Here is a 56,254-nt window from a genome sequence, read left to right as displayed (position 1 = left end):
CCTGATAAAGAGCTCCTTCTCCGGGTCAAGACGATCATGGTGTTCCGGGTCGTGTTCCTGACCGGGTTCGTCGCCCTCGCCATCGCCTTCGAGCACAACGCCCGTTACGAAACCCCCATCATGCCCCTCAGCATCGTGCTGGGAAGCGCTTATTTCCTCTGCATCATTTATGCCTTGATGTTGCGGCTCAAGATGCCCCTCGTCTGGGTGGCATGGGCCCAGGTGCTGGGCGACCTCACCACCGTTGGCGGGTTGATCTACACCACCGGTGGAATCGAAAGTCCGCTCTCTTTCGTCTTCCTGTTTGTCATCATCGCCACCAGTGTCATGTTGCCGCGGGCGGCGGTGTACCTGGCGGCATCGGGGGCCAGCATCATCTACGGTCTCCTCGTGGACCTGGAATACTTCAACGTGATCCGCCCGATTTACTTTTTCCAGAAATCCAATATCTCGTACCAGGGTGCGTACGGCTTTTACATCATTGCCCTGAACCTGGCCTCGTTTTATTCGGTGGCCTACCTGAGCAGCATCCTCAACCACCGCCTGCGCATCATCAACGACGAACTGCGTTCCAAAAGCCTGGACCTGAAAAAGCTTCAGGAGTTTCATAAGAACGTGGTGCAGAACATGGTCAATGGCCTGCTCACTACCAACCATGAAGGACGCGTCACCTCCGTCAACACCGCCTGCGAACAGATAACCGGGTGTACTGCCGATCACAGCCTGGGCCGCATGGCGTACGATTTGCTTCCGGTGCCGCCATTGAGGTCGTTTTTCCTCGACCGCCAGTCGGTGCAGTTGCCCGTAACGCTGGAAGGGGAATTCCAGCGCAAGGACGGCGAGACCATTCTGGTTGTCATGAAAATCAGCTCGCTCATCCGGCCCAGCATGGACCCGTTCAAGGACGGCTTCAAGTCGGAAGGCTACATCGTGGTGCTGGAAGACCTGACGGAAATGCGCAAGATGGAGGAAAAGATATTGCAGTCGGAGCAGCTGGCGGCGGTGGGTCGCTTCTCTGCCGGACTCGCGCATGAAATCCGCAACCCGCTGGCATCGCTGAGTGGTTCCATCCAGGTGCTTCGCGATTCGCTGCAGGTGGAGGACCAGTACAAACGGCTCATGGATATCGTCATCAAGGAAACCGACCGGCTGAATTCCATCGTCAAGGATTTCCTGTCTTATTCCCAGCCGCGAAAGTCCAAGACCACGGTCATCGATCTCACGCAGCTGCTTCAGGATGTGGTCATGCTTCTCAAGAACAGCAATGAATACGATTCTTCCATCGACATTGTTTTGAATGTGCCGTCGAAACACGTGGTCGTTCAAAGCGAGGAAGACCAGATCAAACAGATGGTGTGGAACCTGTGCATCAACGGCATCCAGGCCATGGACAAGAACGGTACCATAGGGCTGGAACTGCGGGAGGTCCAGGGTCACCGGCATCGCGATTTCCAAACCGAGCGCAAGGGCGTGCTGCTGATCGTAGAGGACCAGGGCCGCGGTATCCCCCCGGACAAACGCAAGCAGATATTCGATCCTTTCTTCACCACGCGCGAAGAAGGCGTGGGGCTGGGCCTTGCGACGGTGACCAAGATCGTCCAGCGCTTCGGCGGGCACATCGGGGTTGAAAGCGAAGTGGGCAAGGGCACCCGGTTCGAAATCTTCCTTCCCCAGGAACGCGCCCTCGTTGGAACCCGCAAACCGGAACAGGAAAAGCGGTCGCAAACCCTGTTCCCGAACTGATTCCTCCGTTTCATGACTTCCTTTACGCTCTACCCGGAAAAACGTTTCCGCTTTCCCGATTTTAAAAACGCCCCGCTGTTGAACCGTCTTCGATGGAGCGTGTTCTTCGTCCTGTGCCTGGTGCTTGCGGCCTGTGCTTCCACCCGGGAAAACATCGATATCACCGACATGGTGGTCATTCCGGCGGGACCCTTCACCATGGGCCTCGACATCGACAACCCGCAGGGCTGGGGCGATACCGACGAGCAACCCGTGCATACGGTGCATCTCGATACTTACGCCATGGACCTTTACGAGGTGACGGCGCAGCAGTTCGCGGAGTTTTTGAACGCGCATCCGGAAAAGGCGGACCGTTTCATTGAACTGGGTAAAGCAGTGACGGTGGAGAAGGTGGGCGAACGTTACCGCGCGCGGCCGGGACTGGACCGGCATCCCGTCAACCGGGTGTCGTGGTACGGAGCGGATGCCTACTGCCGGTGGGTGGGCAAGCGCCTGCCGACGGAAGCGGAATGGGAAAAAGCGGCACGCGGAACCGAAGCACGCCTGTTTCCCTGGGGAGATGAATTCCCCACGAACGACCGCGTCACCTTCCGCCGTTCTTTCGCTGACCTGGGTTTTCAGGTGATGGAACCGGTCGACGCCCTGCCCGAGGGCCGCTCGCCTTACGGTCTGCATCACATGGCGGGCAATGTGTGGGAGTGGGTGGGCGACTGGTATGGTCCCGCCTATTACGAACGCTCGCCGCAAAAAAATCCTACGGGGCCCGAATCCGGCGACTCGCGCGTCCTGCGCGGCGGCAACTGGTACTTCAAAGCTTATTACCTGCGCACCACGTACCGCTTCAACGAAGAACCGCACGCCTTCAAAATCTGGCAGGGCTTCCGCTGTGCCCGGTGAATCACCGGAGATAAATGGCTACTGCGTGGCGGGCGAACGATGGCCGGCGGGCGCGATCATGATGGGGTTGTGTTGGCTTCGGCTCACAGCCGTGCGGCGGATCGCCGCTGATGGATGGCCAATGCGTGGTGGGCGAACGATGATCCGCAGGCGCAATCCGAATCGGGTTACGTGGGCTCCGATTCCCTGGCCGGTCCGTTTTGTTCCCCGGGCTGCTTGAGCAGTCGCTGAAACAAATCAGCAAGCACGGAAACCTCTTCTTTCCTGAAACATTCCATGAAATGCCGGCGTACGGCGGCGTGGTACACCGGCCGCATACGCTGTTGCAGTTTCCGTCCTTTGGCGGTGATCGCGGCATAGGCCCCCCGCGCGTCCTCCACGCAGGCCTCTCGCCGAACCAGCCCCTCCGCCGCCATGCGGTCGATCAGGCGGGTGACATTGAACTTTTTCAACAGGGTGGCCTCGCCGATCTCCGTCAGCCGGAGCCGGCCGCCGGTCACGCGGGACAGTTCCAACAGCACGTCGTACCAGACCAAAGGTGGAAATCCCTGCCGTTTCAGGGCGGACTCGACCCGGTCCATCGCCACCTGGTGCCCTTTGATGAGGCCCGTCCACGCTGTTTCTTCCAGTTGCGTCAAGTATTTAGCGGCCATGCGGTCACCTTACAGATTTTTTGTTGCATTCGCAACCAAAAAAATGCATTCTTTTAGTTGTATTTGCAACAAATTTATTTCTTGATTGGGAGATTTTATGATGACAAGGAAAATCAAACGGAATGCGATTCAGCAACTTTTGAACGAGGGCGCCAACCTGACGCTGGTGGAGGCACTGCCACGGGAGCACTTCGAACAGGGCCACCTGCCGGGGGCCATTCAGATCAATTACGATGAAGTGGAGGAGAAGGCGCCGAAGCTGTTGCCGGCGAAGGAGGCGAGGATTGTCGTGTACTGCGCCAGTGAAACCTGCCAGAGTTCGACAAAGGTGGCCGAATCGCTGGTGGCGATGGGGTACACGGATGTGTCCCGGTACGAGGAAGGAAAGAAGGACTGGTTGGAACACGGCCTGCCCGTGGAAGGAGCGGCCGTTTCCAGGTAAGAATAAAAACCCCCGGCCCGTGCAAATCGGGCTGGGGGTTGAATTCCGGTTTATTTCCCACCGGCCTGTTTGGCGACGGCGTCCGCCGCTTTCTTCGCGGCTTCGGGGTCGCCCAGGTAATAACTCTTGATCGGCTTCAAATTGTCATCCAGTTCGTATACCAGCGGAATGCCCGTCGGGATGTTGAGCTCCACAATGTCGGCCTCGCTGATGCTGTCGAGGTGCTTCACCAGCGCGCGCAGGCTGTTGCCGTGGGCGCAGATGAACACGCGCTTGTTTGCCTTGATCTCCGGCACGATGGTGTCGTTCCAGTAAGGCAGGAAGCGGTCCACCGTGTGTTTCAGCGCTTCGGTCTTCGGCAGGTCGGTGGCATCGACCCCGGCATAGCGCGGATCGTTGTGCGGCAGGCGGTCGTCGCCGTCGGGCAAGGGCGGCGGCGGGATGTCGTAACTGCGCCGCCATATCTTCACCTGGTCGTCGCCGTGTTTCTCCGCCGTTTCTGCTTTGTTGAGTCCCTGCAGGTTGCCGTAATGGCGTTCATTCAGCCGCCACGAGCGGTGGACCGGAATCCACATCAGGTCCAGTTCGTCGAGCGCGATCCACAACGTGCGGATGGCGCGTTTCAAAACAGAGGTGTAGGCCACGTCGAACGTCAGCCCGGCCTCGCGGATGAGCTGTCCCCCCTGTCGGGCTTCATCGCGGCCCTGGTCGGTGAGATCCACGTCGGTCCAGCCGGTGAAGCGGTTTTCCAGGTTCCAGATGCTCTGGCCGTGGCGCATCAAAACCAGTTTATGCATTCGCAAATCCTTGAAAAGGGTTATATGATGGATGGCGGGCCGGGCCCGCCGGACTGAGTCCGGTGACAACAGGATAAATTCGGAATTGCGCCCACGGACCATCGCCGTAACCACCGGGCAGTAGCCATTTTGCGGCGGGCCGGGCCCGCGGCAATTGGCGTTTCCAAAGTCCCCGGTTTTCGGGAAGGCCCGATTGTACCGCATCGCCCGGAAAATGGCGAGTCCCCTCAAAGAGAGGGAATAAGGTAGGGATGGTTCACCCTGTTACTTTCCTCCCCTCCTTTCCAAGGAGGGGATTGAGGGGAGGTATTGGTGGAGGCAACCCGTAAAACGGGTTGCCCTTCAAAACCCCACCCCCACCCTCCCCTTGGTAAGGGGAGGGAGCTTTTGAGTTTTCTTCTTCTCTTGGGGGAGCACTCCAGAGTGACGGGCCAGAATGAGGGGGCTTAATGATTCCCCCTTGTAAGGGGGGCCAGGGGGGTTCTTCCTTAAGCGGTTCCTGAGCGAAGCGAAGGAACCGGATGAATCGAATGCACTGGGCAAACCAGATAAGGGGTTGAGAGATGGAGTTGTATCAATCGGTGAGGTATATCAGCGCAGATTCGGTTCATTTTATTGAGGAAATGTATTTGGGGTCCCTTTTTAATGACGAAGAAAATCTGAAAAAAGAGGGTTTCCTTATCATGGAAGCGCACCTTCCAAGCATTAAAAGTGACCTTTCCGAAAATTCCAGAGACAGGGAGTTTTTAGCGTTTGTCGCCGAAGTGATGAAGTTTCCCGACTACTTCGGAAAAAACTGGGATGCGCTGATCGATTGCATGAGCGATATGGCCTGGTGGCCCGCCAAAGGATATGTATTGGTTTTGCACGGGGCTCAAAAAATGTGGTGCATCTATCCCTTACTGATTGGCAACTTTGTAGAATGCTGGTTATTTTGCGCCGAGCGTTGGAGGGAAAGAGAAAAGCCCGTACCCTTCCACCTGGTTTTTGCGTTTGATTGAAACTTGAGAGGTTTCGTTATGTTCCTCGAAGTCGAACCCTGCGGCAATGTGGATCAGCCGTTCAGCATGATGTACCGCGAGATGGAATCTCCGCGCGAGGTGTACGCCATCAAGTACACCGTGCAGGGATCGGACCAGCCGGTGCAGGTGACCGGATGGGACGCGGAAACCAACGCGCCCTGCCCCGCTTACGCCTGCCGTGTGGAAGAGTCCGGCGACGGCGTGGCCCTGCTCATCTACGGCGGCACCGGAGGCCTGCGGCTCAAGGGGCTGGACGATGAATCCGCCTGGGACCTGCACAGCGCCCATCAATGGGGCGAAACCCACCTCGTCTATCCCAAAGACGCCTTCATTGTTTACAAGGATGAGTTGTAACCGGGGTGCTCCCCCTTCTCCGAAGGGGGTTGGGGGGCTTTTCCCTTTAGTTCGTCACCTTGAGCGTAGCGAAAGGTGACCACTTCAAATAATACAAGCAAACCCATCGAGATCCTTCGCTAACGCTCAGGATAACAGCGGAGGAATCCCCCTAACCCCCTTTACAAGGGGGCACCGGTTTTTCTCCACCGGCCACCGCAGTTACCATTGAGCAGTAGCCATGTTGCCTCCGGGTACTTACCCGGGTCAGCCTTTGGCGTCTTTTTGTTTGTGGAACTGGCGGCCGGAGCGGTCGCCGGGATCGCTGGTCACTTCCTCGAGAACCAGCTGGCAGATGCGCGTCTCGCCGGGTTTGGCCTCGATGACGAACGGACCGTGGTTCAGCATCTCCAGGGTGATGATGCCGAGGCCGGTGCCGCAGTGGATCATCGGCGCGGTCATGTGCACCATGAGTCCGAGGCGGGCGATTCTGCTTTTGCCTTCGACGCGGCCCGCCAGTCGCGATCCGGGCGGGAACTCGACTTTCTCGAAAGTGGAGCCAAGGTAGATGCGTTTCGGCTCGATGCGGTAGCATCCCTTCTCATCCTTCGGCACTTCAATCAAATACTGCTCGCTGAACTGGCGATAATCGAATTGCTCCGGGTTGACGGTGATGCCGGAAACGCCGTGCGGCTCGTACTCCGGTTTCCAGATCCACAGCGGCTCGCCCAGATGCAGGTCGATCGACGTGGTGTCGATGTTGGCTTTTGACGGAGCCGGATCGATGATCATGCGTGCGTCGGCCAGCGCTTTGTGGATGTCGTCGCCACTCAGAATCATACCTGCACCTCTTTCGTGATGTGTGCGGGTTCGATGGCCCCGCCACGACCGGCAGCCACGCAATGCAAAAGGTATTCGCGGTTGCCCTTTTGACCCGTGATGGGCGAGGCGGTGAGGCCGCACGCGACCCAGCCCTGCTCCGCCACAAACGCCGTCAACTCGGTGAGCACCTTTTCGTGTTTCGCCGGATCGCGGATGACGCCCTTGTGCTCGACCTCACTCTTCCCTACCTCGAACTGCGGTTTGACCAGCGCGACAAGGTCGGCTTCTTGTTTCATCACCGCGAACACCGGAGGCAGGATGAGTTTGAGCGAAATGAACGACACGTCGATCACCGCAATGTCCACGTGCTCATTGTCCACGTCTTCCAGTTTCAGGTGGCGCGCGTTGAAGCGGTCGCGCAGGACCACGCGGTCATCCGATTGCAGTTTCCAGTCGAGCTGGCCGTACCCGACATCGAAGGCGTACACCTTCTTCGCGCCGTTCTGCAGCAGGCAGTCGGTGAACCCGCCGGTGGAGGCGCCGATGTCCGCCGCCGTTTTACCCTGTACATCGATGCCGAACGTGGTGAGCGCGTGTGTCAGCTTGACGCCACCCCGGCTGACGAACGGGTTGGGGTCTTCCACCAGGAGGGCGGCGTCTTCCGCAACCATTCTTCCGGGTTTGTCCAGCACCTCGTCCCCAAGCCGGACGCGCCCGGCGAGGATCAACCCCTGCGCGCGCTCGCGCGAGGGCACGAGTTTTTTTTTACCAGGAGCTGGTCGAGCCGCAGTTTATTCGTCTTCTTCGTCATCGTCGTCTTCTTCGTCGTCCGCCAGAGCCGTATCGCCGCCGAACAGCTCCGCCACCAGTTCGCCTTTCTGGTTGCGCGTCAGCTTTTCGATCTTCTGTTCCGCTTCCTGCAGTTTCTTGGAACAGATGCGCGACATCTTGATGCCTTCTTCAAAAATCTGGAGCGACTTGTCGATGTCGAGTTCGCCTTTTTCCAGCTCGGCGACGATCTGCTCCAGCCTCTGCAGCGCCTTTTCAAACTTCATCTCCGCCATATATGGACTCCCTTATAAAAAGAGAAGGTTTTTATTGGAAGGATCCTTGTTTGCATTTCACTCTTTCGTCCCGTCCACCGTGCAGTCGAGTTTGCCTTTCGACAGGCGCACCTCCACTTTATCGCCCTGCTTCATTTGCTCCGCCGCCTTCACCGCCTTGCCGGAGGCGGTGTCGGTGGTGATGCTGTAGCCGCGGTCGAGAATCGACAGCGGACTGAGCGCGTTTAAATTTTTGGCAACGCCTTCGAACTGTTGCTTGTGCCAGCGGAACTGCGACGCCATCTGTTTCACCAGCCGGTGCTCGAGGTTGGCGCGCCGGTCCTCGCCGTGTTTGAGGTCCCACTGCGGCGACGCCTGCATGAGCCGGTGGACCAGTCCGGTGGCCCGGTTGCGTTGCACCAGCACCCATTGATCGAGCCCGCGAAGCAGGCGTTGTGTTATTTCATCCAGCCGTTGCGCGGGCTGTTCGAGGATGCGTTGCGGCTCGCGGAAAAAACGCCGGTCGATGAGCCGCCGGAGGTGCTCCCTGTACTCGCCGATCTCGTCTTCCATGCCGTCGATCAGCGAATTGATGAGCCAGCTCAGGTCCTCCATCACGTCCTTGAGGCGCGGAACCGCGAGTTCCGCCGCGGCCGACGGCGTCGGTGCGCGCAGGTCGGCGACGAAATCGGCGATGGTGAAATCGATCTCATGCCCGACGGCGGAGATCACCGGCAACTCCGATGCGTGAATGGCGCGGGCCACCACCTCCTCGTTGAATGCCCACAGGTCCTCGATGGAGCCACCGCCACGTCCCACGATGAGCACGTCGAGATCCTCGAGCGTGTTCATGTGGCGGATGGCTTCGGCGATCTCCTCCGCGGACCCCTCACCCTGCACCCGCACCGGGTAGAGGAGCACCGACACTTTGGGATTGCGCCGTGTGATGACGTTCAGCAGGTCACGGATGGCCGCTCCGGTGGGCGACGTCACGATGCCGATGCGCCACGGGAATTCCGGGATGGGTTGTTTCTTCGCCTCGTCGAACAGGCCTTCCTTCTGCAGTTTTTCTTTGAGCTGTTCGAACGCTTTCTGCAGTGCGCCCAGTCCGCGCGGTTCCAGCGAATCGACCACAACCTGGTATTCGCCTCTCGGTTCGTACACGTTGAGCCGGCCGCACACCAGCACCTGGTCGCCGTCGGCGGGCTGGAACTTGGTTCGCTGGCGGTTGCCGCGGAAGAACACGCAGCGCACCTGCGACTTGTCGTCTTTGAGACTGAAGTAAGCGTGGCCGGAGTTGGCGACGACGTAGTTGGAGATTTCGCCCTCCACCCACACCATGTCGAACGCCTCTTCGAGCAGGGCGCGGATGGTGCGGGTGAGCTCGGTGACGGTGAAGACGTGACCGCTTTCGTCCTCGAGGGGGGCGTCGCCGAAAGGTTGCGGGGAGGACTGAGCCATGGAGGCGATTCCTTAAATACTCAAAACGAGTGCCGCGCTGCGGACAAAAGCAAACCGCGCGGGCGGCTCACAGATTGTGGATGGACTTGAACGCGGTCAGCGTGTTCTGCATGAGCATGGCGATGGTCATGGGTCCCACGCCGCCGGGCACGGGTGTGATGAACGAACACTTCTCTGCCACGTTGTCGAAATCGACATCGCCCACCAGCTTGCCATCCACGCGGTTGATGCCGACGTCGATGACCACCGCGCCGTCTTTCACGAAGTCGGCGGTGACGAACCGCGGTTTGCCGATGGCGCCGACCACGATGTCCGCTTCCCGTGCCACCGCCGGCAGATCCTTGGTGCGCGAATGACAGATGGTGATGGTCGCATTGCGCTGGAGCAGCAGCATCGCCATCGGTTTGCCGACGATGTTGCTGCGGCCGATGATCACCGCACGCTTGCCTTCGATATCGATCTTGTAGTGGTCCAGCATTTCTATGATACCAGCGGGGGTGCACGGGGCAAGCGTTTTGACCCCGCTGGCAAGGTGGCCGACATTCACCGGGTGAAAACCGTCCACGTCCTTGCGCGGGTCGATGGCTTCCAGCACGCGTTGCGAGTCGATCTGCTTCGGCAGGGGCAGCTGCACCAGGATGCCGTGGACCGAATCGTCGCTGTTCAGGTCGCTCACCAGCTTCAAAAGAGTGGCTTCGTCCGTTTCCGCGGGCAGGTTGTGGGACAGGGACTGAAACCCCATCTTCTCGCAGGTCTTGTTCTTGTTTTTCACGTACACGGCGGAGGCCGGGTCTTCGCCGACCAGCACCACCGCCAGGCCCGGCACCTTGCCGGTTTTATTTTTTAGCTCCGTCACCTCCGCCTGGACGCGGTCCTTGATGACCGAGGAGACGAGTTTTCCGTCGATGAGTGTCATGATGCGTGAGTTCGAGTGGGTTGGGGTTGCCGTTACAGGATTCCGGTTTCGAAAAAACAGGCCTCATCATACCAGAACCGGGAAAGATTGGAACCGCCCGGAAAAAAGATTCGTCGCCTATGGAAAAGTCAGACCACCAGTTCCAGCAGGAAATCGAATTCAGGTTCAACCTGTTTTTTGATCGAGGGGACCATCTCGGGAATGAGGTCGAGGTGGGCCCAGTATTCGTCCGGCACGCTGCGGTTGCCGGACTCCATGTCCGGGCTGAACTCCATCTCATGGCACAGGTAATCGGCCATCGCCACGATGCGCGCGTCGTCACGGTATTCCCCGGCCTCTTCAGGCCGGTGGTGGTAGCGGGTGGCTTCCGCGTGCATGGGAGGCAGTTTCCAGGACTCGAACAACACCGCGCCCAGTTCCGCATGGTCGAAACCAAATTGTTTCTTTTCCAGTGCGCACAGGTCCTGTTCTTCCGCCGCCTGTTGCGTCAGGATGGCGGAAACCGCCCTGGGTTCACGCACACACAGGAGGATGCGGCCCATGTCGTGCAACAGGCCCACCAGGTAGTAGCGCCCGGGGCGATCACAACCCATCCGCATGGCCAGCCGTTTGGCCAGCACGCCGCAGGCCACGCTGTGCCGCCAGAACTGGTCTTCGTTGAACAGGTCGTGCGGCACGCCGCGGAAATTCTGGATCACGGACATGGAAAACAGCAGGTCGGCGAGGGGTTCCGTGCCCACCAGCGCGATGGCGTGGTCGAGGCTTTCGATTTTGCGTTCGAAGCCGTAGAAAGGGCTGTTGACGATCTTGAGCAGGCGGGCGGAGAACCCGGCATCGCACCCGATGATGTGGCCGATGTCGCGGAAGGATTTGTCAGGATCGGTCAGCGCGTCGTAGATGGCGAAAAAGTTTCTTGAAAGCGCGTAAACTCTATCCTGATTGCGGATAAAATCCTGCGCGGTCTCGGTATTCACGACTTCCTCCCGAAAAAAACGTTCAGGCGATATTCAATTCCTTGATCAGTCGCGACAGGTAAGACCGCTGAACGTCCAGAATCTGTGCCGCCTTGGTGCGGTTGCCGCTGGTGGACTTGAGGGTGTTGAGTATGAACGAGCGGCGAAACGCGTCGGTGGCGTCTTTGAGTGTGGCGCCGACTTCCACATCCAGCGGCGCCTTGGTGGATTCAAACGGAAAACTGTCCGGCCGGAGTTCCTCCCCTTCTTCCAGAACGATGGCACGCTCGACCGCGTTTTCCAGCTGCCGGATATTCCCGGGCCAGTGGTAACCCTGGAGATAGTTGACCAGTCCCTTCGGAACTTTTTTTGGTTTTCCTCCTTCCGGAGTGTGCTTGCGTATGAAGTAATGAAGGAGGTCCTCAATGTCTTCATGGCGTTCGCGGAGAGGCGGCAGTTCGATATTGATGACGTTCAGACGGTAGAAGAGGTCTTCGCGGAATGTGCCTTCCTTCACCATTTTTTCCAGATCGCGGTTGGTGGCGGAGACGATGCGGACATCCACCTGCGTCTGCGAGGTGCCGCCCAGCCGAATGAACGATTCTTCCTGAATGACGCGCAACAGCTTGACCTGCATGTCGAGGGGCATTTCGCCGATCTCGTCCAGAAACAGGGTGCCCCTGTCCGCGGCCTCGAACAGGCCGATTTTACGGCTGTCCGCTCCGGTGAACGCCCCTTTTTCGTGGCCGAACAGCTCGCGTTCCAGGATCGATGCCGGAAGCGCGCCGCAGCTGATGGAAACGAAAGGGTGCGTCTGCCGGGAACTGCGGTCGTGGATGAGGTGAGCGAACAGTTCCTTGCCCGTTCCGCTTTCGCCGGTGATCAACACCGCCGCCTTGGAACTGGCCACGCGCTCGGCCTGGCTGATGGCGCGGCGCAGAGGGGGGCTTTCCCCAACGATGGAATAACGCTGGCGGTACTTTTCCTGGAGGCGGTCGAACTCCTCGCCCAAAATTTCGTTGTTTCGGGTGAAGTTCAAAAACATCGCCATCATGCGCGAAAAGCGGTCGAGGAACACGTGGTCCCCGTCGTCAAACGGGGTGTCGTCTTCCTTGTCCAGCATCTGCACCACGCCCAGCACTTTGTCGTCGAGCATGAGCGGAAAGCAGGCGATGGACTGCACCTCCATGTCGGTCATGTCGCTGACTTCCCGGAACCATCTTTCGTCCTTGCGCACGTTGTTGGAAATGATGGGTTCGCCCGTTTTGGCAACGATGCCGGCGATGCCCACCCCGAGCGGCAGCTCCACCATTTTCAGCTTGTCCGTGCCTTCCCCCGAGGCCTGGTAAAATTGCAGGGTGCCGGTCTTCTCGTTCAGCATCAGCAACGATGCGTTGCGGCACCCCACCACGTCCAGCCCCGTCTCCAGGGAAATCTTGAGCAGGGCATCCACCTCCTCGAACGTGGTCTTGAACAGGGAAGAGATGTTGCGGATCGTCAGGATGTTGGCAAATTGATTGATCTGTTTCATGATTCAGGTGACAGAACTGCGCGGGTGTGTTTCAATCCGGTCAGTTTCCATTGGCAATGAATGAAGGCGGCACTCGGGCCCCACATCCCCTGCGGGTTCCGATACGTTTGATATTATTTTATAATTGCCCGTTTTTTAGCTTATTGTAAACGGTTTGATGCGGTATCGGACAATTTATTATAAACCTTTTTGCTGAAAGCATCCAAAATAAACCAGATTGTGAATATGTTTCAAAGCGGTATAAAACAACACCTTACTGCCTTAATGGTGCTTGCGGTGCTGGGTCTGGTGGCAGGCGGGGCCACACTTTCCACTCCTTTTGTGTACGAGGACCCCTCCTTCATCCTTGAGGACCCACGGGCGGGTTCCGTGGCCAAGGCCTGGGAGGGGCTCTCGCTGGAGAACGGGTACCGCCAGCCGGTGTTGTTTTTTTCCTATGCACTGGACGGGGTACTCGGAGGCGGCTCGGCCTGGGCTTTCCATTTGACCAATGTGTTGATCCACGTGGCGGCGGGTTGGGCCCTTTATTTTCTGCTGGTGGAAGCGGTTGCGCGAACGCGGGACAGGCCGAAGTCGGAATGGGGGTATGTGCCGATGGTGGCTGCAGGGTTGCATCTCGTTCACCCGCTCAACGTTCAGGCGGTAGCTTACCTTTCCGACCGGGGGTCCCTTCTGTCCACGTTGTTTTCGCTGCTGGCGGTGTGGAGCGTGGCCCGGTTTGCGCGGTTGAGACAGGAAGCACCCAAAAGTTTTGCCGGATCCGCCTGGATGCTGGCGGCAGTGGCTTTTTTTGTGCTGGCGGCGGGCACGCATCCGGCCGCGGTGTGCCTGCCGGTGGTCGCGGGGGTGTACCTCATTTTGTTCGGTCAGGACCCGGCTCTCAAAAGGGAGCTCAAGGTCGGACTCGCGGTGATGATTCCCATTCTCCTCTACATGGCCTGGAGGGCGCCGGTGGACCCGTCGGCGCTGGCTGCGGACGATGGGGCTCCGGGCCGCTGGGATCACCTTGCAACCCAGGTTGGATACCTCTGGTTCTATTACGGGTTCAAATACCTTCTGCCGTTCAACCTGAGCTTTCTACCGGATGCGGCCCTCGCGGGTGTGGGCGATGCGGGGGTGTGGGCGGCCCTGGTATTGACGCTGGCCGTGGCGTGGCTGGCCTGGAAAAAAACACAGTCGCCCCTGCTGCGGTTCGGGTTGATCTGGACCGGTATTGCGTTTCTTGCCAGCTCGGCCCTGGTGCCTCAATCTCCGCTGGTTTCCGAAGCGCGGTTTTATCTGCCGGGAGCGGGTCTCCACCTCGTCGTGGCCTGGGCCCTGGCGCGCCTCACCCACCGGGTGCCGGGACGTCTGGCTCCGATCGCCGCCGGACTGGGAGCGGTGTTGCTGACCCTCACCGTGTTGCGGGGCCTGGTGTTCACTTCCGAGGAAACGCTGTGGCGGGATGTGCTGAACCAATCCCCCGGCCAGCGAGTGGCGGCCATGCAGCTGGCTTCGTTTTATGAGCAGGCGGAAAAGCCGGACGAGGCGGAGGCGGTGCTGAAACAGGCGATCGCGGTGCGGCCGGATTCCGAAAACCTGCGCCTCAAGCTGGGGCTTTTGTATATGAAGCAGGAGCGGTTCGATTCCGCTATCGAGCAGTTCGAGGCGGCCATCCACGGCGGCACGCAGAATCCCGTCGCCTACTACCACGCCGGAAAAGCGCTGGTCGAGCAGGACCGCGGGGCGCAGGCCGTGCCGTTTCTGGAGCGCATCATTCAGGGCGAGAACCTGCCGGGCAAATACTATTACCTGCTCGGGCGCGCCTACCACCAGGCCGGGCGGCTGGACGACGCCTTGAAACAGTTCCGCCTCACCGTCAAAAAAGATCCGGGGAACGCGCTGGCATACAACCGCATGGGCGAAGTGTACTGGGACACAAAAAGCTACTTCTTCGCCGATGTCGCTTTTCAGCAGGCGTATGTGGCGGACAACGCATCGGTGCCCATCCTCAACAACCTCATCAGCTCCAGCATGCTGATGAAGCATTATGAGGAAGCCATCGAGTACTGCGACCGCCTGCTGGAGATCGACCCCGACAACCCCAACGCCCGGCAGTGGAAGATCGCCGCCCAGCGGTTCCTGAAAACGGAGAAGAAGGAAGAACCCCCTGCGGTGGAAGGAGGAGATTTCAACCGCTCTTCTGAATGAGCGGGGGAATTGTTGTTCTTTCGACGGGGTTGTGGTAACTTTTCTGGCTACGCGCCGAAGTGGTGGAATTGGTAGACGCGCCGGACTCAAAATCCGGTGGGGGCGACCCCGTGTCGGTTCGACTCCGACCTTCGGCACCACCCCGAATTTGCAAGCCCACCCCGCCCCGGGTGGGCTTTTAATTTTTGTTGGCGTCATACCCTCCCCGGCATCCCATAAAATCAATGCCCGCCGAGCAGCCCCACCTTTTCTCCCCCTTTAAAGAGTATTTTTATTTTTATTCCCGGCCCACCGTTGGTACAATTCCGCTCATCCCCCCTTCAATATTCCACGCAACTCACTTTCCTATGGAGGTCTTGACACATGGAGAAGACGGAACTCGTCCGCCGCCTGAAGGACGCCAAAAAAGCATCCGGCAAAACGTATGATGAAATCGCCGACGCCCTGGGCCTGTGCAACGGCTACGTGGCGCAGTTGTTCCAGAACCAGGCGCAGTTGAAAGACGGCACGGCGGAGAAACTGCAAAAGGTCGTGCCCGGCATCAACGCGGAGATGATCGAGCAAATGAAACAATGCCCGATGCGCTCGTACAACCCGATGCTCATTCAGGAGCCGAACGTGTACCGCATGACGGAGATCTGCCTGCACTACGGCGAAGGCATCAAGGAACTGATGAACGAGAAGTTCGGCGACGGCATCATGTCGGCCATCGACTTCAAGATCACGGTGGACAAGGTGAAAGGCGACAAGGGCGAAGACCGCATGGTGGTCACCATGAACGGCAAGTTCCTGCCGCATATCGAGCAGGTGCAGTAAAGGCGACGGTGGGGAGGGGTGCGTTCCCTCCCCCCTGTGCGTCTTTTTTACGTCCCGCCTTCTATGGTAGAGTATGCGCTGTCAATTCTGCGGAGACAATCATGGTGGAACGGCGTCAACTGGACAAGGCGGAGATCGAGGCGTCCAAGAAAAACCTGGAGCGGGCCAGGCTCAACAAGTCGGACCTTGAAGGCATCGACCTGAGCGAAGGTTACATGAAGGAAGTGGACCTGGAGCGGTGCAACCTGAAGCGGTCCAATTTCAAGAACGCGTCGATCAATGGCGGCTACTTCAAGGGAAGCAACCTGTTCGGATCGAACTTTTCCGGCGCGTCTTTGATCCGCGCCGACTTCACCCGCACGAACCTTTCCGGCGTGAACTTTCGCAACACGGACCTGAGCGGCGCGAAGTTCCACCAGGCGCTTTTGAAACGGGCCCAGTTCCAGGGCGCGAACCTGGTGCGCTCGGAATTCCTGGAAGCCCAGATGAATGAAGCGAATCTTTCCGGCGTCCGCCTCAACAAGTCCGACCTGCGCGGCGCGATGATGATCGGCATCAATCTCGCCGGGGCGCAGATCCCGCAGTCGCACCTGAGCAAGACCAACATTTCGAAAGGCGACCTCACCGGCACCGACGTGAGCGGTTGCAATTTCACCGGATCCGACCTGCGCGAAGCGGTTCTCCGGGAAACCAATTTCGAGAACGCCATCCTCGACCGCACGTTTCTGAAAGGGGCCGACCTTGCGGGGGCGAACCTGACCGGTGCGCGCCTGCGCGGCGCCGACTTTGCCGAAACGGTTCTGGACGGCGCCAACTTTTCCGGCGCGGACCTCTCCCTCGTCACCAACCTTTCCGCGGAGAGGCTGCAAAAGGCGGTGCTCGACCAGAACACCAAACTGCCCGATCACCTGAAGGCCGAGTCCGACGGCAACGGCGGTTACACCGTCACCGAACTGCCGCGCGAAGCGTAACCCGGGTTTGCCGGGTTTCCACTCCCGCCTGCGATAACCGACGCCGATTCATCCCCACGTAGTGGTGTCAGCTGTACTTGGACATCACCTCTTCCGGATACGCTTCCAGCCGGTGGACCGACAGGTCTGATCCCTGCATCTCTTCCTCTTTAGAGAGGCGGATGCCGAACAGCGAGTCGAGCGTTTTGTAGATGACAAAGCCGAACACCACGGCAACGCCCACCGCGATGAGGGACCCGATCAACTGCGAGAGAAAACTCACGTCCCCCAGACCGCCGAGCGCCTTCTGGCCGAAGATGCCGCAGGCAATGCCGCCCCACGTACCGGAGAGGCCGTGCAGGGGCCACACGCCCAGCACGTCGTCGAGCTTCAGTTTTTCCTGTTCCCAGATGAAGCCCTTGACGAAGATGATCGCCGCGATGCCGCCGATGAAAAACGCGCCGATCGGGTGCACCTGGTCGGACCCGGCGCAGATGGCCACCAGTCCCGCCAGCGCGCCGTTGTGGATGAAGCCGGGATCGTTCTTGCCGATGACCAGCGCGAACAGGATGCCACCGACCATGGCGAACAGGGAATTGATGGCGACCAGCCCCGTGACGCCGGTCAGCGTGGCGGCGGACATGACGTTGAATCCGAACCAGCCGATGCACAGCATCCAGCTTCCCAGCGCGAGAAACGGGATGTTGCTGACCGGGATCGGCGTGCTCTTTCCCGACGCGCTCCACCGGCCGAGGCGCGGACCCAGCACAATGACGCCGACCAGCGCGATCCACCCGCCCATGGAGTGCACCACCACCGATCCCGCGAAATCGTGAAACGGTTTTCCGCCCAGTCCGGCCAGCCACGATCCGTCCTGGCCCAAAAACGAGATTTGGCCCCACACCATGCCCTCGAACAGCGAATAGGTGAAGGCGACAAACAACGCCCCCGCCAGCGCCTGTGTCCAGAACTTGGCGCGTTCCGCGATGCCACCGGAAATGATGGCGGGAATGGCTGCCGCAAAGGTGAGAAGAAAAAAGAAATGCACCAGCTCGTAGCCCTGTTTGTCGGCGACGAGGGTCTCGGCGGAATCGTAAAAATACACGCCGTAGGCGATGGCGTACCCGACCGTGAAGTACACCACCGTGCAGATTGAAAAATCGACGATGATTTTGACCAGCGCGTTCACCTGGTTTTTCCTGCGCACGGTGCCGACCTCCAGAAACGCGAAGCCGCCGTGCATGGCGAACACCATCACCGCCCCCAGCATCATGAATAAAACGTCACCACTTGTCTCCAGAGTTTGAATATTCTGTTCCATACAGTCACACTTCCTCCCTTAACGTTTTGCACGTAAAGAATCCCCCTTCTCAGTGCGACTTTTCCTCCCTTGAAAAAGTCGGGTTGAGTATAATGGATGGACTGCCAAACGGACAGGGATTATTGGCCCGTCCGGGTGTTCAAAATCCAAACGTCCTTCCCTCCTGACACGAGCATTGCATGGCCCAACTCATACAAGACCTCACCATCCTCCTGCTCGTTTCCCTGCCAATCACGGTCCTTTTTCACCGATTCAAGCTGCCGACGGTGGTGGGGTTTCTGGTGACGGGGATGCTGATCGGCCCGCACGGGCTGGGGTTGATCGGCGACCTGGAATCGGTCGAGCACCTGGCGGAGATCGGCGTCATCCTCCTCCTGTTCATCATCGGGCTCGAATTTTCGCTGAGCCAGATGCTGAAGCAACTGGGGCGCATTGTGGGCACCGGCGGATTGCAGCTGGGCTTGACTGCGGTGGTGTGTTTTTTCCTGTTTTCGGGGATGTCGTTCCCGGTGAACCAGAGCGTGGCGCTGGGCCTGTTGATTGCGTTGTCCAGCACCGCGATTCTGCTCAACATGCTCAATGAACGGGTGGAGCTCGATACCCTGCACGGGCGCATCGCCGTCGGCGTGCTTTTGTTTCAGGATGTGTGCGTGGTGCCGTTCATGCTGGTGGTGCCGCTCCTGGGGCAGATGGAAACCATTTCCGGCTGGAGTTTTCTGTGGGCGTTCGTGAAAGCCATCGGCGCGGTGGGCGGCGTGTTTTTTCTTTCCCGTCTGCTTGTTCCCCGTGCACTGGGAAGGATTGTGCAGGTGGGGAAGCGGGAACACCTGACGCTGTTCGTCATCTTCATCATTCTCGGAACCGGCTGGGTGTCGCACCAGATCGGGTTGACTCTGGCAATGGGTGCGTTCATCGCCGGTCTGATCCTTTCCGAGACCGAATACAACCACCAGATCATTCTCGACATCCTTCCCCTGAAGGAATATTTCGTCAGCGTGTTTTTCACCTCGGTGGGCATGCTGATGCAGGTGGAGGTGTTTCTGGAACAGCCGGGGTTTTTACTCATGCTTGCGGCGGTGGTCATTGTTGTCAAGGCGGTGATGGCGTTTGTTGCCGCCATTCTGGCGGGCACGGCGCCGCGCATCGCTTTCATCGTCGGCATCCGGCTGGCGCAGGTGGGTGAGTTCTCCCTCATTCTCGCGGCGGTGGCTCTGGAGACGGGGGTTTTTGATTCCAGGCTGTACCAGCAGTTTCTGATCGTCTCCATTTTGTCCATGATGGTGGCCCCGTTTCTGATCCAGGTGTCTTCCAGCCTGTCCCTGCGCCTGTTCAAGGGTGGGCTCGCCGCCGATACCGGCACGCAAAGCAAGGCGACGCAGGTGAGCGATCACGTCATCGTGGTGGGGTACGACACGGTCGGGCAGAACCTGTCCAAGGTGTTGAAGGAGGTCCAGATCCCCTTCACCGTGGTGGACCTGGATGGCCAGCAGATCAAACGCGCTTTGGTGGAGCAGTGCCATGGGTTCTACGGCGACGCGACCCAGCGCTCCACCCTGCTGCGTGCGGGCATCCGCCAGGCCAAGATGCTGGTGGTGTCCATCCAGGAATTGAAAGCCCTGGAACAGGTGATCCGTCTGGCCCGGCAGTTGAACCCCAGCCTCTACATCCTGGTCAAGACCCGTCTGGCTTCGGAGGTGGAGACGTTGACCCAGGCGGGCGCGGACCTGGTGATTCCCGCCGAGTTCGAAACCTCGATTGAGATTTTCTCGCGCGTGCTTCGCGAGTTCGGCATGCCGCACAACGTCATCGAGCAGCAGGTGGAACTGATGCGTCTGGAAGGCTACCGCATGTTGCGCGGGTTGTCTTTGAACATGGACAGCCTGGCCAACTTCTCAACTTACCTCACCGCCTCGCTCAGCCGCTCATTCCTGGTTCTGGAGGGTTCCTGGGCCAATGGAAAGACGCTCAGGCAGATTGAGCTCAAGACCAAAACCGGTGCGACCCTCATCGCGGTGGTGCGCAACCAGGTAGCCCAGCCGAATCCCGTCGCCGACTTCACCATCGAACTCCGCGACGTGCTCATCCTGTTCGGTTCCCACGCGCAGCTGGACCAAGCCCATCGCCTGTTGCAGGACGGACCTTCAACGAAGTCCGAATCCCGAGCCAAGGTCAATTGAAGCGGCCGTCCGGGAAGAACGCACCCCTGTGGGCGGTCCCGTGTTGCAACCTGGTATGAGTTTTGTCTTTTAAACGGTGGCGCGGGTCGCGGGCTTCTTTTTTGGAATGCGTACGGGTATGGGGCTTGCGGAGCCTTCACCGCCTGCGAGGTATTTGGTGGGTATGCAGGATTTGAGGGTGGGCAGGGTGTTGCCCTTGATGTCGTGTCCCCGTACCCGTGCAAAGGCGGCCATCAACTGGGCCATGTAATGGGCTTCCACAATGTCTTCCAGATCGAAGCAGTTGACGCTGGTGGGCTTGGCGGGTTTATCCGGGTTTTTGATCACCAGGTGCGGCCGGAAAAATCGGCGGCTACCGGATTCCATTTCCAGTGACACCGCGACCCGCTGAATCTGCTGGGCGTGATACGCTTGCTGTTTCCAGAAAAAAAACGAGTCCGTCATCAGCAGGGAGCGGCTTTCCGTATTCAGTAATATACGGGGCCGCCGGCAGACCCATTTTGCCAGGAGCCACGCCGCCAAGGCGGTGAGGCCGGTGTACAGGAAGAATTCAATGAAATCGACTGTCACCAGAAACAGGGTTACCAGGATCAGGGCCAGACAGCGAAGGTAGCGGACACCGTTTTTCTGGCTTCGGGTGAGCCTTTTGGTCAACACCACGTCCGTATTCTGGTAGGCTGTTTCAAGAGACATAGGAGTTCCGGGAGATCAGAGTGACACTAATTACTTTAAGGGAACCTGCCAGGGTTGTCAAACACGCTTATGACCACATCGGAAAACCCAACTCCAAATAAATCAAATAATAAGAACCGGCTTGCGGTGGCCGGCAGGTGGTTTCCGGTGGCCGGGCTGGCTTTGCTTCTGGCGGCGTGTTCCGGCACCCGGCCGGATCATCTGGGTGTGACCGACGGACGCCTCGCCCCCTGTCCGGATTCCCCCAACTGCGTTTCCAGTTTTGCTTCCGACGCCGAGCACCAGGTGAAACCGCTGACGTTCAAAAGTGAACCGGAAGCGGTGATGAAGGCCATCCGGGAGGAACTGGCCAGTCGCGACCGGGTGGAGATCATCACCCGGAATCCCCATTACCTGTATGCGGAGTTCACCAGCCTGGTCTTCCGTTTTGTGGATGATGTTGAATTCCTGATTTACGCGGAGACCAAGACCCTCCACTTCCGTTCCGCCTCGCGCATCGGACGCAGTGACCTGGGCGTCAACCGGAAGCGCATCGAGTCCATCCGGAAAGCCCTGGCCGCAAAGAACCTTTAGCGTTTTCCCAGAGTCGGCAGTTCCAGCTCCAGTTTTTCTGTGAAGTTCTGAAACAAATCCACGGCGTGTTTTTTGTCCGGTTTGGGATGGCTCCACTCTTTGTGGAAACCCGGGTTCACCTGCAGAAACGTTTCCTGCGGGTAGGTGGTGTTGGGGTACACGAAGAAGGCGAAATCCAGGAGATGCGCGTGCCGCCGGACGCGCGGAAACAACTGGTAGATCGACGGCCGCAGGGTGAAGTGGTTGCTGTCGGGAAGGAGCGGTTTTTCCGGCCACCAGAACGCGGGCACGAACACGATGTTGGGGTCGCCGAACAGGTAAACGGTGATGCCCTCCGCCGGGTTGCCGGGCAGGCGCGGGATCATGAGGTACAGTTCGTAGCCGCGCTGCTGCTGGTTCTTCACCGCCTGCTGGCGCAGATAATCCGCCGCCTCCTTGACACCATAACCGGAGTTCATGCCTTCGACGTAGAGAAGCCGGTCGAGCTCGTGCAGGGATGCGGTTCGCGGATCGTTGAGCAGGCGGGCGTCCCACACCGCCGCGGTGAGACCCGTCACGAAAAGCAACAAAACCAGGGCGCCCGATTGCATGCGCGGCGGGACCGCCGATGAGGAAGCCCTGCGTTTGGCCAGGCGTCCGGCCAGCCATCCCGCCACGCGGTCCACGGTCAGACCGGCAATCAGCGCCGCCGCCGGAACCATCGGTAAAAAATATCGCGAAAAGAATCCGTTGGCCACCAGCACGATCGCCAGCCCCGGAAGAACCAGCCAGCTCCATAGTGCCATTTCCGCCCGGTCTTTTTTCTGGATCAGTTTCACCAGTCCCATCAGCAGCAGCAACGCCACGGGCCAGGTCAGGTAGGTGGCGAAAAATTCATGGGTGATCCACAGGTTTCGGATCCAGATCATGAACGGGAAACGGACCAGCTCTTCCAGCGGAATGAAGTAAGCCAGGTGATGCAGGAACGGCAGGCGACCCGGCACGCGCACCGGCGGCGCCAGGTAATAGATGACCGCGTTCATCAACAGTGGAATCGATACCGCGACGCCCAGCTGCATCCAGAATCCGGTCCGCTTGTGCGCGCCCCACATGAAAAACATGAGGACGGGAATGAGGATCCAGAGGAGAGCGCTGGCCTTGGTCCACAGCATCAATGCCCACAGCACGCCCAGCACGCGGAAGGCTTTTTTGGGGTCCCGGGTTTCGTGGACGATGTGGAAGGCCCAGCGTAACGACCACACCCCCAGCGCGGTGAGGAGCCCGTCCACCAGTGCCAGCCGGTCGAAGAACAATGTGTAGGGGAGCAGTACATAAAGAAGGGCCGAGGCCACCCCCGCGCGGAGGGAAAACAGGTCGCGCCCGATAAAAAATACACCCAGCATGGCGGCCCATCCGGCCAGCACCGACACCACCCGTCCCGCCACCAGCGGATCGTCGAACAATGCGAGCGTCATCGCGTTCAGCCACATGAACAAGGGTGGCTTGCCGTCGGTCATCGAAATCAGGATCTGCGTCGGATCGCTCAGGATGATCTGCGCCCAGTGGATGTAGATGGCTTCGTCGGAAAAGATGGGCAGGCGCGTGAGTGCAAACAGGCGGGTCCACGCATACAGCAGGGTGAGGAGGGCCAGCGCGAGCGCTTGTTTACGACGGTGTGACGGGGATGGCGTTTGTGTTTGCATGGCGACGTTTAGGTTTTAACAGAAAAGCGCCACACAAAACAATGGTAACCAGCGTGATTCCCGCACCGAGGCGGAAACTCCACGGCCGGTACTCGAACCGGATCTGGTGCGTTCCGGCGGGAACCACCACCGCACGGAATACCAGGTTGGCGCGGTAAAGCGGTACATCCTCGCCGTCGATCGACGCCTTCCAGCCGGGATAATGTGCGTCCGACAGCACGAGCACCTGCGGCTCGGGCGTGGTGGCAGTGAGCGTCACCGAACCGTAATCGAGAACGAGGTCGGCGACGGATCCCACCGGCCGGGGTGAAGGGGTTTCCGGATTGTCGTCGCCGGTGCATTCAAACCCCTCCGGCGGCTTTTCCAGGATGACCTGCCGGGAGAAGTCGTTGCGCCCGTCCAGAAGCTTGGCGATGATGTGTTTTTCGTCTGCAACCACCCTGCACTCTCCCACCAGGAACCCACGCGGCAGGAAACCGGTATTTTTGTAAACCTTCAACTCCGGGTAGGCGGGATCGTGAAATTCCACCGGCTCAAGTTTTGGCGATGCCAGCGGGTCCCGGCTCACGATGTACTGCACGTTGGCGAGGCGAAGCAGGTTGAGACGGTTTTCGAACGGCGGCACCCGGAGGATTTTGCGAAACTTGAGATAAAGGTTCTGCCGCATCACCGCCCAGCCGTCCGCCTGGTAAATTCCGGGCACGGTGCGGATGGGAAGCGGTACCTTGGGACCCTGGATGAGGTTGCCGCGCAGGTTCACCCTGGCGATGCCTCCATCCTTGGCCCGCTCGGCGTTGTCGGCAATGTAAATACGTTCCTCGCCGGCATGGGTCTGCATGAAACGGGTCAGGGGATCGGTCGCTTCAAAGTCTTCTATCGGCACTTTGTGATGAAAGCCGTAGCCGCTGAAAACCAGGTCCAGTGCCAGCACGAACAACGCGGCCCCCAGCCACCGCCGGGGTTTTCTCTCCGTGCGCAGAAAGAAAAACAGCATCAGGCAGAACAACGACAGGAACGCCAGCAGGCGTTTGGAATTGAACAGGTTGATCCTCACATCATTGTAAGTGGGCGGCACCAGTCCCGCTTCCTGCATCGCCCCCTGGATGGCCGGTTCGAACGCATTGATCAGGCCGAACAGGACCATGCCCGCTGTGGCCAGGCCGATCCACACCGGCCCGCGTTTGATTCTGGCCGTGGGGGTGGACCCGGCATCGCGGACAATTCCATCCCACCCCCACCCTGCAAGAAGGGCGAGCATCACCACCGCGGGCAGGATGAATTTGACCGGGTAACGGAAGGTGTCGAAAAACGGGACGGCGGCGTGAAAGAGCGGATACAGTCCGCCCGCCGGTCCCATCGCCACCAGCGCCGAAAGCACGGCAACCCCCGCGCAGACCCGGGCGCGCAGACCGCCGCGCAATAACGCCAGCCCGGCCAGCAGGAACGGAATCGCTCCCACATACAGGGAGCGCAGCCACACCTGGTTGGTGCCGGAAGCATCCGGCTGGCTCAGGTAACCGTAAGGGTCGAGGAAGAAAAACTGGAGCAGGTCCTGCGGCATCATCGACCAGCGTGCCGCTTCGCCGATAGGGAGTCCCCCGGCCCGTTCGGTCAGCTTCGATAATTCATAAGTCGGGAAAAACTGCACCGCAATGAGTCCGATAAAGACGGCAAAGAAAGTGCCCAGGTATGCCAGCCGCCAGCGCCAGGCGGGAAGGGATTCCTGCGGGAACAGGCTTTGCGGCCACAGGGCGAACAGGGTGAGCAGGCCGAACATCTGGTAACACGTCTCCACGCCGCCCGCGAGGAACATGCACGCTCCAACCACAGACGCGGCCAGTCCCCAGCACAGATCCCGCTTTCGCAGTCCGGCGAAGAAACACAGCAGGAGAAGAGGAATCCAGGCAACGGGCATGAAAGTGGACAGGTAAATGCGCACGGTCACCAGGTACCCGCCGAACATGAAGATGAGAGCCGACACCAGCGCCGCGCCTCGACCGCAGTGCGACGCGCGCATAAGGAGATACATGAACCAGCCCGCCAGTGCATAATGCAGGACCACCGTGAAGTTCACCGCCAGCACAAAGGGAAACGCGATGAACAGGAGACTCAGCGGGTAAAGGATGGCCGGTTGAAGCGTGGCGAACAGCGGGTTGCCGCTCAGGATGTACGGGTTCCACAACGGGAAGGTGAAATCCCCCACCTGTTCCAGCCACAGCATGCGGTAGGGAATGAAGAAGGAAATGAGGTCGCCGCCGCCGAAGATGAAATCGCCGCCGACCATGTCGTGAAAATACAACACGGCCAGGGCCAGGAAAGCCAGGCCGGAAAGGGCGATTTCCTTCGCCGTTAAAAAAATAGAAAGAGGACTCTGCCCGGGGGCAGGGTCCTCTTCCGAGAGGGGCGTCATGCTACTACGATCAGTTCACGGTACCCGGGTTGAAACCAGACTGGTCGGCATACGTGAACGTGTTGGTCGTCGAGTCATCCCAGGTGATGGTGATGGAGGTCGCCGCGGAGGCGGTACCGGTCGTACCCGCCAGGTCCGTTTGCGCCAGTACCGAGGTGGCGTCGTAAGTGGACGTGGTGTCCAGCAGGTACTGGGCATGCAGCAACGTGATGGATCCACGCAGTGCCGCAAGCGCGCCCTTCTGGCGTGCCGTCGAAGCGGCGGATTGCAGGTCCAGGAATTTGGGAATGGCCACAGCGGCCAGAATGCCCAGAACCACGATCACCAAAATCAGTTCAACCAAAGTGAAACCTTTTTCATTCTTTTTTCTGGATTTCAACATGATTCCCTCTCCTCCCTTAATGTTTAACGGAATCTTCTTTAGATAATGTAGAATTTCTTACCCAATCAACTATTCAAAATGGAATGATCGGCTGTTTGTATACCCTGAATAGAGCAATTGTCGTGCCAAGCAACCGTTTCATTCCCCTGCCAAATCCGAGAGATCAAATTAAAGGATTATTTTCCAATAAGTTAAATTAATATTGACTCGAAAAAAGATTTTTTCATCCCAGTCCCCCTAGTGGATGGGTTCTCACCCAGCCCCCAGGGCGGGCTCCTGTTTCCCGGGTTTAAACCATAATAATACTAATAATAACAAAAGGTTAACCGGCTTTTTCGGTTTTCTGCCCCCATTCCGGGTTGCTGATTTGGATGTACGAAAATTGTCCCAATCTGACATTATTTGTCAGTAACCGTCTATTTTTCAACACTTTTTCGGGTACCGGATATAGCCGGCCGGAACCCGGCCGTGTGCCGGTCAATCCCAATCCGAGTCCGAAATCCGTTCCACCGCCTGCTCCAGTTCGCTGTCCGGTACTTGAAATTTCCGGCTGATCGCCCCCCGGGACCGGTCGTAGGCCCAGCGGACCACCTTTCCGTTGTTGCGCTGGTGGTAGATGAATCCATCGACGTCGAACGAGGTGAGCGTGGTGCCCGCCTCTTCGGGAGAGAGAATCTCGCTTCCTGTGGCCCGAACGTACACCCACAAATTGTCGTCCCTGTCCAGCCCGGTGGGTTTTTCCTTGCGGCGCGGGTCGTATCCTTCCGGGATTTTATTGAGGTCGGAAAACGGGTTTTCCGGGAAGGAAGCTTTTTTTCCCTGGAGCATTTGTTCTCCCATGACCGTCAGCAGATTCGAGCGCAGGATTTCGATGGTGGTGGCTTCGGCGGTGACTTCCGCCTGACGCGCCATATCGAACATGCGTTGAATGGCCACGGAGGCCAGCAGGCCGATCATGACAATGACCATGACCATTTCAATGAACGTGAAACCCAGCTCCGATTTCCAACCGGATTGGCGGCGGACCGAATCGTGATCGGGTTTGAACATGGCAGTCACCTCAGCGCCATTTTCGACATATCCCACATCGGCAGAAAAATGGACAATGCAAGAAACAGGACCATGACGCCCATCACCACAATGAGGATGGGTTCCAGCCAGGTGGACAGGGCCTTGATACTGCGCTCCCCTTCCTGGTCATAATAATCGGCCACCTTGAGAAGCATTTCATCCAGGGCGCCGGAAGTTTCCCCTGCCGCCACCATCTGCACCACCAGGATCGGCACCCATCCGCTTTCCCGCAAAGGCTGGGCCAGCCCCTTGCCCTCTTCGACGCTATCGATCAATTTCATCAGGGCGCCAGTCAAAACGGTGTTATCCACGACTCGTGCCGACACGTGAAGGGATTCCAGAATGGGCACGCCGCTGCGCTGGAGATTGCCAAAGACGCGCGCGAACTTGGCCATCGATGACCGCAGGTGAATGGGCCCCAGAAGTGGAATCTGGAGTTTGATGTAGTCCCACTGGTGTCGGCCGAACTGGGTTGCCGTGTAACGACGAAACAGGTAGATGCCGCCCGCCACGACCACCACAAACGAAATCCAGTGTTTCACGAACATGCCGTGGATCAGCACCAGAATCTGGGTTGGCATGGGCAGTTCCACCTTGATGGTCTGGAACAGGTTGATGAACACCGGGACCACCTTCCACATGAGAAAAGCGATGGCGATCACCATCACGCCGAGCACGATTTTCGGGTAACGAAAAGCCGCGCGTACCTTGGCGTCGGTCTCCTGTTGTTTCTCCAGCAGGTCCGCCAGCCGGGCCAGAACGTCTTCCATGATGCCGCCGGTTTCCCCGGCTTCGATCATGTTGATGTAAATATCGGGAAACACGTCCGGGTGACGGGCCATGGCGTCGGAAAGCGCCAGGCCGTCGGCAATGTCATCCTGTAGTTTACGAACGACCGCCTTGAAGCGCTGGTTTTCCACCTGGTCTTCCAAAGCCTGCAGGATGGAAAGAATGGGAATGCCGGCGTTGAACAGGGTGGACATCTGCCGGGTGAACAGAACGATCTCCTGGGTTTTGATCCTCTGGAAACGGGTAAACAGGTCCGTTTCCATTATGGAAGGCCGTTCCCGCCTGACCGTCTCGATGGCCACGGGGTAGTGGCCCATGCGGCTCAATTCCAGGCCCACGTCCTGCTGCGTGGCGGCTGTCATCGTTCCCGATATCAGGGTCCCCATCCGGTTGCGTGCCTTGTATTGAAATTGCGGCATGACGGCTCCTGTTAAAACGTCGAGTCTTCGGTGAATGTCATCCGGTTCAACTCTTCCACCGTGGTCATTCCATTCAGCACCTTGGAAAGTCCGTCCAGCCGCAGGGTACGAAGTCCCTGCGAGGACATGGCGCGGTCCCGGATGTCCATGGGTGCGCTGCGGTCCAGAATCATTTTGCGGATGATGTCATCCACCAAAAGCACCTCGTAAATTCCGACGCGGCCTCTGTAACCGCTTTTTTTGCAATTCTTGCACCCTTCGCCCTTGTAGAGGGTCAGCCCGTCCACTTCGAAACCCTGTATGTTGAAGATTTCGATTTCTTCCGGGGTGGGAGCGCGTTCCGTTTTGCATTCCTGGCAAATGCGTCGAACCAGGCGCTGGGCCAGGATGCCGACGATGGAAGACACCATCAGAAACGGTTCGATGCCGAACTCCGCCAGCCGCGAGATCGTGCTCGCGGTGTCGTTGGTGTGCAGGGTGCTCAACACCAGCTGACCCGTCAGCGCCGCCTGGATGGCGATCTGTGCGGTCTCCGCATCGCGGATCTCACCCACCATCACGATGTCCGGGTCCTGCCGCATCAGGGAGCGCAGACCCGTGGCGAACGTGATGTTGGCCTTCGGGTTGACCTGCGTCTGGCGGATGCCATCCAGCCGGTATTCCACCGGGTCTTCAATGGTCTTGATGTTCTTGTCCGGCGTGTTGAGCTGGCTGAGCGATGCGTAGAGCGTTGTGGTTTTTCCGCTTCCTGTCGGTCCGGTCACCAGAATGACGCCGTAGGGGTTTCTCAGCAACTTCTGGAACTTTTCCAGGCTGCCGCCGATCAGGCCCAGGTCGTCCAGCGAGAGCGACAGCTTGGACCGGTCCAGGAGGCGGATGACGAGATTCTCGCCGTAAATGGTGGGGCAGGAAGAAACACGGAACTCGATGTCCCTGCCCTGAAGCTTGCGGGAAAATCCGCCGTCCTGCGGCGCCCGGGTTTCGGCGATGTCCAGGCTCCCCATGACCTTCAAACGGGAAATCAAGGCGGACTCGATGGATTTGGGTATGCGTTTGGCCTCGAACAGAACGCCGTCAATACGGTTGCGGATGAGAAGGAATTTTTCGTACGGCTCGATGTGGATGTCGCTCGCACCGTCTTCCAGGGCCTGGCGCAAAATCAGGTCCACCAGCTTTTTGACCGGCGCGTCGTTGCTGTCCGCGACCTCGGTCTTGACGGGTTCGTCCACCTTCTTCCTGGCTTTTTCGCCCACGCCCAGGTGGTTGACCACATCCTGGATGTGAGACGCCACACCGTAATACTCTTCAATCGCGCGGTGGACCTCGGATTCGGTTGACAGCCAGGTCACCACATCCATCCCGGTTTTCACCGCGATTTCATCGATGGCAAACAGGTCGAATGGATTGGTGATGGCCAGGTTCAGTTTTTTGCCCTCCACTTTGAATGGGATGAGCATGTACTTGCGGGCAAATTTTTCTTCGACCAGGTCGGTGGCCTCGTTCGGAATCTTGATGTTTTCCAGGTCGGCCTGCGGAATGTCCATTTGCTCCGACAAGCTGGATACGAGGTCCTTGTCCGTGATGTATTTCATCTGCACAAGGACTTTGCCCAACTGCATGCCGGTTTTTTTCTGGATTTCCAGCGCCTCCAGCAGTTGGGATTCGTTGATGGCGCCCGCCCGAATCAAAATGTCTCCCAACCGGAGCTTTGACTTGATAGCCATAAACCTCGGACCAAAAAAATTGAAATGACAGGGTGAAAACCCTAGTATTCTACCCTTAAAGCTTTGTTTTTTAAAGAATAAAATGCTATTTGGGCTATATCCGATATCCGCAAACCAAACTTTTTGCGGTTGGGTGAAAACCGGGGACACCCTTTCTGCCAAACAATCCCTCCATTTATTGGAACGCCGTTCCATCAAAATTCCAACTGTTTTCTCGTGGTTGGAGGGTCAAGCGGCCATCGGCCCGGTACCGGGTGGGGCGCGTTGATGCTGTTTTCAGGCGGCCCGGTTTCTGGTAGGTTGAGAAAAACAAAGCGACTGCCATGACTGCCGAAAACACAACCCATCTGGAGTGCCCCTCCTGCGGGAACAACCTGACTCCCCGCAGTGTGGCGGGGGTGAGCGTTCATGCCTGTGAAGGGGGGTGCGGCGGTTACTGGATCGGGAAGAACAGCCTGAAGCGGTTGCCCGAGAGGCTCCCGGGGGCCGGTGCGGAACTGCTCACCGTACCGCGTTCGGACGGGGTGCATACGTTCCGCAATGTGGATCACATCTGTCCGCATTGTCAAAACACACTCCTGTACCGCCACTGGTTCAGCCGGAAACTGCAGCTGGAGGTCGACCAGTGCTCGAAGTGCGCCGGGTTCTGGGTGGAGGTGGGTGAGCTCGCACCCATCCTCACCGCCGGCCTGGACCCTGAAGAAAGAAAACAGCGCGCCGAGGCTTATTTTGAGGTGGTCATCCGCGACAAGGTGGGGGGCATGAACCTGGTCAATGACGACATGATGGATGCGGCGCGGCACATCGTGCAGATCTTCCGGTTCCTGTGCCCGAGGGAATATTTTCCGGATGCCGCGCTGTTGTCAAACATCCTTCGTTGAGGACCCGGCGGAAGGCGCGTCGGTATTCCCGTTATCCCCACCCGATTCGAACGCACGCGCTCCGGACGGAGCCCCCACTTCCGTTTCCTCCCCTCCCGGCCCGTTGTCGCTTGAGAATTCCGGATCGATGGCTTCCTGCATGGTTTCCGCCACCGATACGGCGGACAGGGGGGACGGACGCGACGGCACGGGCACGGTCGGCACGTTTTCTTCCACTTCCGGTTCCGGCGCCACCACCTCCAGCCGGAAGGCGTAACTGCCCAGAACCGCGAACACCATGGTCTGCATGGTGAAGAACCCCGCACTGCCCAGTACGTCCAGCATGATGCCGCCTGCAATCGGACCCAGGATGGCCCCCAGCCCGAACACCAGCATCAAACCACTGCTCGCCTGGATCATCTCCTCCGGCGGAACGTGGTCGTTGGTGTACGCGGAAAGGATGGAATACAGGGGCAGGGAAAATCCGCCGAACAACATGGCCAGAAACAGCAGTACGTTCATGCCTTTGTTTTCAAAAACCAGGAGGGCGAGAGAGACGAACGCGGCGGAAAACGCCACCACGGCAATCACTCTCTGCCGGGTCATGCGGTCCGCCAGCCAGCCCAGAGGCCATTGGAACACCATGCCGCCCAGAATGACCACCGCCATGAAAAGCGCGATGTTGGAAACCGAAAGCCCCAGCTTGGATGCGTACACCGCACCCACCCCCCAGAAAGCGCCGGAGGACACACCCACCGCAAGCGATCCCACCAGCCCCAGCCGCGCCAGGCTGAACAGGCTGGCCAGTTTGGGTTTCGGCGGGTTGGTGATCTGGGGCGCCACCGTCGCAGTGGACAGCAGGATCGGCACCGACGCCATGGAGATGACCACCGACACCAGGATGAACAGCATGAAGCCGTGCGGGTCGTCCACGTTCAAAAGCATCTGGCCCAGCCCGCTTCCCAGGAACTGGATCACCATGTACAGCGACAGGATTTTTCCCCGCATCTCGTTGCGGGTGAAGTGGTTCACCCAGCTCTCCACGGTGATGAAGATGCCGACGAAACAGAATCCCGTCACCAGCCGGAACACCAGCCAGGCAACAGGATGGACAAACACCATGTGAAGGAGGATGGTGCCGGACGCGATGGCGGCCATCGCCGCAAACACGCGGATATGCCCGACTTCGTGGGTGATGCGGATGACCCATAGCGACCCCACCAGGTAACCGATGTAATACCCGGACATGATGAAGCCGGTGAGGAAGGGGGAAAATCCTTCAAACGAGGCGCGCAGGCTGAGCAGGGTGCCCTGCAGACCACTCCCCAGCATAATGAGGAAAAGGCCGAACAACAATGTGCGCAGTGAGGTGAGTGTGGGCAGCATGGCTTCGAGTCGTTTTTTTATACCTTTTCGGGTTTTCGTCTGAATGCATTAAATTTCATATGAAAGGAACCCGCTTTTGATTTCAAGAACAATCCCTTCCTCAATCCAAATATTTTTCCGACCTGTTTTTCTACGTCGGACATTCGCTTAATCCACTTGGGCTGGTATTGAAATGTTTCCTCCCGATCCGGGAGCAGGCTGGAAAAATTTTCCCTCCGGGGCAGGATTTGCCCGGCTCCAGGCCGGCTTCGTTTCCGCACCTTCAACCCCGCAAACCCGCTCCTGGCAAGAGGTTCCCGGGTTTTATCCGTTTTGGCACACCCTTTGCTTTTCAAGGGGGAACCAAAAAGCTGTGCCCTGGGCCAGCGTGATGAGGAAACCATTGTGAACACTCAAAACAAAAACATCCTTGCACAACTGATCGGGCCGGGGCCCCAGTCCAGGCAATCCGGGTTCCAGCCCGGGAGCAAGGAAGCGGGCGCGCCGGACTTCGACAAGTTCATGCAGAACGACACGCGCACCGTGCGGCAGGACCATGTTTCCTCTTCAGACGCTCACCACCATGACCGCCGCTTCGACGACACCCGTACCGAATCACACAACCGCACTCGCGAATTCGTTCACGAACCGAAAACAGAAACCCGTTTTGCGAAAACCCATCAACCCCGTACCCACGACTCCAAATACAGAACAACCGCTTCGGACAATACGAAAACGCAGTGGGCAGATGGGAAACAGTCCGGTCCCATCCCGCAGGAAACTTCCCTGCAGGCGTTGCTCGCCTTGTTGCAGAACGCCGGGGGTTTGTCCCCACAGGCGCAGGCGCTTCTGGACTCGGCCGAAAATTCTAACAAGCCGGGCACCGATGCGCTCATGCAACTGCTCAACCAGCTCAAAACCGATCCGGACCTTCAACTGATGAACCTGATCTCCGGTCAAAACGGCGGGGCGTCGAAAGACATGCTCATCGAACAGCTCCGGCAGATGGACCTCGATCCCGGGGTGCTCGACCGTCTCATCGCTGCATTGAACGATGACATGAATCAAAACGGTCAGGGCGGTGCGTTCCTGATGGCGTTGAACGGATTGCTGCAGGCCCTGCAGAACCTCCAGGTTGAAAACCCGGATGATGGCATGGCCGTCCAGTCTGCGCAGAACAACGGGGCCAACGCTACCGTCCTCGAAAAGAAAGTGATCGACGCCTTGATGAAAGCCGGCCTCACCGAAACCGAAGCGCGCAAGATTCTCGAAGATGCGCGCGGCATGAACGGCTCGGACAGCAAGGTGGATGGTCGCATGGTGCTTGCCAAGCTGGCGCAGAGCCTTTCCAAATCCAGGGGAGCCGGCCAGCCGACACCCGACACGCAAACCGAATCCGCCGCGCCTTCCCGCGAACCCAGGCTGAACCTCGACACGCGTTCCACCGACGCGAAGATGAAAACCCCCGCCGAACTGATGGGGGATAAATCCGGTTCGCAGACCGTTTCCAACCTGACGCACGAAGGCAAGGCACAGACGAATCCCGGCATGCAGCCGCTGAACCCGAACGCGACCGCACCGAAACCCGCCGCCGTATCGGCTCAGGCGGCAACGGCAACGGCAGTCAACGGTATGAACACAGGTGGCGAAGCCACGCAGACCGCAAACCAGACCGCTCCGGTTGGCGCCACGTCCACATCACCCGTTTCCGACAAAGCCGGGGAGGGATTCCGGCCGATGATGGCGGAGACCTACAGCGCCCGTGGCGGGGTCGAAAAACCCGTGACCGCACAGATCATCGAAAAGGTGGCGTTCCGCAACCTGGGTCATTCGCGCGAGGTGCACATCAAACTCGACCCGCCGTCTTTGGGCACCGTGCGGCTGAACGTTTCGTCCAGCGGCGAAACGGTGCGCGCCACCCTGGTGGCGGAAAACCACGCGGTCAAGCAGGCCATCGAAGGCAGCCTCACGCAACTGCGCGACAGCATGCACAGTCAGGGCGTGAAGGTGGATTCCTTCACCGTGCTCGTCGGCGGCAACCACCAGGGGCAGTCATCGCACCAGCGCCAGGAACAGGTGCACGCGTTCCGGCCGTTTGACCCGGCACAGGGACCCGATGCGTCCGGACCGGTGGAAGAAGTCGCTTTCACCCGGCCGGTGTTTTTCAACGAATCGCAAACGATCAGTTTATTCGCATAACTCTTTAGGAGGCATTGGCCATGTTGGATGGTGTTTTACCGTACGCGGAATCGAACAAATCCACTGCGCCCACCAGCGCCAAGAACACACTGGGCAAGGATGATTTCATGAAACTCATGATCGCCCAGCTCAGCAACCAGAATCCGCTCGACCCGATGGACGGCCAGGAGTTCAGCGCCCAGCTGGCGCAGTTCAGCGCGCTGGAACAGATGACCAACGTCAACACCAACATCCTGAAACTGATCCAGTCGCAACAGGCCGCCACCAATTCCAGCATGATCAACATGATCGGCAAGCAGGTGGATGTGCAGGGCAACACCGTCGCCCACAAATCCGGCGACACGCACAACCTCAGCTACTCGCTCGCAGAGCAGGCGGACACGGTGACGGTTGAGGTGTTCGACGCGATCGGTTCGCTGGTACGCACCGTCACGGGTTCCGGCGGCAAGGGCGGCAACACCGCTGTCTGGGATGGATTGGACGCTTCGGGCAACCCGGTGGCCGAAGGCAACTACACCTTCCGCGTGAAGGCGACCAGTCCCGCCGGCAATACGGTGGAGGCCACCACCTTCACCAAGGGAACGGTGTCGGAAGTCCTGTTTGAAGACGGCGACACCTACGCCATCGTGAACGGTACCAAGATTTCGGCAGATAAAATTTCCAGGGTTTCGCTCTAATAAAAATCGATAAGGAGAGATGTCATGTCACTCATAGGCTCCCTGTTCTCCGGTGTTTCCGGCTTGCGGTCGAATTCGCAGGCCATGAACGTCATCGGCGACAACATTTCCAACACCAATACGGTTGGATTCAAAAGCAGTAAAAGCGTGTTCGGCGATCTGTTCAGCACCGTCCTGACCTCCGGGTCGGTGACCTCGCAGGTGGGGCAGGGCACGCAGTTCATAGGATCGTTGCAGGATTTTTCCCAGGGCGCGATCGAAAACAGCACCAACTCGCTGGACATGGCCATCGACGGCCAGGGCTTTTTCATCGTCAACAACGGCCAGGGAAATTTTTACACCCGCGCCGGGCAGTTCCGCATCAATGACAACGGTGTGGTGCAGGACATCGGCGGAAACATTCTTCAGGGATTCCGTGTCACCGGCGGTACCGTGAACAACACCCTGGAGAACGTGGACCTCGCCGGAGTGCAGTCCGCCCCCAATGCCAGCACGCAGTTCACGCTGGGAGCGAACCTCGACGCACGCTCCGCGGTAGGCACCACGTTCACCTCACCGATCACGCTGGTCAACTCGGTGGGCAACCAGGTGGTGGCTTCCATCACCTTCACCAAGGCGACCAACACCACGGCCACCTTCCCGGCCACCACGCATACCCAGTGGGACTATGCGGTATCGGTTCCCGCGGGAGAGGGCACGGTGGTTGCGGCCACGGCCAATAACAGCGGTTCGCTGGTGTTCGACAATACCGGGACACTGGACGGCGTTCTGGACAGCGGCGGCACGGTGCTTTTCGGCGGCGACGTTCAGGATCTGACCGTCACCATCGACTTCACCACGGCGTCGCCTCCCGGTGCCGCGCAGAACATCACCTGGGACCTCGCCGACACGACTGGCATTGCCACCAACGGCAAGGTGACCGGGTTCGCCGCCACCTCCAACAACAACTCGGTGGTGCAGGACGGTTTTCCGACCGGCGTGTTGACGGGAATCAGCGTGGCCAACGACGGCACCATCAACGGCCTGTTCAGCAACGGCCAGTCGGAGTCGCTCTTCCAGCTGGGTCTGGCTGATTTCCTGGCCCCGACCGGGCTGACGCGGGTGGGACAGAACCTGTTCGCGGAATCCGGGCTGTCCGGGCAGCCGGTCATCGCGGCGCCTCAGACCGGAGCGTTCGGCTCCGTGCTGGGAAGCACGCTGGAGCTTTCCAACGTCGACCTGGCACAGGAGTTCGTCACCATGATCAAAACCCAGCAGGCGTTCCAGGCGAGCGCCCGCATCATCACCACCACCGACGACCTCCTTACCGAGACCGTGAATCTCACACGGTAATCGTCGAAACCTCCTGCCCGGGTCCCGTTTGCGGGGCCCGGGTTTTTTTATGGCGAATCGCTTCCCATGAATCAACAGGCGGTCATGGGACCTCCGCCATCGTCGGTCGGCAAAGCATTGCCCGTATTGCCCCGGGCCACGCCCGCCGGACTGAGTCCGGTCGCAACTGGATGAATCCAGATTCGCGCCCACGGATCATCGCCGTGGCCGCCGGACAGTAGCCAAATTGCTACGGGCCACGCCCGCCCCACGACGTGGGGAGGAAACGGTTGGTATCTGGACCGGGCCCGCCGACCATCGTCTGGAGACAAAGCATTACCCATAATTGCTGCGGTCCACGCCCGCTTTGGGCTTGACAAAGCGGTCAATAAAAATAGAATAAGCTCAAGCAATCTAGGTGATTACAGGCACGTAGCTCAGGGGTAGAGTACTTGCTTGACATGCAAGGGGTCGGCGGTTCGAAACCGCCCGTGCCTATTTTCTCAATATCAGGATCCTCCAAGGTCTTTTTAAGCAAAAAAAGGGCATCATGTGCGGATCGTCCCATGATGCCTTTTTACGTCTTATGAACGAACAAACCCAGAACAAACCGGCGCAAACGGAATTCGACCTCGACACCATCCGCCACAGCTGCGCTCACCTCATGGCGCAGGCGGTGAAGGAGCTGTTCCCCGAGACGCAGGTCACCATCGGGCCGGTCATCGAGGACGGGTTCTATTACGATTTTTACCGCGAGACGCCGTTCGTTCCCGAGGACCTCAAAAAGATCGAAAAGCGCATGAAGGAGATCGCGAAGAAAGGTCTCGACATCCAGCGCCAGGAGATGCCGCGCGACGAGGCGGTCAAGTTCTTCAAGGACCTGGGCGAGGACTTCAAGGTCGAAATCATCGAGTCGATCGACCAAGCCGACGCCATCTCCGCCTACTCGCAAGGGGATTTCACCGACCTGTGCCGCGGTCCGCACGTGGACAACACCAAGCGGCTGAAAGCATTCAAACTGCTGTCCACCTCCGCCGCCTACTGGCGCGGCGACGAGCGCAACCCCGTCCTGCAGCGCATCTATGGCACCGCCTGGCGCAACAAAGACGAACTGAAGGAATACCTTGACCGGCTGGAAGAGGCGAAGCGGCGCGACCATCGCAAGCTGGGCAAGGAGCTCGACCTGTTTTCGATGTCGGAGGACGTGGGCCCCGGGCTGATTCTCTGGCATCCGAAGGGATCCCGCATCCGCTACATCGTCGAGGAGTTCTGGCGGCAGGAACATTACAAGAACGGTTACGAGCTGGTGTACACGCCGCACACGGCAAAGTCGGATTTGTGGCAGATCAGCGGCCATTTCGATTTCTATAAAGAGAACATGTTCGCGCCGATGGATGTCGAGAACAAGGAATACATCCTGAAGCCGATGAACTGCCCGTTCCACATCCAGATTTACAAGTCGCACCTGCGCAGTTACCGCGACCTGCCCCTGCGCTGGGCCGAACTGGGAACGGTGTACCGCTACGAGCGGTCGGGCGTCATGCACGGGCTTTTACGCGTGCGCGGCTTCACTCAGGACGACGCGCACCTGTTCTGCGCGCGCAACCAGATCGAGTCCGAGATCGAACGCGTGCTCGCATTCGTGCTCTACATATTGCGCGCGTTCGGCTTCGACCAGTACAAGGTGTTCCTCAGCACCCGGCCGGAGAAATCCGTGGGCTCCGACGACGACTGGGCCACCGCCACCGACGCCCTGCAGAAGGCGCTCGACAAGTCCGGCCTCGACTACGAGGAGGACCCCGGCGAAGGTGTGTTTTACGGACCCAAGATCGACATCAAGATCAAGGACAGCCTCGGCCGGTTCTGGCAGGTGTCCACCATCCAGGTCGATTTCAACCTGCCGCACCGGTTCGAAATGTCGTACGTCGCCGAGGACGGCAAGCACCATCAGCCGATCATGATCCACAGGGCGCTGATGGGGTCCATCGAACGTTTTTTCGGATGTCTGATCGAGCATTACGCGGGGGCGTTTCCCCTGTGGTTGGCCCCGGTACAAGTGATACTTTTGCCCATCACGGATAGCCAGAACGCCTATGCCGAAGAGGTGGCGGCGAAACTGGAAGAAAACGGAATCCGGGTGGAAAAAGACTTGCGAAATGAAAAGATTGGGTTCAAGATAAGGGAGGCCCAAATGGCCAAAACCCCTTATATGTTGGTTTTAGGCGACAAGGAAGTGCAATCCGGGCAGGTGGCCGTCCGCAAGCGGCGCTCTCAGGATACCCACACCCTGTCATTGGATGATTTCTTGAAACAGTTGAAGCACGAGATCGACACCAAGGCGATCGATGTGCTTTAAAGCGTTTTTTCATTTGAAATTGAATAGGAGACCTTTGTATTAATAAAAAACAGCGTATCAACAACATGATCCGTGTCAAGGAAGTCACGGTGATTGGCGCCGATGGCGAACAGTTGGGAACGTTCCCCACGCACGAGGCCCTGTCGATGGCGCAGGAAAACGATCTCGACCTGGTGGAAGTCGCGCCTCACGCCAACCCCCCCGTTTGCCGGATCATGGATTACGGCAAGTACAAATACAAGCAAAGCAAACGGGCGCACGAAGCGAAGAAAAACCAAAGGGTCATTCACGTCAAGGAAGTCAAATTCCGGCCGAATACCGACCAGCACGATTTCAATTTCAAAATCAAGCACGCCCAGCGTTTTCTTGAAGCCGGGGACAAGGCCAAGATCGTGATCTTCTTCAAAGGCCGGGAGATCGTTCACCGCGAAAACGGGCAGCGCCTGCTGGAACGCGTGGCCGAAACGCTGGAGGATCTTGCCGATATCGAACAGGCTTCCAAGCAGGAAGGCCGTACGTTGACGATGATTCTCGTGCCGAAAAAGAAAAAGGAAGTTCCGACGAAAAAGGAAGATGCGGCCGAAGCCTGAGCGCCGGACCGTGACAGGAATAGAGAAAAGGAAAACGGAGTCAGCACAATGCCGAAGATGAAAACCAACAAGAGCGCCGCGAAACGATTTCGCAAAACGGGGACGGGCAAGATCCGCAGGAACGCCGCGTTCACGAGTCACATCCTGACCAGCAAAACCACTAAACGAAAACGCAACCTGCGCCGCAGCCGCACCCTGACCAGCGGCGACGCCAAGCGCATCAAAGCCCTGTTGCCTAATTGAGCGAACCGGGAGAACACCAGGAGAATCTGAAAAATGCCAAGAGCCGTAAACGGAACTGTATCCCGTAATCGCCGAAAGAAAGTGTTGAAGCTGGCAAAAGGCTTCCGCAGTGTGCGCAGCACCGCGTACCGCAAGGCCCGCGAGGCGGTTGAGAAGTCGCTCAGCTACGCCTACCGCGACCGCCGCACCCGCAAGCGTGATTTCCGCCGCCTGTGGATCGCACGCATCAATGCCGCCGCCCGCGCCGAAGGACTGACCTACAGCCAGTTCATGCACGGCCTGAAGAAAGCCAACATCGACCTGGACCGCAAGGTGCTGTCCGACATGGCGATCCACAACGAAAAATCCTTCAAGGCACTGCTCGAAACCGCCCGCTCCAATCTGAATTGACCGGCCTGCGGCCAGACGAAACTGGCTGATGTTCCAAGGGCGGGTTTCGGTTTCCCAGTGCAATCGGAATACAACCTGTTTGCCCCCGGCCCAGCCGGGCCAGTTTTCCCCAGACCTTGCCTGGTATGATCGATCAGATTGACAACCACCGCCGGGAATTCGAAGAAGCCTTGGCCTCCGCCTCCACTTCCGCCGACCTCAAGGACCTGCGCACGCGCTACCTTGGAAAGAAGGGGCACGTCACCGTCATCCTGAAAGACCTGCGCGGCCTTCCGCCGGAAGAAAAACGTGCCGTCGGCAAACACATCAACGACCTCAAAACCCACGTCGAAGAACGCATCCAGGAAAAATCCGGAGAACTCGAACAGTCCGGAGGCGGCAAAAAATCCGGTACGTTCGACACCACCCTGCCCGGCCGGCGCGAACCCATCGGCACGCTCCATCCCGTCATGCAGGTGATGGAAGAAATCACCCGCGTCTTTGTCAGCCTCGGTTTCGACGTGGCCGAAGGGCCGGAGATCGAATCCGACTACTACAATTTCGAAGCGCTCAATATTCCGCAAGATCATCCGGCGCGCGACATGCAGGACACCTTCTATATCGGCGATCGCGTTCTGCGCACCCACACCTCGCCGGTGCAGATCCACGTCATGGAAAAACAGCAACCGCCGGTGCGCATCATCGCGCCGGGCAAGGTGTACCGTTGCGATTCCGACATCTCGCACACGCCGATGTTCCACCAGATCGAGGGATTGATGGTGGACGAGGGCGTGTCGTTCAGCGATCTCAAGGGCGTCATGAACCTGTTTGTGCACCAGGTGTTCGGTCCGGATACCGGCGTGCGCTTCCGCCCCAGTTTTTTCCCGTTCACCTCTCCCAGTGCGGAAGTGGACATCCAGTGCGTCATCTGCGGCGGCGACGGCTGCCGCGTCTGCTCGCGCACGGGATGGATCGAGATCCTCGGGTGCGGCATGGTGGACCCGGCGGTGTTCGGCTTCGTCGATTACGATCCGGAAAAGTGGACGGGCTTCGCCTTCGGACTCGGTATGGAACGCATCGCCATGCTCAAATACGGCATCAACGACATCCGCCTGTTCTTCGAAAACGACCTGCGGTTCCTGCAACAGTTCTAACCGGAAACCGTTTCCCTTTCTCCATCTCTTCACCCATTGGAGGCGTACGATGGATCGTTACCGCCTGCTTCGCTGGGCTTTGGCCGTCGGGGCCCTGGGATTCGCCGCCCTGTGCTCGGTGTACTTCGTCGTCAACATCACCCCCGGCCTCATACCCGATACCCTCATCCAGAAAGTGCGCGAACCGGACCTGTTGAAATACCCCAAAGCGAAGCGGTGTGCCGATTGCCATAAAGATATTTTCGAAGCGTGGAAGAAAAGCCGTCACTCGGTGGCGTGGGTGAGCGAGGGTTACGTCAAGGCGTCGGAGAACCACTCCAAGGAAAAATGCCTCAACTGCCACATCCCGATCACCGTGTTCCCCGGAGAAAAACCGCAACCGCGCCTCAAGCACCGTGACGATGGCATCTATTGCGTGCCCTGTCATGTGAAGGAAGACGCCATGCATGGGCCTTACGACATCCTGTCGCCGCCGCATCCGACGAAACAGGACGATGCCTACCGGACCGCGAAGTTTTGCTCATCGTGTCATGAAAAAACCTACAAGCAGTGGCAGGCGACGGGATCGGACAAAACCTGCCAGTCCTGCCACATGCAGCGCAAACTGGCGCGCCTCACCCAAAGCTTTCCGAAAAGCCTGCTGCACGCCAAACGCGAAGTCGCCGATCACAGTTTTCCAAAACGGGAAATCACCGAGGTGGAGATTGCGGTCACCGGTTCGTTCGGCAAGCGCGTGTTCGAACTGGAACTCACCAACCTCAACGTGCCGCACTGGGTGCCGACGGCGGACAACGGCGATCCGCGCATGTACCTGTACACCACTTTTTTTGACGAAGCGGGGAAGGCCATCGACGAGTACAAGGAAATCCTCGCGCCGCAACAGGAAACCGCCCTGCCTTACAGAAAACCCGTGCAATACCGCTACTTGGCGGGAAATGACGTGCACCGCGCCGAGCTTCTCATCCAGTACACGCCCGCCTGGTCCAAGGAAAAAACCGACGTGAAACGCGTGCATTTCTCAAGATAAGCCCTTGCTTTCCCTCGGTTCGGTTTAGGTATAATGGAAGTCTCAATCGTATTTTACGATCACCCCAAACCGGGAGGGCTTCATGATCCGTATTTTCCAATTCCCCGCCTTTGTTTTCGTTGCACTGCTGTTGTGGGCGGCTACGCCCGTTCTGGCCAAGGACCTGGTGGTGAAACCGCCGCCGGACTCCCTCAAAAAACTCTACCCGCCTCAATCCAAGGAACCGAAGTGGATCCAGCAGATGCACGCCCTGTCCGGAAATTTCGGCGGGGTGTTCACCAACATAGCGGAGCAGGATTGGGAAAACGCGGAACAGCGTGCGGCCGATTTCGTAAAAGCCTACGAGGAAACGTCGAAGCTGGTGCCGGAGTGGGAGGAGTATTTCGACCTCAAGGCGGCGCACAATTTTGCCCAGGCGGTCACGACCCGCGATGCCAAAAAAATCGGCGAGGCCTCCGGCGGGGTCGCCAAGACCTGCGGCAAGTGCCACGCGGACAACTACGTCTCCGTATGGGCGCATTTCCACTGGCCGCACGTGGATAAAATAAAGATCACCGATCCGGTCACCGAGGAAGAGCTGCCCTATGGCAAGTTCATGCACAAGATTTCCGGCTCGTTCAATGCCGTCACCACCAACTTCAAAGAGGGGCAGTACGATCGCTCGGCCAAGGCGGTGCGTGGATTCAAACAGCGTTTCATGGAATTGAAATCCACCTGCTCGAAGTGCCACACCACCGACGCGGTGAAACAGTTCTTTGTCGGCGACGAGGTCAACAAGGCCTTCGACGACATGCGCGACACGTTGATGCAGGACAAGCCGAATCCCGGCGAGTTCTGGAAAAACGTCGGTATCATCGGCAAGGAAGGGTGCAAGAAGTGCCATCTCACCCACCGCGCCTGGGCGATGATCCAGGAATACTGGGAAAAGGGCACGCACAAGCATTGATGGGGCGTGACGGAATGGAATGAAACCACAACAAGGATCGTCCGCGAAACAGGCAACGGGCCGGGGAGCGGGGAGCAACCCCGCGAACCGGTTCAAGCCCCTCGACCGGTCCACGGCCGAGGACTGGCTGGACGATCCCCAGGGCCCGGGCAAGGACACCGAGTTCTGGCAGGACATCTCGAAGTCGATCCTGTCGTCGAATGACAGCCCGGACATTCCTTTCGATACCAGCCTCAATCCCTACCGCGGGTGCGAGCACGGGTGCGCCTACTGTTACGCGCGGCCGACACATGAGTACTTCGAGCTGTCGGCGGGAATCGATTTTGAAAGCAAGATCCTCGTCAAGCCAAGCGCGCCGGAACTGTTCCGGCAGGCCCTTTCCAGAAAAAGCTGGACCCCGCAAGTGGTCGCCGTCTCCGGCGTCACTGACGCGTATCAACCCGTCGAGCGCAAACTGGGCCTCACCCGCGCTTGCCTGGAAGTGGCGCTCGATTTCCGCAACCCCATCGCCATCATCACCAAAAACGAGCTCGTGACACGCGACATCGACGTTTTGTCGGAGTTTGCAGCGTTCAACTGCGCCGCGGTGTATCTTTCCATCACCACACTCGACGCGGACCTGGCGCGCAAGCTGGAGCCGCGTGCCTCGACGCCGGAGAAGCGGCTCGATGCCGTGCGTGCGTTGACCGAGGCGGGCGTGCCCGTTGGTGTGCTTGCGGCACCCATCATTCCCGGTCTCACGGACCATGAAATCCCCGCCTTGCTCAAGGCGGCGAAAGACGCGGGCGCGCAGTTTGCGGGATACCAGGTGTTGCGCCTGCCGTATGGATTGAAAGACTTGTTCCGCGAATGGCTGGAGACACACGTGCCGACGCAGGCGGGAAAAGTGTTGAACCGCATCCGCGAGGTGCGGGGCGGGGAGTTGAACGAGACTCGCTTCGGCGCACGCATGAAAGGGGAAGGTGTGTACGCGGAGCAGATCAAACAGATGTTTTCGCTTGCTCGCAAACAGGCGGGGTTTGCGGCAGGCGGACCGAAACTGGCCACCGACTACTTCCGCGATCCCTCCGACCGGCAGGCCAAACTGTTTTAAAGAGACAGGAGACGGCCGACTGGTATCATCGTTTCAACCAAACCTTTCTTCCCAGTGCTGAAGCAGGGCCCGGATGAAGTCGCGGTGCGACTTCTCTTCGCTTTCCAGCTCAATCAAAACCGACTTGGTTTCCACATCCTCACAACTTGCCCGCATCAGTCCATAGAATTCGACGGACATCTCCTCGCATTTCAGACAGACCTCCAGTGCTTTTGGGATATCCACGGAATCGTGCATGCGATCGAGCATGTGGCCCACCATTGGAAACAGTTTTTTTTGAATCTGCGTGTCGATCAGTTCGCGCAACTTGGGGCTGTGGTTCCAGGCGCAATGCCGACTTTCCTCTGTGCCCAGCATGTCTTCAAAATGCTTTTCATGATGAGCTTCATCCCGGGCCATCAGCAATAAATAATTCTTAACCACCGGGTCATCAATACGCCCGGCGAGGTTGCGGTACAACTCCTGCACTTTCTCTTCCAATTCCGTTGACACTTCAAGAAGTTCCTGGCTTGCGATATCCATGACCCGTCCCGCCTCAAAGTTTTTATCGAGGATGCTCTATTATTAAATATAGGCCCCTGCCCGAAAATAAAAACCCCGGAACGCCACTTTGGTTCAGGAAATGTGGGGGCTTTCGATTGAGGGGGATTCGACTGTCTTCAATGAGAGAAGATTGCCGGGAAGAAAGGCGGGTGAATTTCCAGGAAAGGCGTCCGGTTATTCCGGGTCAGGCCTTTGGGCGCGGCGGACGATGTCCTTGTCGAAGTAGTTGATGCTCATGCCGGCGTCGAGCACGATGCCCTGCGCGTTGATGCCGCTGGCCCGTTCGCTGAGCAGAAACACGGCGGCGTTCGCAACTTCCTGCGTCTGCAACGCTTTCTTGCGGAGCGTCAACTGCTCGGCGTGCATGTACGAGTCGAGGTAGCCCGGGATGCCCGCCGAAGCGGAAGTCTTGAGCAGGCCCGCGTTCACCGAATTGAACCGCACCTTAGAGAACGCGCTGAACGACTTGGCGAGGAAGGCGAGCGAGGAATCGAGCGCCGCCTTGGCGGGTCCCATGTAGCCGTAGTTTTCCGCCGCCATGCGCGTGGTGGAGATGCCCACCGTCACCACCGACGCGTCTTTTGCGAACAAATCCTTGAACGCGTTCGACAGGCGGATGAGTGAGTAGCAGGAAATGTCCACGCACTGCAGAAAATCGCGCTTCGCCGTTTCGTGAAACGGTTTGAGTCCATCTTCAAAATTGGCGAAGGCGATGGAATGCACGAGGCCGTGCAAGGTGTCCGTTGTTCTGGAAACGTCGTCGCGCAGGCGGTCGATCTGCGCCTCGTCCTCCACATCGCAGACGAACATCGGTGCCGGGTCGAGCAGTTTTTTTAAACTGGCTTTGCGGTCCTCCGAGCGCACGCTGTAAATAACTTTCGCGCCCTCAGCCTCCAGCGTTTTGCCGATGTGGCAGGCGACGCTCTTCTTGTTGGCGACGCCGGTGACGAGGATGCTCTTGCCTTCGAGGTTGAGGAAACTCACCGCTGTTCCTCCATGAGCATGGCGGTGAACTCGACCGACACCGCGGTCTTCCCGTTCACTTCGGCCTTGCCTTTCATGTAATGCGCCGGGCCGACACTCTCGCCGTACTCGACACGGATGTCGAGCACGCTGTCGGGATATACGGGCTGCTTGAATTTCACGTTCTGGATGCGCGTCAGCACCGGCACCTTGCCTTCCTCGGTGCCCAGTTTTTTGGCCATCAACAACGCCCCCGCCTGGAACACGCATTCGCAGATGAGCACGCCCGGCATGATGGGAAAGTCCGGGTAATGGCCTTTGAAGAACGGCTCGTCGGCGTTTATGGTCTTGCGTGTATGGATGCGGGTGTCCGTCTGCTCGACGATTTCATCGACGAACAGGAACGGTGGCCGGTGCGGGATGGTGTTTAAGATTTCGTCGTTCATAAATTTTCCACTCAAATTGATCCTTCGTCGCGTTCCGCTCCTCAGAAAAACAACTTAAGGAAAAAGCCCCCAACCCTCTTCGGAGAAGGGGGTGCGCATCGGCCTCCCACACACCCTCGTTCGCTCGCGGCGCGTTGACCACAAGCAACTGGCTGCAGTGGGCCACGTTTCCTCCGGGCGTGGCCCGGTTACAATCCGCCGGTCACTTCGAGCACGGCGCCGGTGATGTAAGCGGCGTCGCGGCTGGCGAGGAACAGCACGCAGTGCGCGACGTCCTCCACGGTGCCGAACCGCTTCAGCGGCACCTGTTCGAGGTACTGCTGTTTCTGTTCGTCCGGCAGGTCGGCGATGAAATCGGTGTCGATGAACCCCGGCGACACACAGTTGACGGTGATTTTGCGGCTGGCCACTTCCTTTGACAGCGATTTGGTGAAGGCCACCTGCCCGGCCTTGGTGGCGGCGTAGTTGGCCTGCCCGGCGAACCCGAACTTGCCGATGGGCGAGGTGATGTTGATGATGCGCCCGTAGCGTTTGCGCGACAGGTTCTGCACCGCGAGCTTGCTCATGGTGAAGGTGCCGGTGAGGTTGGTGTCCACCACGTCGCGCCAGTCCTCCTCGGTCATCATGCCGACGATGGCGTCGCGGCGGATGCCGGAATTGTTGACCAGCACATGAAACGTGCCGAGCGTCTCCGTCACGTATTTGTAAAACGCCTCGACGTTTTCCAGGTTGGTGACGTCGCACTGCATGACGTGCAGGCGGTCCCCCGCATCGGCATGGTCTTTCTGGAACTGTTCGGCGGCGTCCCGGTTGGACAGGTAGGTTGCGACGACGGTGGCCCCGGCTTTCAGGAAAGCTTCGCCGATGCCGCGCCCGATACCACGGGTGCCGCCGGTCACGATCACCGTCTGGTCTGTGAAATCGAATTGCATGGAGTCGGTTGGAGAGAGGGTACGCCGGCTTTGTGCCACGTCTGCCGGAGGCCCGACTGTCAGGCGTTGACTGTTTCGAGTTTCGCCTTGCTGAGGGACGAAACGAACTTGTCCACCTCGTTGGCGACGATGACGCCGTAGTTGGCGGCGCCCAGCCAGCCGGACATGATGATGCCCACCGATCCCGCGTGAAACAGCCCGGCGATCTGGTTGGGCAGTTCGCGACTGACTTTCAATCCCTCGAACTTGGTGCCGAACGACACGCCGCCGGGATGCGTGGTGTAGCGCTTGAACGTTTTCGGCGTGGACGCTTCCACGTGGTCGATCTTCTTCCGCACGCCGGGCACGTAACGCTCCAGGGCCTCCAGCGTGCGTTCGATCAACTCGTCCTTTTTCGCCTGGTATTCCTCTTCACTCAGGTATGCCCAGTCCTTGTAGCGGGCGTTGGTCGAGGCGACAATGGAGTACTGGTTGTGGCCGGGGCGGATCTCCGGGTAGTAAAACGAAAACGTGCGGCTGGTGGTGTGGAAGTCGAGCAGTTCCTCGGAATCGAACTCCTCTTTCTGCGAAGTGAACAGCAGGTCGCCCACGTTGTCGATCTTCTCGCCCTTTTTGATGCCGATGTACACCTGGCAACTGCTGTCGTTGAGGCGCACGTCGCGCACTTCCTGGATGAACTCCTCGGAAAAATGCTCTTTGCCGGTCAGCTTTTCGATGGTGTTCAGGATGTTGCTGTTGGAAAGCACCGCCTTGGCGGGGATCTCGCGTCCGTTCACGCGCACGCCGGTCACCTGCTTGTCCTCCACCAGCACTTTTTCGACGAGGCAGTGGGTGCGGATGTCCACGCCGTTTTTTTGCAGTTCCTTTTTCATTTTGCGGATCAGCTCATTCGTGCCGCCCTGAAAGGTGTAGACGCCCTTGTCCATGAAGTTGGAGAACACAATGCCGTAAGTGATGGCGGGGTCGTCCAGCGTGGACCCGTTGGCGTAGGTGATCGGTTCCATCAGCAGGCGGTGCACGTCGGTCCGGCCGGGAAAGAACTTTTCGAACAGTTCGCGCGTGGTCATCTTCACGTCGTCGTAGAAATTCATCGCCCGAACGGTCTCAAAAAATTCGTCGATGGTTTCCTTGAGGATGCCGAAGCGTTCGCGCATCAGGTCGGTGAAGTCATCCTTGTCGAAGGTGGTGCCGAAGGCGAACTGAGGGTTGTCGAAGCGGATGTTGCGCAGGCGGATGATGGAGTCGGCGATTTCTTTCGACCAGTATTTGCGGCAGGTCTTGATCATGCCGATGGGGAAGCCGTGGAGGGAGATGTCCATGATGTGGCCGCCCTTCCGTTTGAACCAGGTGGCCAGCCCTCCCAGGTTGTAGTGGTGCTCCAGCACCAGCACCCGGTGCCCGAACCGGGCCAGCATGTTGGCGGCGGTGAGCCCCGCCAGTCCGCTTCCTATAATGACCGTGTCGTAGGCCGACTTCACCCCTTTCAACCAGTCCTTTGCCATCAAATTCTCCCGTATTCCGGTTTGTTTTCGGCCTGCAGTACGTGCAGATTGGCCATGGAAATGCCGCTCAAGGTCGCCCCAATGATACCCAAAAAACCCTGATCTGTCCCGCAAATAAAGACGTTGCGGATGGGCGTGCGCCCGTCCTTGATCTTGTGGGGGGCACCGTACACCGCGCCGTTGAGGTGTCCGGTGTATTTGAAGATGGTCTTGGGTGTAAACGCGTCCGTGAACACGACATTATGCCGGAAATCGGGGAAAAATTGAAGGATTTCCTCGATCGCGCGCTCGCGCCATTCTTTCTTGGCGGCGCGGTAATCGGCGCGGACCATGTCGTTCCACATGCCGTAATTGGCCTGGTTGGTGAGCCTCAGCATGCCCTCGCCGGGCTCGGGGTACTCGAAATTGTTGGGGGCGCACAGCACGCCGCTGGTCACGTCCACCGCCTCGGCAGGCACGCGGTAGTCGAAGCGCGGCCGGGTGGAGAAGAACACGATGCTCTTGTCGTATCCCAGCTCCTTCGGCTGGCGGTCGAGCACGAACAGGCACTCCATGAACGACATGCGGCCCTCTTCGCATTTCGCCTCTTCCACCGGGCAGGGTTGACACAGGCGGAGCGTCTCGATGTAACCCGCCGACGAGATCACCTTGTCGGCCAGCACCGTCTCGCCGTTTTCGAGCTCGACCGACTGCAGAGCCCCGTCCGGCGCGTGGATGGCCTTCACGCCGGCGCCCATGCGCAGTTCGCCGCCCAGCGTTTTGTACTTGTCCACCAGCAGGTTCAGGATGTAGGGCATGCCACCCTGGGGCTTTGCGAAGCCTTCCATGAACACGGATTTGAACATGATGACGAACTGGTAGAAATCCATGTCGCCCTCGCTGGCGCTGCCGTAGTACATGAGCGGGCAGAACAGCATGTCGATGAGGACGGGATCGGTGATGCATTCCTGCACCACGGCGCGGGCCGGGGTGAAGCGGCTGTTGTTGAGGTTGAGTTCGTCGTAATCGCGGATTTGGGCGACGAGGCGGCGGAAGCCGTCGATCTGCGCCGGAAAGGCGCGCGCGACTTCGGCCTCCAGCACGGAAAAGTCGTTGGTGAAGCGGAGCGCGTGCCCGGGAAAGCGGATCTCGGACTGGTGCTGCGGGCAGAGGCGGAAATCCTCGTGGCGGAAGCGCAGCTGCTTGAGCAGTTTGCTCAAGGGCGCGTTGCGCGCGCCCTTCGGCACGTAGTTGGTCATGGCGTGCAGGCCGACGTCGAACGTCCTCTGCTTGCGCACGTAAAAGGAGTTGAGTCCCCCCACCTCCACGTGCTTCTCGACGATCAGCACCTTCTTGTTGAACATCGCCAAGCGGATGCCCGCGGCCAGGCCGGAGAGCCCGGAGCCGATTATGAGCGCATCGTACACCATGCCGTATTGTTAAGGATTCAGGCTTAAAAAACAAGAAAATCCCGGCCCCGGAGGGGTTGCGGGATGATCGGATGTGGTACGGATGGACAACGCGGTGTCAGGTTACCAGGTGCCGGTCCTTGAGACGCGGGAACAGGTATTCGACACAGCTTTTCATCGTGACCAGCTGGGGGTAATCGGCTTCCGGCACTTCGAGGTTGAAGCGCTTGCGCAGTTCCATGACGATGTCCAGAAAGTCCATCGAATCAAGATCGAACTGGTCGCGGAGCTTCTCCTCGTCCTGGACGGTGCTCAGGTCCTCGTCCGGGGCGATTTCAGCAATGATATTCAGGATGGCGGTGCGTACTTCCTCTTTCGTCATCTAACCTCTCTCCTCCAGTTTTCGATGGTAGGCGATGAGCCCCCAAATTTCAATCCTATTTTTGGTATTTTCGGACAATCAAAACCGAGTTGATGCCGAACATGCCGAAGCTGTTATTGACAATGATTTCCACCTGTTCCAGCCGCTCCGGCTGGTTGGCCACGAGCTTCAGGGGAGCCACGTCGCACTCCGGGTCCACCTCGTCCACGTTGATGGTGGGATGGACCACGCCGTCGTCGAACGCGGGCAGGTTGCCGGTGAGCTCCAAAGCCCCTGCCGCGCCCATGGTGTGGCCGATATAACTCTTTGTATTATTGATGCGTACCTTCGATCCGGCGGGGAACACCGTGCGCAGGGCCTTGGCCTCCTGGATATCGCCCAACTGCGTCGCCGTGGCGTGGGTGTTGAGGATGTCCACGTCCCCCGGTTCCAGCCCGGCTTTTTTGAGCGCCGCCTGCATGCACTCCGCCTGGCGGCCCGGCTCGGGCAGGATGTAGTCGTAGGCGTCCGAATTGCTGTGGTAGCCGACGATCTCGCCGTAGATTTTCGCACCGCGCTGTTCGGCGTCGCTAAGCCGCTCCAGCGTGTACAGGCAGCCGCCCTCGGAACAGACGATGCCGTTGCGGCTTTTGTCGAACGGCCGGCTGGCTTTCGTCGGGTCGGCGTGGTGGGCGAGCGCGCCCTCCGCCTTGAAGCTGGCGAAGATGCCGAAGGTGTGGATGCTCTCGGAGACGCCCCCGGCGATGGCCAGATCGACCTCGCCCAGCCGCAACATCTGCACGCCCTGGATGATGCCCAGGTTGCCCGCGGCGCAGGCGGCGCCGATGGCGTAGTGCGGGCCGGTAATGCCCATGTTCAGCGTCACCTCGCCCGCCGGGTTGTTGGCGACCGTTCTCGGGTTGTGGTGGTGCGACCAGTACTTGGTGTCGTAGTCGTACTGACTGATGTTGTGCACCTCGTTTTCCGTCTCCACGTTGCCGTGCTCCGTGGTGCCGGTATAGACGCCGATGCGGCTTTTGTCCAGCGCGGCGAAATCGAGGCCGGAGTCGATGACCGCCTCGTTGGCGCAATAGACGGCGATGGACCCGGCGCGCGTGCCCCTGCGGACTTCTTTTTTCTTCTGGTAGCGGAGTTCGTCGAAGTTGCAGACGCCGGCGAGGACTTCGCCCATGAAGCGGGTCTGGAACTTCTGCACGCCGGAGCGGCCCTCCAGCAGGTTCTGACGGAACTCCGGCAGGGAGTTGCCGTTGGGGGCGGTCAGGCCGATTCCTGTGATGACAATCCGATCCTCGCGGCGCACTGAAAAATTCCCAAAAATGTGTGGCAGATGGGGGTTCACACGGCGGCAGTCCCGGCAGGACAACGCGGGACGCGTGTGGCTAACTGGACCTCATTCGGAATTGGTCAATCTACCACAAAACAAAGGCTTTGGGAAGGGGGAAACTTTGACCCCTGCTTAAAAATGTTCAAATCCTGGCAAAGTAAAAATATATTGATCACTAGGAAATATAATCTGGTAATGTATGTTTCAACATACCTAAATCTTTTGGCTGAGCTATAAATCAATGGAAAAAGATCTCCCAGAGAAAATATTGAATAGCTGTGATCAGTTATCAAATGATTGGAGCATTATATTTAACGAAATTGATGGATTGCTTGGACCAAACAATGAAAGAATCGTACTTGAAAACCAAATACCCCAAATTAATATTTCACTCTCAGAATTAAATACAAGATTCTTTGCCTCTTTGAACCTTATAAAAAGCCTGGATTTAAAAAACGATTCCATACTCTTGCCCACCCATCAAATTAAAACAATACATAGTACCTTGCAAAGCGTTGGGTCCAATTTGGCAAATTTAAAAAAGAATCTTTCATTACTAAAAGGAAAAAAAATTGAAAGCGTAGATACTGAAAACTTTCAAATTCAAAGTGAAAATGGTGAAGTAAAAATTCAATTGCAAGGAATTTTTAAGCCAGTAAATGATGGTTTAGACTCACTATTGTCCCTTTATTATTCTTTAACAATTCCCCTAAAGAGCAATGAGTTTTTAAATTTTTCTAACCTTATTAGCCAAATATCAGAAAGGATAAAAGAATTAGATAAAAAGAAGAATTTAATTGAAGATAGTTTGGCAAGAATCAAGGAACAAGAAACTACAATAAACACCATTAAAAATTCATCAAATGACTTACTTGGCCAAATAAACAAGTTTAAACAGGAATCAGAAAATTCCCGTAAAACAATTTCTGAATATGAGGCAGAAGCAACAAAGAAAAGAGCAACAATTGAAGAAATTTCTAAGCAAGCAGAAAAGCTTCAAGTTTCTGTTGAGAATTACCAAGCGGAATTTAATCATTTTCAAGAAACTTTAGATGAGAGAGTTAAATCTTTTTCTAGAAACAAAGAGGAGCAGGAAAAAAACATTAAGGAAGGCAAAGCTGAGCAACAACGGGTAATAGAAACCCTACAAGAAAAAGAAGAAGAAATTGATCGACTTATTAACCAATCAGAAACCATGTTAAAGGGCGCTACTGTGGCGGGTCTAGCGAGCTCTTTTGGAGCAATTAGAGATGATTTGAATGAAAAGTTGGAAAAAGCACAACGTGGTTTTTACTGGTCTATTGGAATTTTGTTTTTATCAGCCCTTCCCCTAATGTCTTTTCTTATTCCCGACATATTTTTTGAAATATTTCTCGGTTCCAAGCCTCTTAATACCAATACAGGGCAATCAAAAGAATCTCTAAATTACTTTGGAGAAATCTTACTAAGAGCCCTATTATTAATTCCTGCCGCTTGGTTAACAAAGTTTGCTGCTGCACGCCATGCTCAACTGTTTCGCTTAAAAGAGCATTATGCTTATAAATATTCTATAGCCGTTTCAGTTGAAGGATTTCAGAAACAAGCAGAACCCTACAAAGATGAGATTGCAGCTTCCACGTATTACGAATTGATGTTTAACCCAGCTGATCGTATGGAAACCAGTGTAAATGAAGCAATGCACCCAAACCCCGCTTTAGAATGGTTTATGAAAAAGCTTGGACTTACTCCTGATGGAAAACCATCAGAATAATTTTCCTTATTTTTATAGACCTACCACACCCTCAACCTCAAGCATTCTGGGCGGATGCTCTGGTTGCCGCTTTCTTTCCCCAGATGACCGCATAGAAGGCTGAATCGGCTCAATTTACGGCTCATTTTGAGCCGAATAATGAATCGATTGTTTGAACAGGCGGCGGCCTGCTACAAATCCTCGACATCGATGGGGGTGGGGCAGGTTTGGGTGAGGTACTGGGTGAGGAAGGAGCGGTGGCAGTCGGGGGCTTTGTCCTCGGAACACAGAAAGCACGCGCCGTCGAGGTCTTTCGGGTCGAGCGCCTTTTCCACCTTCCGCTGTTTCACCAGCTTCAGATATTTCTTTTTGAAATTCTCCACGCCCTTCTTTTCTTTCCGGTACTCGTCGATGAGCGTTTGCGTCGGCGCCAGGTCGGGGCGGTGTTCGTAGTCGATGCCGCCGATCTTCTTTAAAAAGAACGGCAGGTCCTGCTTCTTGGCGAAGCCGGCGATCTGCGATTCGTTGTTCAACCGTACGTCGATGATCTTCTTCACGCCCGCTTTCTTCAGCCGCGCGAAAAAATCCTCCGCGCTCTTTTTGGTGAAGCCGATGGTGTACAGCCTGATGGGTTTGGACTTTTTTGAAGGCACAGCTCCTCTACGAGGAGGGGAAACGGGCTGATGCTCACCGGGCGAAGGCTGGTCCATGGGCGCGTTCCAGGCATTGACTCCATTTCCGGTTGCACATGAATTGAGAAACCGTCGTTGCACACAGATTAGCACACGGCCGGGCGGGGGTGTATCCAGCGGAATCCTACATTGCCGGGTCGGATGAGGTCCGGGAGACTCATCGAGATCCTTCGCTGACGCTCAGGATGTTGGCGGAGAAAGCCCCCTGGCCCCCTTTACAAGGGGGGAACAAAAAAAGCCCCCGTTGTCGGGGGCTGTCTGTATTGTTCCGTGCGTCTCTGTGGTTCCACCGACCTGCTCAACCCGCCCGTTAACTACCCGGGGTGTCAGGAATTGGTGTTGAGGACTGCCATCGGCAGGTTGCGGTCGAAGCGGCCGGAGGTGTCCGGGTGCTGGCCGCTCTTGGTTGCGCGGCGCACCTGCTCGGAGGTGTAGTCGATCATCTCACCCAGCGACACGATGCCGTCGCCGTCGGAATCGGCCGGACCCTTCAGCCCTTCCAGCATGAACCAGGTGAAGGCGCCATGCCCGCCGCCCCATTCCGGCGACTCATGCGACAACTCGCCGGACTCCGACGCGGTGAAGATGGCGCGGCCCTTGCCCGCCTTGCTCAACTCCAGCAGGTAACGGTTGATGACGTTCTCGTCGCCGATGTTGCGGGTGGAAATCTCGTCACCGACGCCGGCGCTGTGACAGGCGTCGACCAGCACCACCACGCGCTCGGAGGGGATGAAGCGCGACAGTGCCGTTTGCAGGTCCCACATGGGGAACGCCGTCGAGCGCATCTGTTCGGGATCGGTGTCGTGCGTCAGCAGGAACAGGTTGCTCGGGTTGAGCGGATCCGGCGCGCCGTGCCCGGCGAAGTACACCACCACGAGGTCCTCGCGGATGGCCTTGCCGAGGAAATCGAACAGCGACCGCTTCAGCTCCGCCAGCGTCGCGTTTTCGTTTTCGAGGAAGATGATGTGGTCGTCGGCAAACCCGCCGCCCTGCGGTGATTTCAGGAATTCATAGAACATGCGCGCGTCGGCGTCGGCGTAGCGCAGGTTGGGGATGCCCTTCTGCGAATGCTCGTAGCGCGACACGCCCACCACCACCGCCCAGCGCTGGCCTTTGAAGTCCGCCGACAACTCCGCCGGCGCCTGGCCCGGCGCGGTGCGGGTGACGTGCATGACGTGCTGTTTCACCTGGCCGGATTCATCGACGGCGTTGATGACGATGATGTTCTTGCCTTCCTTCAACTCCACGTTGCGCGAAAACGCACTGCCCCGGGTGCCCTGCACGATGGACAGGTCGCGCGTCTGCGGCAGTTTCTCGCCGTTCAGCAGAATCTGCATGTCCCTGATCTCGGCGTTGGCCTCGATGCTTCCCGACAACAGAACGTGGTCGTCCTCGGTCTTGAAGTCGAACGGCGGAAACGAAATCTTGATCTTCATCTTGCCGCCGTTGGAAGAAGCCGGTGCCTGCACGACCACGGTGCCGTTGCCGTACTCCTCTTTCACGCGCACCCGCAGGTCTTCCAGCAACGCCTTCGCTTCGAGGTACGGCTCGCCCTCGATCATGGGATTGCTCTTCTCGGCGGTCATGGAAACGTAGGAGCGGTTGCCGTTCTTGCCGGAGAGGGTCAGCGTGATGTCGGTGTTCGAAGCCACGCCCACCCAGCCGACGGAGTTCCCCGCCAGGTCGCCGGTGGTCTCGATTTCATAAACGACGTCCCCGCTCTCGAGCGCCTTTTTGGTGAAGGTGTACTGCCGGTCGTTCAGGTGGTGTTCCAGGATTTCCGCCAGCTTGTCCGGGGGCAGCGAGTAGTTTTCCTTCAGGGATGTCGCTTTGAACGACGCCGCACAGCCGCCCGCCAGCAGGGCGACGGCGATGCCCAAAATGAAAGTCGATTGCATGCGTTTCCAAACGTTGCCAGTCATGATCCTGTACCTTGTGAACGGTTCATATTTCCGGGTAACAACCGGAGTCGACAATCACGCGTTGAGCTTGACCACCAGGCCCTGCACGGTCACGCAGGACTGGCTCCAGAAATAAAAGAACGGAAGCGGAAAATAGTTCTGTTCCAGGTCGGCCGAGGTCTGGATCAACAGGTCGCCATTGCGAGACTGCACGGCCTGGTTCACCGCCTTCTGGTAAGTCTGCTCGCCGGACGGAAACCCGAAGAAGAAATTGGAACACGCGGTTCCCATGCCCACCCCGAGGAGGGTGTAATCCTGCTTGTCCATCTTCAACTGCAATGCGGAGCTTGAAGGCTGCGACAACGGTGTGTACAGACTGCACGACGACAGCATCATCAACAATCCCGACAGCGCGATCAAAACAGAAATGCGTTTCACGTTCATGTTCCCTC

At 58.1% G+C, this 56,254-nt stretch carries 52 protein-coding genes and 2 tRNA genes (1 of these 54 only partly in view); 25 read left to right on the top strand and 29 right to left on the bottom strand.

Annotated elements, in window-relative coordinates; translation table 11 throughout:
• On the top strand, nt 1-1,743 hold the 3' portion of the coding sequence (locus ACTRXA_RS09095; protein WP_442426886.1) for a two-component system sensor histidine kinase NtrB. 21 nt of this gene lie to the left of the window's left edge; only the last 1,743 of its 1,764 coding nucleotides appear in the window; its start codon lies off the left edge, out of view; its stop codon occupies nt 1,741-1,743.
• A 12-nt stretch (nt 1,744-1,755) separates the two neighbouring features.
• Nucleotides 1,756-2,640, top strand: coding sequence for a formylglycine-generating enzyme family protein (locus tag ACTRXA_RS09090; RefSeq protein ID WP_442426885.1), 885 nt, complete (start codon nt 1,756-1,758; stop codon nt 2,638-2,640).
• A gap of 167 nt (nt 2,641-2,807) precedes the next feature.
• Here ACTRXA_RS09090 and ACTRXA_RS09085 read toward each other — a convergent pair whose 3' ends face one another.
• Nucleotides 2,808-3,293 (bottom strand): MarR family winged helix-turn-helix transcriptional regulator, encoded by a 486-nt coding sequence (locus ACTRXA_RS09085; protein WP_442426884.1) that lies wholly within the window; start codon nt 3,291-3,293, stop codon nt 2,808-2,810.
• Between the two features lie 97 nt (nt 3,294-3,390).
• On the opposite strand from ACTRXA_RS09085, the gene ACTRXA_RS09080 reads away from it, so the two are divergent.
• The gene (locus ACTRXA_RS09080) at nt 3,391-3,735 is read left to right on the top strand and encodes a rhodanese-like domain-containing protein (RefSeq protein WP_442426883.1); all 345 of its coding nucleotides are present in this window, start codon (nt 3,391-3,393) and stop codon (nt 3,733-3,735) included.
• Nucleotides 3,736-3,785: 50 nt separating this feature from the next.
• Here ACTRXA_RS09080 and gpmA read toward each other — a convergent pair whose 3' ends face one another.
• The gene (gpmA, locus tag ACTRXA_RS09075) at nt 3,786-4,532 is read right to left on the bottom strand and encodes a 2,3-diphosphoglycerate-dependent phosphoglycerate mutase (protein WP_442426882.1); all 747 of its coding nucleotides are present in this window, start codon (nt 4,530-4,532) and stop codon (nt 3,786-3,788) included.
• A 563-nt stretch (nt 4,533-5,095) separates the two neighbouring features.
• Here gpmA and ACTRXA_RS09070 point away from each other — a divergent pair.
• Both ACTRXA_RS09070 and ACTRXA_RS09065 read left to right on the top strand, forming a co-directional pair.
• Nucleotides 5,096-5,533 (top strand): barstar family protein, encoded by a 438-nt coding sequence (locus tag ACTRXA_RS09070; protein ID WP_442426881.1) that lies wholly within the window; start codon nt 5,096-5,098, stop codon nt 5,531-5,533.
• A gap of 18 nt (nt 5,534-5,551) precedes the next feature.
• On the top strand, nt 5,552-5,908 hold the full coding sequence (locus ACTRXA_RS09065) for a hypothetical protein (RefSeq protein ID WP_442426880.1): 357 nt from the start codon (nt 5,552-5,554) through the stop codon (nt 5,906-5,908).
• 246 nt (nt 5,909-6,154) lie between these two features.
• Here the strand turns inward: ACTRXA_RS09065 and ACTRXA_RS09060 are convergent, their stop codons facing one another.
• The 7 genes from ACTRXA_RS09060 to ACTRXA_RS09030 all read right to left on the bottom strand — a co-directional run bounded on the left by ACTRXA_RS09060 (nt 6,155) and on the right by ACTRXA_RS09030 (nt 12,613).
• Nucleotides 6,155-6,727, bottom strand: coding sequence for a dCTP deaminase (locus ACTRXA_RS09060; RefSeq protein WP_442426879.1), 573 nt, complete (start codon nt 6,725-6,727; stop codon nt 6,155-6,157).
• Entirely contained in the window at nt 6,724-7,464 is a 741-nt protein-coding gene (locus ACTRXA_RS09055) for a TlyA family RNA methyltransferase (protein ID WP_442426878.1), read from the bottom strand. Before ACTRXA_RS09055 ends, ACTRXA_RS09060 begins: the two co-directional genes overlap by 4 nt.
• Before the next feature lie 36 nt (nt 7,465-7,500).
• Nucleotides 7,501-7,773, bottom strand: a complete 273-nt coding sequence (gene xseB, locus ACTRXA_RS09050) for an exodeoxyribonuclease VII small subunit (RefSeq protein WP_442426877.1) — start codon at nt 7,771-7,773, stop codon at nt 7,501-7,503.
• Nucleotides 7,774-7,830: 57 nt separating this feature from the next.
• Nucleotides 7,831-9,213: an exodeoxyribonuclease VII large subunit gene (gene xseA / locus ACTRXA_RS09045; RefSeq protein ID WP_442426876.1), complete on the bottom strand. Its 1,383-nt coding sequence runs from the start codon at nt 9,211-9,213 to the stop codon at nt 7,831-7,833.
• Nucleotides 9,214-9,280: 67 nt separating this feature from the next.
• The gene (folD, locus tag ACTRXA_RS09040) at nt 9,281-10,129 is read right to left on the bottom strand and encodes a bifunctional methylenetetrahydrofolate dehydrogenase/methenyltetrahydrofolate cyclohydrolase FolD (protein WP_442426875.1); all 849 of its coding nucleotides are present in this window, start codon (nt 10,127-10,129) and stop codon (nt 9,281-9,283) included.
• 128 nt (nt 10,130-10,257) lie between these two features.
• Nucleotides 10,258-11,103, bottom strand: coding sequence for an HDOD domain-containing protein (locus ACTRXA_RS09035; protein WP_442426874.1), 846 nt, complete (start codon nt 11,101-11,103; stop codon nt 10,258-10,260).
• A gap of 22 nt (nt 11,104-11,125) precedes the next feature.
• A complete protein-coding gene (locus tag ACTRXA_RS09030; RefSeq protein WP_442426873.1) occupies nt 11,126-12,613 on the bottom strand; it encodes a sigma-54 interaction domain-containing protein in 1,488 nt (495 codons plus the stop codon).
• A 225-nt stretch (nt 12,614-12,838) separates the two neighbouring features.
• On the opposite strand from ACTRXA_RS09030, the gene ACTRXA_RS09025 reads away from it, so the two are divergent.
• The 4 genes from ACTRXA_RS09025 (at nt 12,839) to ACTRXA_RS09010 (ending at nt 16,590) form a co-directional block, all read left to right on the top strand.
• Nucleotides 12,839-14,803 carry a tetratricopeptide repeat protein gene (locus tag ACTRXA_RS09025; protein ID WP_442426872.1) on the top strand — a complete coding sequence of 655 codons (1,965 nt, stop codon included), beginning with the start codon at nt 12,839-12,841 and terminating at the stop codon, nt 14,801-14,803.
• Nucleotides 14,804-14,856: 53 nt separating this feature from the next.
• Nucleotides 14,857-14,943, top strand: a tRNA-Leu gene (locus ACTRXA_RS09020).
• A 223-nt stretch (nt 14,944-15,166) separates the two neighbouring features.
• On the top strand, nt 15,167-15,619 hold the full coding sequence (gene cynS, locus ACTRXA_RS09015) for a cyanase (RefSeq protein ID WP_442426871.1): 453 nt from the start codon (nt 15,167-15,169) through the stop codon (nt 15,617-15,619).
• 101 nt (nt 15,620-15,720) lie between these two features.
• Entirely contained in the window at nt 15,721-16,590 is an 870-nt protein-coding gene (locus ACTRXA_RS09010) for a pentapeptide repeat-containing protein (protein WP_442426870.1), read from the top strand.
• 67 nt (nt 16,591-16,657) lie between these two features.
• Here the strand turns inward: ACTRXA_RS09010 and ACTRXA_RS09005 are convergent, their stop codons facing one another.
• Nucleotides 16,658-17,890, bottom strand: coding sequence for an ammonium transporter (locus tag ACTRXA_RS09005; RefSeq protein WP_442426869.1), 1,233 nt, complete (start codon nt 17,888-17,890; stop codon nt 16,658-16,660).
• Nucleotides 17,891-18,069: 179 nt separating this feature from the next.
• On the opposite strand from ACTRXA_RS09005, the gene ACTRXA_RS09000 reads away from it, so the two are divergent.
• Nucleotides 18,070-20,067 carry a cation:proton antiporter domain-containing protein gene (locus tag ACTRXA_RS09000; protein ID WP_442426868.1) on the top strand — a complete coding sequence of 666 codons (1,998 nt, stop codon included), beginning with the start codon at nt 18,070-18,072 and terminating at the stop codon, nt 20,065-20,067.
• A gap of 69 nt (nt 20,068-20,136) precedes the next feature.
• Here the strand turns inward: ACTRXA_RS09000 and ACTRXA_RS08995 are convergent, their stop codons facing one another.
• Nucleotides 20,137-20,760, bottom strand: coding sequence for a hypothetical protein (locus ACTRXA_RS08995; RefSeq protein WP_442426867.1), 624 nt, complete (start codon nt 20,758-20,760; stop codon nt 20,137-20,139).
• A 69-nt stretch (nt 20,761-20,829) separates the two neighbouring features.
• Between ACTRXA_RS08995 and ACTRXA_RS08990 the strand changes: the two genes are divergently transcribed.
• Complete coding sequence (locus ACTRXA_RS08990; RefSeq protein ID WP_442426866.1) at nt 20,830-21,333, top strand: DUF1499 domain-containing protein; 504 nt, start codon at nt 20,830-20,832, stop codon at nt 21,331-21,333.
• Here ACTRXA_RS08990 and ACTRXA_RS08985 read toward each other — a convergent pair.
• The 6 genes from ACTRXA_RS08985 to ACTRXA_RS08960 all read right to left on the bottom strand — a co-directional run bounded on the left by ACTRXA_RS08985 (nt 21,330) and on the right by ACTRXA_RS08960 (nt 29,810).
• Complete coding sequence (locus tag ACTRXA_RS08985; protein WP_442426865.1) at nt 21,330-23,015, bottom strand: ArnT family glycosyltransferase; 1,686 nt, start codon at nt 23,013-23,015, stop codon at nt 21,330-21,332. The genes ACTRXA_RS08990 and ACTRXA_RS08985 overlap by 4 nt on opposite strands.
• Nucleotides 22,978-25,425, bottom strand: coding sequence for a YfhO family protein (locus tag ACTRXA_RS08980; protein ID WP_442426864.1), 2,448 nt, complete (start codon nt 25,423-25,425; stop codon nt 22,978-22,980). Before ACTRXA_RS08980 ends, ACTRXA_RS08985 begins: the two co-directional genes overlap by 38 nt.
• A 10-nt stretch (nt 25,426-25,435) precedes the next feature.
• The gene (locus ACTRXA_RS08975; protein ID WP_442426863.1) at nt 25,436-25,807 is read right to left on the bottom strand and encodes a prepilin-type N-terminal cleavage/methylation domain-containing protein; all 372 of its coding nucleotides are present in this window, start codon (nt 25,805-25,807) and stop codon (nt 25,436-25,438) included.
• Nucleotides 25,808-26,284: 477 nt separating this feature from the next.
• Complete coding sequence (locus ACTRXA_RS08970) at nt 26,285-26,857, bottom strand: type II secretion system protein (RefSeq protein WP_442426862.1); 573 nt, start codon at nt 26,855-26,857, stop codon at nt 26,285-26,287.
• A 5-nt stretch (nt 26,858-26,862) separates the two neighbouring features.
• Nucleotides 26,863-28,086: a type II secretion system F family protein gene (locus ACTRXA_RS08965; protein ID WP_442426861.1), complete on the bottom strand. Its 1,224-nt coding sequence runs from the start codon at nt 28,084-28,086 to the stop codon at nt 26,863-26,865.
• An 11-nt stretch (nt 28,087-28,097) separates the two neighbouring features.
• On the bottom strand, nt 28,098-29,810 hold the full coding sequence (locus ACTRXA_RS08960) for a GspE/PulE family protein (RefSeq protein ID WP_442426860.1): 1,713 nt from the start codon (nt 29,808-29,810) through the stop codon (nt 28,098-28,100).
• Nucleotides 29,811-30,133: 323 nt separating this feature from the next.
• On the opposite strand from ACTRXA_RS08960, the gene ACTRXA_RS08955 reads away from it, so the two are divergent.
• Nucleotides 30,134-30,691, top strand: coding sequence for a zf-TFIIB domain-containing protein (locus ACTRXA_RS08955; protein WP_442426859.1), 558 nt, complete (start codon nt 30,134-30,136; stop codon nt 30,689-30,691).
• Here ACTRXA_RS08955 and ACTRXA_RS08950 read toward each other — a convergent pair.
• Entirely contained in the window at nt 30,674-32,056 is a 1,383-nt protein-coding gene (locus tag ACTRXA_RS08950) for an MFS transporter (protein WP_442426858.1), read from the bottom strand. The two genes, ACTRXA_RS08955 and ACTRXA_RS08950, sit on opposite strands and share 18 nt — an antisense overlap.
• A gap of 384 nt (nt 32,057-32,440) precedes the next feature.
• On the opposite strand from ACTRXA_RS08950, the gene ACTRXA_RS08945 reads away from it, so the two are divergent.
• From ACTRXA_RS08945 to ACTRXA_RS08890, 12 genes are all read left to right on the top strand, one after another.
• On the top strand, nt 32,441-34,234 hold the full coding sequence (locus ACTRXA_RS08945; RefSeq protein WP_442426857.1) for a flagellar hook-length control protein FliK: 1,794 nt from the start codon (nt 32,441-32,443) through the stop codon (nt 34,232-34,234).
• Between the two features lie 20 nt (nt 34,235-34,254).
• Nucleotides 34,255-34,911, top strand: a complete 657-nt coding sequence (locus ACTRXA_RS08940) for a flagellar hook assembly protein FlgD (protein WP_442426856.1) — start codon at nt 34,255-34,257, stop codon at nt 34,909-34,911.
• 24 nt (nt 34,912-34,935) lie between these two features.
• A complete protein-coding gene (locus ACTRXA_RS08935; RefSeq protein WP_442426855.1) occupies nt 34,936-36,243 on the top strand; it encodes a flagellar hook protein FlgE in 1,308 nt (435 codons plus the stop codon).
• A gap of 405 nt (nt 36,244-36,648) precedes the next feature.
• Nucleotides 36,649-36,720: transfer RNA gene (locus ACTRXA_RS08930), tRNA-Val, on the top strand.
• Between the two features lie 88 nt (nt 36,721-36,808).
• Entirely contained in the window at nt 36,809-38,578 is a 1,770-nt protein-coding gene (gene thrS / locus ACTRXA_RS08925; protein WP_442426854.1) for a threonine--tRNA ligase, read from the top strand.
• 38 nt (nt 38,579-38,616) lie between these two features.
• The gene (gene infC / locus ACTRXA_RS08920) at nt 38,617-39,168 is read left to right on the top strand and encodes a translation initiation factor IF-3 (protein WP_275450597.1); all 552 of its coding nucleotides are present in this window, start codon (nt 38,617-38,619) and stop codon (nt 39,166-39,168) included.
• Nucleotides 39,169-39,216: 48 nt separating this feature from the next.
• Nucleotides 39,217-39,411, top strand: a complete 195-nt coding sequence (rpmI, locus tag ACTRXA_RS08915) for a 50S ribosomal protein L35 (RefSeq protein WP_005007187.1) — start codon at nt 39,217-39,219, stop codon at nt 39,409-39,411.
• 33 nt (nt 39,412-39,444) lie between these two features.
• Nucleotides 39,445-39,801: a 50S ribosomal protein L20 gene (rplT, locus tag ACTRXA_RS08910; RefSeq protein ID WP_237097006.1), complete on the top strand. Its 357-nt coding sequence runs from the start codon at nt 39,445-39,447 to the stop codon at nt 39,799-39,801.
• Nucleotides 39,802-39,926: 125 nt separating this feature from the next.
• The gene (locus ACTRXA_RS08905; RefSeq protein WP_442426853.1) at nt 39,927-40,934 is read left to right on the top strand and encodes a phenylalanine--tRNA ligase subunit alpha; all 1,008 of its coding nucleotides are present in this window, start codon (nt 39,927-39,929) and stop codon (nt 40,932-40,934) included.
• 49 nt (nt 40,935-40,983) lie between these two features.
• Nucleotides 40,984-41,961 (top strand): multiheme c-type cytochrome, encoded by a 978-nt coding sequence (locus ACTRXA_RS08900; protein ID WP_442426852.1) that lies wholly within the window; start codon nt 40,984-40,986, stop codon nt 41,959-41,961.
• 82 nt (nt 41,962-42,043) lie between these two features.
• Nucleotides 42,044-42,907, top strand: coding sequence for a hypothetical protein (locus tag ACTRXA_RS08895; RefSeq protein WP_442426851.1), 864 nt, complete (start codon nt 42,044-42,046; stop codon nt 42,905-42,907).
• A gap of 19 nt (nt 42,908-42,926) precedes the next feature.
• A complete protein-coding gene (locus ACTRXA_RS08890; protein ID WP_442426850.1) occupies nt 42,927-44,000 on the top strand; it encodes a PA0069 family radical SAM protein in 1,074 nt (357 codons plus the stop codon).
• A gap of 33 nt (nt 44,001-44,033) precedes the next feature.
• Here the strand turns inward: ACTRXA_RS08890 and ACTRXA_RS08885 are convergent, their stop codons facing one another.
• The 8 genes from ACTRXA_RS08885 to ACTRXA_RS08850 form a co-directional block, all read right to left on the bottom strand.
• Complete coding sequence (locus tag ACTRXA_RS08885; RefSeq protein ID WP_442426849.1) at nt 44,034-44,522, bottom strand: ferritin-like domain-containing protein; 489 nt, start codon at nt 44,520-44,522, stop codon at nt 44,034-44,036.
• Nucleotides 44,523-44,717: 195 nt separating this feature from the next.
• Entirely contained in the window at nt 44,718-45,527 is an 810-nt protein-coding gene (locus tag ACTRXA_RS08880) for an enoyl-ACP reductase FabI (protein ID WP_442426848.1), read from the bottom strand.
• Nucleotides 45,524-45,952 (bottom strand): 3-hydroxyacyl-ACP dehydratase FabZ, encoded by a 429-nt coding sequence (gene fabZ, locus ACTRXA_RS08875; protein ID WP_005007201.1) that lies wholly within the window; start codon nt 45,950-45,952, stop codon nt 45,524-45,526. The genes ACTRXA_RS08880 and fabZ overlap by 4 nt, the downstream gene beginning before the upstream one ends.
• A 188-nt stretch (nt 45,953-46,140) precedes the next feature.
• Nucleotides 46,141-46,884, bottom strand: a complete 744-nt coding sequence (gene fabG, locus ACTRXA_RS08870) for a 3-oxoacyl-ACP reductase FabG (RefSeq protein ID WP_442426847.1) — start codon at nt 46,882-46,884, stop codon at nt 46,141-46,143.
• 59 nt (nt 46,885-46,943) lie between these two features.
• A complete protein-coding gene (locus tag ACTRXA_RS08865; RefSeq protein WP_442426846.1) occupies nt 46,944-48,386 on the bottom strand; it encodes a phytoene desaturase family protein in 1,443 nt (480 codons plus the stop codon).
• On the bottom strand, nt 48,386-49,795 hold the full coding sequence (locus ACTRXA_RS08860; RefSeq protein WP_442426845.1) for a phytoene desaturase family protein: 1,410 nt from the start codon (nt 49,793-49,795) through the stop codon (nt 48,386-48,388). Before ACTRXA_RS08860 ends, ACTRXA_RS08865 begins: the two co-directional genes overlap by 1 nt.
• Before the next feature lie 97 nt (nt 49,796-49,892).
• Entirely contained in the window at nt 49,893-50,156 is a 264-nt protein-coding gene (locus ACTRXA_RS08855; protein ID WP_005007223.1) for an acyl carrier protein, read from the bottom strand.
• Nucleotides 50,157-50,211: 55 nt separating this feature from the next.
• On the bottom strand, nt 50,212-51,456 hold the full coding sequence (locus ACTRXA_RS08850) for a beta-ketoacyl-[acyl-carrier-protein] synthase family protein (RefSeq protein ID WP_442426844.1): 1,245 nt from the start codon (nt 51,454-51,456) through the stop codon (nt 50,212-50,214).
• A gap of 265 nt (nt 51,457-51,721) precedes the next feature.
• Between ACTRXA_RS08850 and ACTRXA_RS08845 the strand changes: the two genes are divergently transcribed.
• Nucleotides 51,722-53,230 carry a hypothetical protein gene (locus tag ACTRXA_RS08845; RefSeq protein ID WP_442426843.1) on the top strand — a complete coding sequence of 503 codons (1,509 nt, stop codon included), beginning with the start codon at nt 51,722-51,724 and terminating at the stop codon, nt 53,228-53,230.
• A 170-nt stretch (nt 53,231-53,400) separates the two neighbouring features.
• On the opposite strand, the gene ACTRXA_RS08840 is transcribed toward ACTRXA_RS08845, so the two are convergent.
• From ACTRXA_RS08840 to ACTRXA_RS08830, 3 genes are all read right to left on the bottom strand, one after another.
• Nucleotides 53,401-53,862: a DUF488 domain-containing protein gene (locus ACTRXA_RS08840; protein WP_442426842.1), complete on the bottom strand. Its 462-nt coding sequence runs from the start codon at nt 53,860-53,862 to the stop codon at nt 53,401-53,403.
• A gap of 365 nt (nt 53,863-54,227) precedes the next feature.
• On the bottom strand, nt 54,228-55,823 hold the full coding sequence (locus tag ACTRXA_RS08835; RefSeq protein WP_442426841.1) for a caspase family protein: 1,596 nt from the start codon (nt 55,821-55,823) through the stop codon (nt 54,228-54,230).
• Between the two features lie 54 nt (nt 55,824-55,877).
• Nucleotides 55,878-56,246 (bottom strand): hypothetical protein, encoded by a 369-nt coding sequence (locus ACTRXA_RS08830; RefSeq protein ID WP_442426840.1) that lies wholly within the window; start codon nt 56,244-56,246, stop codon nt 55,878-55,880.
• Nucleotides 56,247-56,254 lie beyond the last annotated feature (8 nt).

Source organism: Nitrospina sp. P1_D6 (assembly GCF_052156615.1).
Lineage (GTDB): Bacteria > Nitrospinota > Nitrospinia > Nitrospinales > Nitrospinaceae > Nitrospina.
The sequence above is the reverse complement of the archived record's forward strand: the minus strand, read 5'-3'. Positions and strand labels throughout refer to the sequence as shown.

What these genes read in the sequence shown, in the direction of transcription:
- ACTRXA_RS09090 (WP_442426885.1), top strand. Translation starts at nt 1,756, where the DNA reads ATGACTTCCTTTACGCTCTACCCGGAAAAACGTTTCCGCTTTCCCGAT.
- ACTRXA_RS09085 (WP_442426884.1), bottom strand. Translation starts at nt 3,293, where the DNA reads ATGGCCGCTAAATACTTGACGCAACTGGAAGAAACAGCGTGGACGGGC.
- ACTRXA_RS09080 (WP_442426883.1), top strand. Translation starts at nt 3,391, where the DNA reads ATGATGACAAGGAAAATCAAACGGAATGCGATTCAGCAACTTTTGAAC.
- gpmA (WP_442426882.1), bottom strand. Translation starts at nt 4,532, where the DNA reads ATGCATAAACTGGTTTTGATGCGCCACGGCCAGAGCATCTGGAACCTG.
- ACTRXA_RS09070 (WP_442426881.1), top strand. Translation starts at nt 5,096, where the DNA reads ATGGAGTTGTATCAATCGGTGAGGTATATCAGCGCAGATTCGGTTCAT.
- ACTRXA_RS09065 (WP_442426880.1), top strand. Translation starts at nt 5,552, where the DNA reads ATGTTCCTCGAAGTCGAACCCTGCGGCAATGTGGATCAGCCGTTCAGC.
- ACTRXA_RS09060 (WP_442426879.1), bottom strand. Translation starts at nt 6,727, where the DNA reads ATGATTCTGAGTGGCGACGACATCCACAAAGCGCTGGCCGACGCACGC.
- xseB (WP_442426877.1), bottom strand. Translation starts at nt 7,773, where the DNA reads ATGGCGGAGATGAAGTTTGAAAAGGCGCTGCAGAGGCTGGAGCAGATC.
- xseA (WP_442426876.1), bottom strand. Translation starts at nt 9,213, where the DNA reads ATGGCTCAGTCCTCCCCGCAACCTTTCGGCGACGCCCCCCTCGAGGAC.
- folD (WP_442426875.1), bottom strand. Translation starts at nt 10,129, where the DNA reads ATGACACTCATCGACGGAAAACTCGTCTCCTCGGTCATCAAGGACCGC.
- ACTRXA_RS09030 (WP_442426873.1), bottom strand. Translation starts at nt 12,613, where the DNA reads ATGAAACAGATCAATCAATTTGCCAACATCCTGACGATCCGCAACATC.
- ACTRXA_RS09025 (WP_442426872.1), top strand. Translation starts at nt 12,839, where the DNA reads ATGTTTCAAAGCGGTATAAAACAACACCTTACTGCCTTAATGGTGCTT.
- cynS (WP_442426871.1), top strand. Translation starts at nt 15,167, where the DNA reads ATGGAGAAGACGGAACTCGTCCGCCGCCTGAAGGACGCCAAAAAAGCA.
- ACTRXA_RS09010 (WP_442426870.1), top strand. Translation starts at nt 15,721, where the DNA reads ATGGTGGAACGGCGTCAACTGGACAAGGCGGAGATCGAGGCGTCCAAG.
- ACTRXA_RS09005 (WP_442426869.1), bottom strand. Translation starts at nt 17,890, where the DNA reads ATGGAACAGAATATTCAAACTCTGGAGACAAGTGGTGACGTTTTATTC.
- ACTRXA_RS09000 (WP_442426868.1), top strand. Translation starts at nt 18,070, where the DNA reads ATGGCCCAACTCATACAAGACCTCACCATCCTCCTGCTCGTTTCCCTG.
- ACTRXA_RS08995 (WP_442426867.1), bottom strand. Translation starts at nt 20,760, where the DNA reads ATGTCTCTTGAAACAGCCTACCAGAATACGGACGTGGTGTTGACCAAA.
- ACTRXA_RS08990 (WP_442426866.1), top strand. Translation starts at nt 20,830, where the DNA reads ATGACCACATCGGAAAACCCAACTCCAAATAAATCAAATAATAAGAAC.
- ACTRXA_RS08985 (WP_442426865.1), bottom strand. Translation starts at nt 23,015, where the DNA reads ATGCAAACACAAACGCCATCCCCGTCACACCGTCGTAAACAAGCGCTC.
- ACTRXA_RS08980 (WP_442426864.1), bottom strand. Translation starts at nt 25,425, where the DNA reads ATGACGCCCCTCTCGGAAGAGGACCCTGCCCCCGGGCAGAGTCCTCTT.
- ACTRXA_RS08975 (WP_442426863.1), bottom strand. Translation starts at nt 25,807, where the DNA reads ATGTTGAAATCCAGAAAAAAGAATGAAAAAGGTTTCACTTTGGTTGAA.
- ACTRXA_RS08970 (WP_442426862.1), bottom strand. Translation starts at nt 26,857, where the DNA reads ATGTTCAAACCCGATCACGATTCGGTCCGCCGCCAATCCGGTTGGAAA.
- ACTRXA_RS08965 (WP_442426861.1), bottom strand. Translation starts at nt 28,086, where the DNA reads ATGCCGCAATTTCAATACAAGGCACGCAACCGGATGGGGACCCTGATA.
- ACTRXA_RS08960 (WP_442426860.1), bottom strand. Translation starts at nt 29,810, where the DNA reads ATGGCTATCAAGTCAAAGCTCCGGTTGGGAGACATTTTGATTCGGGCG.
- ACTRXA_RS08955 (WP_442426859.1), top strand. Translation starts at nt 30,134, where the DNA reads ATGACTGCCGAAAACACAACCCATCTGGAGTGCCCCTCCTGCGGGAAC.
- ACTRXA_RS08950 (WP_442426858.1), bottom strand. Translation starts at nt 32,056, where the DNA reads ATGCTGCCCACACTCACCTCACTGCGCACATTGTTGTTCGGCCTTTTC.
- ACTRXA_RS08940 (WP_442426856.1), top strand. Translation starts at nt 34,255, where the DNA reads ATGTTGGATGGTGTTTTACCGTACGCGGAATCGAACAAATCCACTGCG.
- ACTRXA_RS08935 (WP_442426855.1), top strand. Translation starts at nt 34,936, where the DNA reads ATGTCACTCATAGGCTCCCTGTTCTCCGGTGTTTCCGGCTTGCGGTCG.
- thrS (WP_442426854.1), top strand. Translation starts at nt 36,809, where the DNA reads ATGAACGAACAAACCCAGAACAAACCGGCGCAAACGGAATTCGACCTC.
- rpmI (WP_005007187.1), top strand. Translation starts at nt 39,217, where the DNA reads ATGCCGAAGATGAAAACCAACAAGAGCGCCGCGAAACGATTTCGCAAA.
- rplT (WP_237097006.1), top strand. Translation starts at nt 39,445, where the DNA reads ATGCCAAGAGCCGTAAACGGAACTGTATCCCGTAATCGCCGAAAGAAA.
- ACTRXA_RS08905 (WP_442426853.1), top strand. Translation starts at nt 39,927, where the DNA reads ATGATCGATCAGATTGACAACCACCGCCGGGAATTCGAAGAAGCCTTG.
- ACTRXA_RS08900 (WP_442426852.1), top strand. Translation starts at nt 40,984, where the DNA reads ATGGATCGTTACCGCCTGCTTCGCTGGGCTTTGGCCGTCGGGGCCCTG.
- ACTRXA_RS08895 (WP_442426851.1), top strand. Translation starts at nt 42,044, where the DNA reads ATGATCCGTATTTTCCAATTCCCCGCCTTTGTTTTCGTTGCACTGCTG.
- ACTRXA_RS08890 (WP_442426850.1), top strand. Translation starts at nt 42,927, where the DNA reads ATGAAACCACAACAAGGATCGTCCGCGAAACAGGCAACGGGCCGGGGA.
- ACTRXA_RS08885 (WP_442426849.1), bottom strand. Translation starts at nt 44,522, where the DNA reads ATGGATATCGCAAGCCAGGAACTTCTTGAAGTGTCAACGGAATTGGAA.
- fabZ (WP_005007201.1), bottom strand. Translation starts at nt 45,952, where the DNA reads ATGAACGACGAAATCTTAAACACCATCCCGCACCGGCCACCGTTCCTG.
- fabG (WP_442426847.1), bottom strand. Translation starts at nt 46,884, where the DNA reads ATGCAATTCGATTTCACAGACCAGACGGTGATCGTGACCGGCGGCACC.
- ACTRXA_RS08865 (WP_442426846.1), bottom strand. Translation starts at nt 48,386, where the DNA reads ATGGCAAAGGACTGGTTGAAAGGGGTGAAGTCGGCCTACGACACGGTC.
- ACTRXA_RS08860 (WP_442426845.1), bottom strand. Translation starts at nt 49,795, where the DNA reads ATGGTGTACGATGCGCTCATAATCGGCTCCGGGCTCTCCGGCCTGGCC.
- ACTRXA_RS08855 (WP_005007223.1), bottom strand. Translation starts at nt 50,156, where the DNA reads ATGACGAAAGAGGAAGTACGCACCGCCATCCTGAATATCATTGCTGAA.
- ACTRXA_RS08845 (WP_442426843.1), top strand. Translation starts at nt 51,722, where the DNA reads ATGGAAAAAGATCTCCCAGAGAAAATATTGAATAGCTGTGATCAGTTA.
- ACTRXA_RS08835 (WP_442426841.1), bottom strand. Translation starts at nt 55,823, where the DNA reads ATGACTGGCAACGTTTGGAAACGCATGCAATCGACTTTCATTTTGGGC.
- ACTRXA_RS08830 (WP_442426840.1), bottom strand. Translation starts at nt 56,246, where the DNA reads ATGAACGTGAAACGCATTTCTGTTTTGATCGCGCTGTCGGGATTGTTG.